Annotated in this window: 56 protein-coding genes and 3 pseudogenes (2 of these 59 running past the window's edge); 21 read left to right on the plus strand and 38 right to left on the minus strand. The window is 72.6% G+C overall.

Annotated elements, in window-relative coordinates:
• On the minus strand, positions 1-927 hold the 5' portion of the coding sequence (locus tag KIF24_RS14665) for a D-alanyl-D-alanine carboxypeptidase family protein (RefSeq protein ID WP_221087359.1). It extends 315 nt beyond the left edge of the window; 927 of the gene's 1,242 nt are visible here — the first part of the coding sequence; its start codon is at positions 925-927; its stop codon lies off the left edge, out of view.
• 208 nt (positions 928-1,135) lie between these two features.
• Positions 1,136-1,777 (minus strand): annotated as a pseudogene (locus KIF24_RS14670) (D-alanyl-D-alanine carboxypeptidase family protein); the annotation flags it as partial.
• Positions 1,778-1,841: 64 nt separating this feature from the next.
• Here KIF24_RS14670 and KIF24_RS14675 point away from each other — a divergent pair.
• Positions 1,842-2,570, plus strand: coding sequence for a class I SAM-dependent methyltransferase (locus KIF24_RS14675; RefSeq protein ID WP_221084503.1), 729 nt, complete (start codon positions 1,842-1,844; stop codon positions 2,568-2,570).
• Between the two features lie 76 nt (positions 2,571-2,646).
• On the opposite strand, the gene KIF24_RS14680 is transcribed toward KIF24_RS14675, so the two are convergent.
• Positions 2,647-3,048 (minus strand): protein-tyrosine phosphatase family protein, encoded by a 402-nt coding sequence (locus KIF24_RS14680; RefSeq protein WP_221087360.1) that lies wholly within the window; start codon positions 3,046-3,048, stop codon positions 2,647-2,649.
• A gap of 159 nt (positions 3,049-3,207) precedes the next feature.
• Positions 3,208-3,427, minus strand: a pseudogene (locus tag KIF24_RS14685) (DedA family protein); the annotation flags it as partial.
• An 81-nt stretch (positions 3,428-3,508) separates the two neighbouring features.
• Here KIF24_RS14685 and KIF24_RS14690 point away from each other — a divergent pair.
• Complete coding sequence (locus KIF24_RS14690) at positions 3,509-4,213, plus strand: carbon-nitrogen hydrolase family protein (protein ID WP_331461133.1); 705 nt, start codon at positions 3,509-3,511, stop codon at positions 4,211-4,213.
• Between the two features lie 10 nt (positions 4,214-4,223).
• Here the strand turns inward: KIF24_RS14690 and KIF24_RS14695 are convergent, their stop codons facing one another.
• From KIF24_RS14695 to KIF24_RS14715, 4 genes are all read right to left on the minus strand, one after another.
• Positions 4,224-5,819, minus strand: coding sequence for a serine/threonine-protein kinase (locus KIF24_RS14695; protein WP_221084504.1), 1,596 nt, complete (start codon positions 5,817-5,819; stop codon positions 4,224-4,226).
• A gap of 46 nt (positions 5,820-5,865) precedes the next feature.
• Positions 5,866-7,161 (minus strand): LacI family DNA-binding transcriptional regulator, encoded by a 1,296-nt coding sequence (locus tag KIF24_RS14705; RefSeq protein ID WP_331461134.1) that lies wholly within the window; start codon positions 7,159-7,161, stop codon positions 5,866-5,868.
• Positions 7,162-7,328: 167 nt separating this feature from the next.
• Complete coding sequence (locus KIF24_RS14710) at positions 7,329-8,210, minus strand: helix-turn-helix domain-containing protein (RefSeq protein WP_230416442.1); 882 nt, start codon at positions 8,208-8,210, stop codon at positions 7,329-7,331.
• 137 nt (positions 8,211-8,347) lie between these two features.
• Complete coding sequence (locus tag KIF24_RS14715; RefSeq protein ID WP_221084507.1) at positions 8,348-8,587, minus strand: DUF397 domain-containing protein; 240 nt, start codon at positions 8,585-8,587, stop codon at positions 8,348-8,350.
• 252 nt (positions 8,588-8,839) lie between these two features.
• Between KIF24_RS14715 and KIF24_RS14720 the strand changes: the two genes are divergently transcribed.
• Entirely contained in the window at positions 8,840-9,487 is a 648-nt protein-coding gene (locus tag KIF24_RS14720; protein WP_221084508.1) for a GGDEF domain-containing protein, read from the plus strand.
• A 19-nt stretch (positions 9,488-9,506) separates the two neighbouring features.
• Here KIF24_RS14720 and KIF24_RS14725 read toward each other — a convergent pair whose 3' ends face one another.
• Positions 9,507-9,989: a type II toxin-antitoxin system PemK/MazF family toxin gene (locus KIF24_RS14725; protein ID WP_221084509.1), complete on the minus strand. Its 483-nt coding sequence runs from the start codon at positions 9,987-9,989 to the stop codon at positions 9,507-9,509.
• Between the two features lie 73 nt (positions 9,990-10,062).
• Positions 10,063-10,212: a DUF2267 domain-containing protein gene (locus tag KIF24_RS32890; protein WP_331461135.1), complete on the minus strand. Its 150-nt coding sequence runs from the start codon at positions 10,210-10,212 to the stop codon at positions 10,063-10,065.
• A gap of 610 nt (positions 10,213-10,822) precedes the next feature.
• Here KIF24_RS32890 and KIF24_RS14735 point away from each other — a divergent pair.
• Genes KIF24_RS14735 through KIF24_RS14745 form a run of 3 tightly spaced genes read left to right on the plus strand, consistent with a single transcriptional unit; the run spans position 10,823 to position 13,177 of the window.
• A complete protein-coding gene (locus tag KIF24_RS14735; RefSeq protein ID WP_221084510.1) occupies positions 10,823-11,281 on the plus strand; it encodes a hypothetical protein in 459 nt (152 codons plus the stop codon).
• A complete protein-coding gene (locus KIF24_RS14740) occupies positions 11,275-12,543 on the plus strand; it encodes an MAB_1171c family putative transporter (RefSeq protein ID WP_221084511.1) in 1,269 nt (422 codons plus the stop codon). The genes KIF24_RS14735 and KIF24_RS14740 overlap by 7 nt, the downstream gene beginning before the upstream one ends.
• 19 nt (positions 12,544-12,562) lie before the next feature.
• The gene (locus tag KIF24_RS14745) at positions 12,563-13,177 is read left to right on the plus strand and encodes a phosphatase PAP2 family protein (RefSeq protein ID WP_221084512.1); all 615 of its coding nucleotides are present in this window, start codon (positions 12,563-12,565) and stop codon (positions 13,175-13,177) included.
• On the opposite strand, the gene KIF24_RS14750 is transcribed toward KIF24_RS14745, so the two are convergent.
• The 8 genes from KIF24_RS14750 to KIF24_RS14785 form a co-directional block, all read right to left on the minus strand.
• Positions 13,079-13,738, minus strand: a complete 660-nt coding sequence (locus tag KIF24_RS14750; protein ID WP_221084513.1) for a hypothetical protein — start codon at positions 13,736-13,738, stop codon at positions 13,079-13,081. The two genes, KIF24_RS14745 and KIF24_RS14750, sit on opposite strands and share 99 nt — an antisense overlap.
• On the minus strand, positions 13,735-14,484 hold the full coding sequence (locus KIF24_RS14755) for a winged helix-turn-helix transcriptional regulator (RefSeq protein ID WP_221087362.1): 750 nt from the start codon (positions 14,482-14,484) through the stop codon (positions 13,735-13,737). The genes KIF24_RS14750 and KIF24_RS14755 overlap by 4 nt, the downstream gene beginning before the upstream one ends.
• A gap of 199 nt (positions 14,485-14,683) precedes the next feature.
• Positions 14,684-15,451 carry a phosphate ABC transporter ATP-binding protein PstB gene (pstB, locus tag KIF24_RS14760; protein ID WP_230415611.1) on the minus strand — a complete coding sequence of 256 codons (768 nt, stop codon included), beginning with the start codon at positions 15,449-15,451 and terminating at the stop codon, positions 14,684-14,686.
• A gap of 151 nt (positions 15,452-15,602) precedes the next feature.
• On the minus strand, positions 15,603-16,520 hold the full coding sequence (pstA, locus tag KIF24_RS14765) for a phosphate ABC transporter permease PstA (protein ID WP_221084515.1): 918 nt from the start codon (positions 16,518-16,520) through the stop codon (positions 15,603-15,605).
• Complete coding sequence (gene pstC, locus KIF24_RS14770; RefSeq protein ID WP_221084516.1) at positions 16,517-17,464, minus strand: phosphate ABC transporter permease subunit PstC; 948 nt, start codon at positions 17,462-17,464, stop codon at positions 16,517-16,519. Before pstC ends, pstA begins: the two co-directional genes overlap by 4 nt.
• Before the next feature lies 1 nt (position 17,465).
• A complete protein-coding gene (locus KIF24_RS14775) occupies positions 17,466-18,434 on the minus strand; it encodes a PstS family phosphate ABC transporter substrate-binding protein (protein WP_221084517.1) in 969 nt (322 codons plus the stop codon).
• A gap of 206 nt (positions 18,435-18,640) precedes the next feature.
• Positions 18,641-19,285, minus strand: a complete 645-nt coding sequence (locus KIF24_RS14780; RefSeq protein WP_221084518.1) for a phosphate signaling complex PhoU family protein — start codon at positions 19,283-19,285, stop codon at positions 18,641-18,643.
• Between the two features lie 227 nt (positions 19,286-19,512).
• Positions 19,513-20,889 carry an MGH1-like glycoside hydrolase domain-containing protein gene (locus tag KIF24_RS14785; protein WP_230415613.1) on the minus strand — a complete coding sequence of 459 codons (1,377 nt, stop codon included), beginning with the start codon at positions 20,887-20,889 and terminating at the stop codon, positions 19,513-19,515.
• Between the two features lie 118 nt (positions 20,890-21,007).
• Between KIF24_RS14785 and KIF24_RS14790 the strand changes: the two genes are divergently transcribed.
• Entirely contained in the window at positions 21,008-21,619 is a 612-nt protein-coding gene (locus tag KIF24_RS14790; protein WP_221084519.1) for a class I SAM-dependent methyltransferase, read from the plus strand.
• Between the two features lie 23 nt (positions 21,620-21,642).
• Entirely contained in the window at positions 21,643-22,242 is a 600-nt protein-coding gene (locus tag KIF24_RS14795; protein WP_221084520.1) for a class I SAM-dependent methyltransferase, read from the plus strand.
• Between the two features lie 416 nt (positions 22,243-22,658).
• Here the strand turns inward: KIF24_RS14795 and KIF24_RS32895 are convergent, their stop codons facing one another.
• The gene (locus KIF24_RS32895) at positions 22,659-24,002 is read right to left on the minus strand and encodes an arsenate reductase/protein-tyrosine-phosphatase family protein (RefSeq protein WP_230415614.1); all 1,344 of its coding nucleotides are present in this window, start codon (positions 24,000-24,002) and stop codon (positions 22,659-22,661) included.
• Between the two features lie 151 nt (positions 24,003-24,153).
• Here KIF24_RS32895 and KIF24_RS14810 point away from each other — a divergent pair, with 151 nt between their 5' ends.
• From KIF24_RS14810 to KIF24_RS14825, 4 genes are all read left to right on the plus strand, one after another.
• Positions 24,154-24,435 carry an ArsR/SmtB family transcription factor gene (locus KIF24_RS14810; protein ID WP_331461136.1) on the plus strand — a complete coding sequence of 94 codons (282 nt, stop codon included), beginning with the start codon at positions 24,154-24,156 and terminating at the stop codon, positions 24,433-24,435.
• On the plus strand, positions 24,435-25,544 hold the full coding sequence (gene arsB / locus KIF24_RS14815) for an ACR3 family arsenite efflux transporter (protein ID WP_221084522.1): 1,110 nt from the start codon (positions 24,435-24,437) through the stop codon (positions 25,542-25,544). The genes KIF24_RS14810 and arsB overlap by 1 nt, the downstream gene beginning before the upstream one ends.
• Positions 25,545-25,708: 164 nt before the next feature.
• Entirely contained in the window at positions 25,709-26,140 is a 432-nt protein-coding gene (locus tag KIF24_RS14820; protein WP_221084523.1) for an arsenate reductase ArsC, read from the plus strand.
• A 325-nt stretch (positions 26,141-26,465) separates the two neighbouring features.
• A complete protein-coding gene (locus tag KIF24_RS14825; RefSeq protein ID WP_221084524.1) occupies positions 26,466-27,707 on the plus strand; it encodes an MFS transporter in 1,242 nt (413 codons plus the stop codon).
• A 92-nt stretch (positions 27,708-27,799) separates the two neighbouring features.
• Here the strand turns inward: KIF24_RS14825 and KIF24_RS14830 are convergent, their stop codons facing one another.
• Together KIF24_RS14830 and eccB are read right to left on the minus strand one after the other, a co-directional pair.
• Entirely contained in the window at positions 27,800-28,375 is a 576-nt protein-coding gene (locus tag KIF24_RS14830) for a dihydrofolate reductase family protein (RefSeq protein ID WP_221084525.1), read from the minus strand.
• A gap of 115 nt (positions 28,376-28,490) precedes the next feature.
• The gene (gene eccB, locus KIF24_RS14835; RefSeq protein ID WP_221084526.1) at positions 28,491-29,876 is read right to left on the minus strand and encodes a type VII secretion protein EccB; all 1,386 of its coding nucleotides are present in this window, start codon (positions 29,874-29,876) and stop codon (positions 28,491-28,493) included.
• Between the two features lie 111 nt (positions 29,877-29,987).
• Between eccB and KIF24_RS14840 the strand changes: the two genes are divergently transcribed.
• Together KIF24_RS14840 and KIF24_RS14845 are read left to right on the plus strand one after the other, a co-directional pair.
• Entirely contained in the window at positions 29,988-30,707 is a 720-nt protein-coding gene (locus KIF24_RS14840) for a polyamine aminopropyltransferase (RefSeq protein WP_221084527.1), read from the plus strand.
• Positions 30,708-30,806: 99 nt separating this feature from the next.
• Complete coding sequence (locus tag KIF24_RS14845; protein ID WP_221084528.1) at positions 30,807-30,983, plus strand: hypothetical protein; 177 nt, start codon at positions 30,807-30,809, stop codon at positions 30,981-30,983.
• Positions 30,984-31,137: 154 nt separating this feature from the next.
• Here KIF24_RS14845 and KIF24_RS14850 read toward each other — a convergent pair whose 3' ends face one another.
• Together KIF24_RS14850 and KIF24_RS14855 are read right to left on the minus strand one after the other, a co-directional pair.
• Positions 31,138-32,295, minus strand: coding sequence for a fatty acid desaturase family protein (locus tag KIF24_RS14850; RefSeq protein ID WP_221084529.1), 1,158 nt, complete (start codon positions 32,293-32,295; stop codon positions 31,138-31,140).
• A 16-nt stretch (positions 32,296-32,311) separates the two neighbouring features.
• A complete protein-coding gene (locus KIF24_RS14855) occupies positions 32,312-33,406 on the minus strand; it encodes a ferredoxin reductase (protein WP_221084530.1) in 1,095 nt (364 codons plus the stop codon).
• Positions 33,407-33,490: 84 nt separating this feature from the next.
• On the opposite strand from KIF24_RS14855, the gene KIF24_RS14860 reads away from it, so the two are divergent.
• A complete protein-coding gene (locus KIF24_RS14860) occupies positions 33,491-34,720 on the plus strand; it encodes a PucR family transcriptional regulator (RefSeq protein WP_221084531.1) in 1,230 nt (409 codons plus the stop codon).
• A gap of 23 nt (positions 34,721-34,743) precedes the next feature.
• Here the strand turns inward: KIF24_RS14860 and KIF24_RS14865 are convergent, their stop codons facing one another.
• The 10 genes from KIF24_RS14865 to KIF24_RS14905 all read right to left on the minus strand — a co-directional run bounded on the left by KIF24_RS14865 (position 34,744) and on the right by KIF24_RS14905 (position 42,578).
• Complete coding sequence (locus KIF24_RS14865; protein ID WP_221084532.1) at positions 34,744-36,315, minus strand: Na+/H+ antiporter; 1,572 nt, start codon at positions 36,313-36,315, stop codon at positions 34,744-34,746.
• Positions 36,316-36,402: 87 nt separating this feature from the next.
• Positions 36,403-37,194 (minus strand): IclR family transcriptional regulator, encoded by a 792-nt coding sequence (locus KIF24_RS14870; RefSeq protein WP_221084533.1) that lies wholly within the window; start codon positions 37,192-37,194, stop codon positions 36,403-36,405.
• Positions 37,191-37,571, minus strand: a complete 381-nt coding sequence (pcaC, locus tag KIF24_RS14875; protein ID WP_221084534.1) for a 4-carboxymuconolactone decarboxylase — start codon at positions 37,569-37,571, stop codon at positions 37,191-37,193. The genes KIF24_RS14870 and pcaC overlap by 4 nt, the downstream gene beginning before the upstream one ends.
• Positions 37,568-38,350 (minus strand): 3-oxoadipate enol-lactonase, encoded by a 783-nt coding sequence (gene pcaD / locus KIF24_RS14880; protein ID WP_331461137.1) that lies wholly within the window; start codon positions 38,348-38,350, stop codon positions 37,568-37,570. The genes pcaC and pcaD overlap by 4 nt, the downstream gene beginning before the upstream one ends.
• Positions 38,347-39,690: a 3-carboxy-cis,cis-muconate cycloisomerase gene (gene pcaB, locus KIF24_RS14885; protein WP_221084535.1), complete on the minus strand. Its 1,344-nt coding sequence runs from the start codon at positions 39,688-39,690 to the stop codon at positions 38,347-38,349. Before pcaB ends, pcaD begins: the two co-directional genes overlap by 4 nt.
• Positions 39,665-40,234 (minus strand): protocatechuate 3,4-dioxygenase subunit alpha, encoded by a 570-nt coding sequence (gene pcaG / locus KIF24_RS14890; protein ID WP_221084536.1) that lies wholly within the window; start codon positions 40,232-40,234, stop codon positions 39,665-39,667. The genes pcaB and pcaG overlap by 26 nt, the downstream gene beginning before the upstream one ends.
• Positions 40,227-40,967, minus strand: a complete 741-nt coding sequence (gene pcaH / locus KIF24_RS14895) for a protocatechuate 3,4-dioxygenase subunit beta (RefSeq protein WP_221084537.1) — start codon at positions 40,965-40,967, stop codon at positions 40,227-40,229. The genes pcaG and pcaH overlap by 8 nt, the downstream gene beginning before the upstream one ends.
• Positions 40,968-41,005: 38 nt before the next feature.
• Positions 41,006-41,206 carry a hypothetical protein gene (locus KIF24_RS35320; protein WP_230415618.1) on the minus strand — a complete coding sequence of 67 codons (201 nt, stop codon included), beginning with the start codon at positions 41,204-41,206 and terminating at the stop codon, positions 41,006-41,008.
• Complete coding sequence (locus tag KIF24_RS14900) at positions 41,203-41,757, minus strand: CoA-transferase subunit beta (protein ID WP_230415619.1); 555 nt, start codon at positions 41,755-41,757, stop codon at positions 41,203-41,205. The genes KIF24_RS35320 and KIF24_RS14900 overlap by 4 nt, the downstream gene beginning before the upstream one ends.
• Positions 41,758-41,759: 2 nt before the next feature.
• On the minus strand, positions 41,760-42,578 hold the full coding sequence (locus tag KIF24_RS14905; RefSeq protein ID WP_221084538.1) for a CoA transferase subunit A: 819 nt from the start codon (positions 42,576-42,578) through the stop codon (positions 41,760-41,762).
• 293 nt (positions 42,579-42,871) lie between these two features.
• Between KIF24_RS14905 and KIF24_RS14910 the strand changes: the two genes are divergently transcribed.
• The 3 genes from KIF24_RS14910 to KIF24_RS14920 all read left to right on the plus strand — a co-directional run bounded on the left by KIF24_RS14910 (position 42,872) and on the right by KIF24_RS14920 (position 48,039).
• Positions 42,872-44,332 (plus strand): benzaldehyde dehydrogenase, encoded by a 1,461-nt coding sequence (locus KIF24_RS14910; protein WP_221084539.1) that lies wholly within the window; start codon positions 42,872-42,874, stop codon positions 44,330-44,332.
• A 34-nt stretch (positions 44,333-44,366) separates the two neighbouring features.
• A complete protein-coding gene (gene pobA / locus KIF24_RS14915) occupies positions 44,367-45,536 on the plus strand; it encodes a 4-hydroxybenzoate 3-monooxygenase (RefSeq protein ID WP_221084540.1) in 1,170 nt (389 codons plus the stop codon).
• 640 nt (positions 45,537-46,176) lie between these two features.
• A complete protein-coding gene (locus KIF24_RS14920; RefSeq protein ID WP_221084541.1) occupies positions 46,177-48,039 on the plus strand; it encodes an adenylyl cyclase in 1,863 nt (620 codons plus the stop codon).
• 63 nt (positions 48,040-48,102) lie between these two features.
• On the opposite strand, the gene KIF24_RS14925 is transcribed toward KIF24_RS14920, so the two are convergent.
• The 5 genes and pseudogenes from KIF24_RS14925 to KIF24_RS14945 form a co-directional block, all read right to left on the minus strand.
• Positions 48,103-48,600, minus strand: a complete 498-nt coding sequence (locus KIF24_RS14925; protein ID WP_221084542.1) for a GNAT family N-acetyltransferase — start codon at positions 48,598-48,600, stop codon at positions 48,103-48,105.
• A gap of 126 nt (positions 48,601-48,726) precedes the next feature.
• Positions 48,727-49,191, minus strand: coding sequence for a MaoC family dehydratase (locus tag KIF24_RS14930; RefSeq protein ID WP_221084543.1), 465 nt, complete (start codon positions 49,189-49,191; stop codon positions 48,727-48,729).
• Positions 49,188-50,360, minus strand: a complete 1,173-nt coding sequence (locus KIF24_RS14935) for an acyl-CoA dehydrogenase family protein (RefSeq protein ID WP_221084544.1) — start codon at positions 50,358-50,360, stop codon at positions 49,188-49,190. Before KIF24_RS14935 ends, KIF24_RS14930 begins: the two co-directional genes overlap by 4 nt.
• 30 nt (positions 50,361-50,390) lie before the next feature.
• A pseudogene (locus tag KIF24_RS14940) lies at positions 50,391-50,954 on the minus strand (SDR family oxidoreductase).
• Between the two features lie 18 nt (positions 50,955-50,972).
• Positions 50,973-52,121 carry an acyl-CoA dehydrogenase family protein gene (locus KIF24_RS14945; RefSeq protein WP_221084545.1) on the minus strand — a complete coding sequence of 383 codons (1,149 nt, stop codon included), beginning with the start codon at positions 52,119-52,121 and terminating at the stop codon, positions 50,973-50,975.
• A gap of 90 nt (positions 52,122-52,211) precedes the next feature.
• Between KIF24_RS14945 and KIF24_RS14950 the strand changes: the two genes are divergently transcribed.
• The 3 genes in view from KIF24_RS14950 to KIF24_RS14960 are tightly spaced (at most 43 nt apart) and all read left to right on the plus strand, a layout consistent with a single transcriptional unit that may run on beyond the window.
• On the plus strand, positions 52,212-52,877 hold the full coding sequence (locus tag KIF24_RS14950; RefSeq protein WP_221084546.1) for a TetR/AcrR family transcriptional regulator: 666 nt from the start codon (positions 52,212-52,214) through the stop codon (positions 52,875-52,877).
• 43 nt (positions 52,878-52,920) lie between these two features.
• A complete protein-coding gene (locus KIF24_RS14955; protein WP_221084547.1) occupies positions 52,921-54,339 on the plus strand; it encodes an aldehyde dehydrogenase family protein in 1,419 nt (472 codons plus the stop codon).
• Positions 54,336-55,376, plus strand: the 5' portion of a protein-coding gene (locus KIF24_RS14960; protein WP_221084548.1) for an alcohol dehydrogenase catalytic domain-containing protein. It continues 36 nt past the right edge of the window; only the first 1,041 of its 1,077 coding nucleotides appear in the window; it begins with the start codon at positions 54,336-54,338; its stop codon lies off the right edge, out of view. Before KIF24_RS14955 ends, KIF24_RS14960 begins: the two co-directional genes overlap by 4 nt.

Genomic DNA, 55,376 nt, shown 5'->3' on the forward strand with positions numbered 1-55,376 from the left:
GATCACGTCCGCGCCGAGCAGCGTGACGACGAGCCGACGCCCGCCGCGCTGGGCGGCGCCGACGTAGGTGTGCCGGGCCAGGTCGGTGTAGCCGGTCTTGCCGCCCAGCGCGCCGGGATAGTGGTACAGCAGCTGGTTGTCGTTGTCGATGGTGAAGCCCTTGGTGCGCTGCCTCGGCTGGGCCGGGATGGTCGCCTTCCGGGTGGCGACGTAGCGGCGGAAGCGGGCGTCGGCGAAGCAGGCCCGGGTGATCAGGGCCAGGTCGTAGGCGCTGGTGAACTGCCCCGGACCGTCCAGGCCGGAGGCGGTCGCCGCGTGGGTCTGGTACGCGCCGAGCAGCCGGGCCTGCTCGTTCATCGCCCGCAGCCCGCCGGCCAGGCCGTCCGCGCCGCCACCGAGGCGGGCCAGCGCGTTCGCCACCTCGTTGCCCGAGCGCAGCAACAGCCCCAACCAGAGGGTCTCCACCCGGTACCGGCCGCCCTCGACCAGCCCCACGGCCGAACTGCCCGGCTCGATGTCCAGGTCACCGGCGGTGACGGTGACGATGTCGGCCGGGTCCAGCCGCGGCAGCATGGTCGCGGCGAGCAGCAGCTTCTGCACGCTGGCCGGGGTGGCGTACTCGTGCGGGCCGCAGCCACCCAGCACCTCCCCGCTGTCCAGATCCGCCACCAGCCACGAGGTCGCGGCCACCTTCGGCGGCGCCGCCACGCCCGGCGGCACGACCAGCCCGGACGTCGCCAGCCGGGCCCCGCCCACGGCCCGCTGCACCGGATCCGGGGAGGGCGTCACCGGCGGCGTGGGACCGGGGGCGGGCGGTGCCGGGCGCGGACACGGCAGCGGTGCCGCCGCGGTGGCACCGGTGGCGGGCACCGGTGGCGACGCCAGCAGTGCGGCGGCGACGGCGACGGCCAGGCCAGTAACTCTCACAATCAGCGACACTATCGGGTGAATTCCGACCCGGTCCGGCAAATCGACCAGCGCGGAGGTCGCCCTGCCTACCTGGCCCCTGGTCCGGAAACGGCCCTTCCTGGATCTCGAAGCCCTTGCCGCGCAGCGTCCGCTGCGCCGGGATCCGGGCCCGCTCGGTGAGCGCGTACCGGCGGAAGGTCGGATCGGCGAAACAGGCCCGGGCGATCAGCGCCAGGTCGTACGCGCTGGTGAACTGCCCCGGGCCATCCAGCCCCGACGGGGTGACCGCATGGGTCTGGTACGCGCCGAGCCGGCGGGCCTGCTCGTTCATCACCCGCACCCCGCCGGCCGCCCCGTCCGGCCCGCCGCCGAGACGCGCCAGGGCGGTGGCCGCCTCGTTGCCGGACCGCATCAGCAGCCCCAGCCAGAGGGTCTCCACCCGGTACCGGCCGCCGGGCAGCAACCCGACCGCCGAACTGCCGGCCGCGATGTCCAGATCCTCCCGGTCGACCGTGACGACCTGGTCGGGATCGAGCCGTGGCCGCATGGTCGCCGCGAGCAGCAGCTTCTGCACGCTGGCCGGGGTGGCGTACTCGTGCGGGCCGCAGCCACCCAGCACCTCCCCGCTGTCCAGATCCGCCACCAGCCACGAGGTCGCGGCCACCTTCGGCGGCAGCGGCACCCCTGGCGGCACGACCAGCCCGGTGGTGGCGAGGGCGTCGCCACCAACGACCCGGTGCTCCGGTACGGACGGCGGCGGAGTCGGCCGTGAGCCGAACCCGATGTCCGACACCGGCGGGCGGCGACGCCCGGCCGGCACGGACGGGCGTCTGCGCGGTTGACCACAAATGGTTGACCGGGAGGGCACCCGCCGACTAGAACCGCAGCAACGCTCGCCCGGATCCGCCGGCGGCGGTCGCGAGGTGGTGGCCGTGGCTCTGATCTCCTACGACGAAACCGAGGCCGCCGCGTTCGCCGCCAGCCGCGAGCTGGCGCACGGCGGCCTGCTCCGCTGGCGGTACGCCGTCCAGCAGCACCTGCGCCCCCGGGCCGGGGCGACCCTGCTGGACCTGGGCGCCGGCACCGGCGCGTGGGCCGGCGCGTTCGCGCAGTGGTACGGCATTCGCGTCCTCGCCGTGGAACCGGCCCCGGCGATGCGCGAGCGCTGTGCGCATCGGCCGCTGCTCGCCGGGGACGCCGCCACACTGCCGCTGGCGTCGTCCAGTGTGGATGGTGCCTGGCTGTCGACGATGGTCCATCACGTGGCGGACCTCGACGCCATGGCACACGAGCTGCGCCGGGTGCTCCGGCCCGGTGCCCCGGTGCTCGTCCGATCCCCCTTCCCCGGGCGACACCGACGCATCGCCCTGTTCCACTGGTTTCCCGAAGCGGTCCGGGTGCTCCGGACGTACCCCGGCCTGGCCCGGGTCCGTGCCGCCTTCGCCGGGGCCGGCTTTCCGGTGAGCACCGTCGAGCCGGTCGCGCAGACCACCGCCGCGTCGATGGCCGAGTACGCCGACCGGATGGACCGGCGGGCGCACACCCCGCTGCAACTGATCACCGACGCCGAGTACGCGGCCGGCATGGCCCGGCTGCGGGCGGCCGTCGCCACCGAAGACGGGCCGGTCGTCGACTATCTCGACCTGCTGGTGCTGCGCTGAGCGAATCGGTCGCCCGGATGGTGCAGGTTGTCGTGCGCCGGCGCCTCCCGGTCAGGCGTACACCGACGTCTCCCGGTCATGACCGCCCCAGCTGCTCGGGCAGGCGGCGCAGCCACCGGCGCTGCCAGGGAGTCTCCACCGCCCCGGGCCGGTACGCGGCACGCACCCAGTCCACCGCCCGCTCGGCAGGCAGCCCGTCGAGGATCGCGAGCGCCGCCAGGGCGGTGCCGGTCCGGCCCGTCCCGCCCCGGCAGGTCACCTCCACGCGCTGGCCCGCGTAGCCACGCCGCAGCGCTTCACGCAGCGCGTCCACGGCGTCGGCCCGGTCCACCGGTACCCAGAAGTCCGGCCACCGGACCCGCCGGTAGGTCCAGGTCGGCGCCGGCCCGGGCGCCAGCAGAAGGCTGAAGTCCGCCGGTGAGGCCGGGCCCGCGATCCGCCGCCCACGCACCCGTACGCCACCGGGCAACTCCACCAAACCGGTCCCATCCGACCAACCGACCCTGACTCCCACCCGTCCGGTCTCCCCTCGCCCAACCACTCCCCTACCTCGCCCACAACCAGGCCGCGATCTTGGACAGTTCCCGTTAGCTGCTAACAGGAACTGTCCAAGATCGCCGCGCACGATCCCGCCATCTCCGAGCAGCGGACCGAGCGTGGTCCAGAAGCGCGACGAAACCGGCCAGCGGCAGGATCACCTCGCTCGGGATCGGCGGGAACAGGTTCTCCAGCGCCACGGCCAGCCCGGTGCCCGGGCCACCGAGCCGCTCCACCAGGTCGGTGTCCAGGCCGACCAGGCCGTCGTCCGGCGGTGCGGACTGACCGAGGAGAGGCGGTACGTCCCGGGCGTGCGTCATGCCCGAAACGCTACGAGTCGCACCGGGGAGACGCTCCACCGGCCGTCGACTTTCCGGCCGTACGAGCCGTAGGCTGCGCGGGTGGCAGGAGAGTTCGCGCGTGGCCCGCTGACGCTCGCCGTCGCCCAACCGCTCTGCCTGGCGTACGACGTGGCGGCGAACGTGGCGGCGCACGCCTCGCTGGTCCGCGCCGCGGCGGCCCGGGTGGTGGTCTTCCCGGAACTCTCCCTGACCGGTTACGAACTCGACGCCGCACCGGTCGACCCGTCGGACCCACGGCTGGCGCCACTGGTCGACGCGTGTGCCGAGGTCGGCGCGCTCGCGCTGGCCGGCGCGCCGGTGGCCGGCGAGCACATCGCCACACTCGCCGTCGACGGCGCCGGGGCTCGGGTGGCGTACCGCAAGATGTGGCTCGGCGCGGTCGAGGCCCGCCGGTTCACGCCGGGGCCGGCACCGGCGGTGCTGGAGGTCGACGGCTGGCGGCTGGGATTGGCGATCTGCAAGGACACCGGCGTCGCGGAACACGCGGCGCGCACCTGCGCCCTGGGCGTCGACGGGTACCTGGCGTCGATCGTCGATTCGGCGGCCGAGGCGGCGGTGCCGGACGAACGGGCGTTTCGGATCTCCACCACGCACCGGGTGGTCGTCGCGGTCGCCAGCTTCGCCGGGTCGACCGGCGGCGGCTATTCGGAGGCGGCCGGGCGCTCGGCGGTCTGGGCGCCGGACGGTTCCGTCCTCGCCCGCGCCGGGACGGTGCCGGGCGAGTTCGTGCGGGTGGCGCTGTGACCTGATCCGGTCAGCCGTCCCGGCCGGCCGGCGTCACCTCGAGCCGATCGAGCAGGTCGTCCAGACGGCCGGCGAAGTCGGCGGGAAGCCGACCGCGTTCCACCTCGTCGTCCAGGCGGTCGCGTAGGTCGTCGAGCCGCTTCTCGTGGTCCTTCGGCCGGCTCCCGGCCAGGTCGGTCAGCTCCTTGCGCAGCCGGTCGGCGGTCTTACCGTCGATCTCGCCGGTGAGCTGCGCCGCGGCGAGCATCGCGATGAGTTCGGTCGCCGTCTGCCGCAGGCTCACCGGTTGCGGCCGGACAGCCGATGGCGTGGCGTCGGGCGTGGGCGTGGGCTTGGTGGCCGCCGGCGGGGTCGCCGAGGCGGTGGTGGGCGCGGCTGCCGGTTGCCCGCCGCCCTGGTCGCCGAGGGCGAGCGCCGCGCCCAGGCCCACGAGCAGCGCCAGGCCGGCCGCGATCAGCGCACCCGCCGGAGGGCCGGCCCGCCGCGGCCGGCCCGACCGCCGGCGGGGCGTCGAGCCGGAGCGGGCGGGGCCGCGGAACGGTGCCGGCCGCCGTCCGGGGATCGGACCGGCACCGGCGGGACCGCGAGGCGGGGCCGCCGGCACGGGCCGCGGCCCGCCGGTGAACGCCGCCGCCGGCCACCCGGCGACGCCCTCCACCAGGGTCGGCGGGTGATCGGGAAGCGCCCGGGTCGCGGCGTCCGCGTCGTGACCGGTGCCGGAAGCGGCCGTGCCGGTGGTCGGTAGGTCGCTGCCGGACGCCACCGGCCCGGCGACGGCACGGAACCGGGCGGCCAGTTGCCCGGCGGTGGGGCGCCGCGCCGGGTCGGGGTCGAGGCAGGCCAGCACCAGCCCGGCGAGGTCGGCCGGCAGGCCCGGCACCCGAGGGCGCGGTACGGCCGGGCGGCTCGCGTGCACCACGACCGCGTCCTCCCAGCTGCGCACGGGCAGCGGAACGGCACCGGTGAGGGTGCGGTACAGCAGCGCGCCGAGGGCGTACACGTCGCCGGCCGGATTCGGCGCGTCGGCACTGAGCCGTTCCGGCGCGAGGTAGGCGGGTGTACCCATCATGGGTCCGCCGGCCGGTGGACCGGACCCGGCGGGCGGCGACCCGACGGGCGCGGCGATGCCGAAGTCGAGCACCTTGGCACCGCTGTCGGTGAGCATGACGTTGCCGGGTTTGATGTCGCGGTGCACCACGTCGAGGCGGTGCGCGGCGGCCAGCGCGGCGGCCACCTCGGCGGCCATCCGGAAGGCCGGCCGCCAGGCCAGCGGCCCGTCGGCCAGCCGGTCGGCCAGGTTCTGCCCGTCGACCAGCTCCATCACCAGGTACGGCACGACCGTGCCGCCGGCCAGGGCCGCCTCGCCGTAGTCGTAGACCTGGGTGACGTGCGGGTGGGCCAGGCGCGCCGCGGCGCGGGCCTCCCGCCGGATGGTGGCCCGCAGCTGCGGATCGACGGCGGAGGTGCCGGCGAGGATCTTCACCGCGACCGACCGGCCGAGGACCTCGTCGTCGGCGCGCCACACCTCGGACATTCCGCCGAGGCCGATGCGCTCGTGCAGCACGTAGCGGTCGTGTAACCGCAGGCTGGGGGTGAACGGCGACATGATTCCCCAGTCTGCCTGGTTTCCCGCCCGTCGCACCACCCGCTGGTCAGGATCGGGCGGGTGGTGCGGACCTGGGCCCTACGGCCGGCAGGTGGTGGGGGCGGGCGCGGGCGCCGGTTGGATCTGGTCGGCGAGCCGGCGCAGTGCCCCGGCAGCGAGCCGACGGGTGCCCACGAGCCACGCCGAGGGTGGTGCGTCGGGGCGGACCGGAGCGTCCGGCCGGGCGGACATGACGTGTCGGTTGACAGCGTCGACGGCGAGAACGAAGCCGGTGGGCGATTCCATGGTCAACTCCTCGGAGCCGGTCCGGAGCTGCTCCGGACGACGAGCGTGGTGGGCAGCAGGACCTGACCCGCGGCGGCGTCCACGGGCGGGTCGAACAGCAGGGTGGCGGCGCTGCGCCCTTCGCCTCGCCGGGCTGGCGGACGGTGGTCAGGCCGGCCGGCGCCGCCTCGGCGACGTCGTCGAAGCCGGTCACCGAGACGTCGCGACCCGTCTCGTCCGCAGCGCGCAGGACGTCGAGCGTGCCGAGGGCGAGGACGTCGGAGCAGGCCAGCACCGCGGTGGGCGGCTCGGGCAGGGTCGGCAGCGACCGGACGGCCGCGGCGCCGGCGGCGCGGGTGTTGTCGCCGGCGGTGAGCACGGTCAGCTCGGGCCAGGCGACGCCGGCCGCCGCGAAGGCGTCCGCGAAGCCGGCCAGGCGGTCACGGGTGGTGGGATGCGGCACGTCGGTCACGTCGGCCACCCGCAGCGGCCCGGTCGGGGCGCCGGGCAGGACGTCGTGGCCGAGCAGGGCGACCCGCCGGTGGCCGAGTGCGGTCAGGTGCGCCGCGGCCGAACGGGCGGCGGCCCGCTCGTCGATGCCGACCCAGCGGTCGCCCGCGCGGGGACGCGACGAGGTGGTGACGAAGGGCAGCCCCCGGCCGCGGATCGCGTCGAGGATTCCCTCCTCGTCGCCGGCGCAGTAGACGCAGAACCCGTCGACGGCGGCGTTGTCCACCGCCTTCCGCGCGCCGGCCGGGTCAGCGGGCAGCGGCACGAGCAGCAGGTTGCTGTCGTGCCGCTCGGCCGCCTCGGCGACCCCGGTGAGAAACCGGACCGCGAAGGGGTCGGTGAACGCGTAGGACAGCCGTGAGGTGAACAGCACCCCGATGGCGTCGACGAAGCCCCGCCGCAACGACCGGGCGGTCGGGTCGGGCCCCGGATAGCCCATCTGCCGCGCGGTCTCCAGGATGCGCTGGCGCAGCTGTGGCGAGAGTTGGTCGGGGCGGCCGTAGGCGTTGGAAACGGTGCTGCGCGAGACACCGACCGCCTCGGCCACGGCGCGCAGGGTCGGCTTCACCGGCCACCTCCTCCTGGATCGATCCAGAACTGAATCGATCCAGAGATTAGCCGCACGGCCGGACGGATGTCAACGCAAAGGCCGGCCTGAGGCGGGGGTCGGAGTCCTCGGTCGAGCCGAGGCGGAGTCAAGGCCGGGTCCGGCAAAGCGGTCAGCGCCGCAACCGCTCAGCGGGGGTCGAGGTCGGCGATGATCCCTTCGAGGATCTCCGGCGTCCGCTCCGGCGGCTCGGCCTCGACACAGAGCCGCTCCATGGCCACCGCGTAGAAGTCGAGATCCTCGCGCTTGTCCAGGTAGATCGCGCTGGTCAACTGCTCGATGTAGACGATGTCGGGCAGGTCCTGGTCGCCGAAGCGCAGGATGGTGAAGGCGCCACCGGCGGCGGCGTGCCCACCGGCGGCGAACGGGATCACCTGCACCCGGACGTCCGGGTTCCGCGTCGCCTGTAGCAGGGCCTCCAGCTGGCCGCGCATCACCCCGGGACCGCCGATCGGGCGGCGCAGCGCCGCCTCGTCGACCACCGCCCACAACCGCGGCGGGCGTGGCCGGCGCAGCAGATCCTGGCGCCGCATCCGCAGATCCACCCGACGGTCGATCTCCGCGGGACCGGCTCCGCCATGACCGAGCAGCACCACGGCCCGGGCGTACTCCCGGGTCTGTAGCAGGCCGGGGACGAACTGGACCTCATAGCTACGGATGAGCGCGGCGGCGGCCTCCAGGCCGAGGTACGACTGGAACCACGGCGGCAGGACATCGCCGTAGCGGTGCCACCAGCCCGGGTTGTTCGCGTCCCGGGCCAGCTTGAGCATCGCGGCACGTTCCTGCTCGGCGGTGACCCCGTAGAGGGTGAGCAGGTCGGCGACGTCGCGTTCCTTGAACCCGACCCGACCCAGTTCCATCCGGCTGATCTTCGACTCGGAGGACCGGATCTCCCAGCCGGCGCTCTCCCGGGTCACCCCCCGCGACTCCCGCAGCCGCCGCAACTGCGCGCCCAGCAGCATTCGCAGCACGGTCGGGCCCGCTGCCGGGCCCTCCTCGGCAGAAACCATGGTCACCTGCCGTCCTCCGCATGCTGTCGGTGGCCGAACCGGTGGACCGGGTCGACCGACGTGTAAGCATGCCATGAACCATCAGTGAGGTGAACTGCCATCCCGGGCGGGACTAATCCCGTCCATGGGATCCGGGATCAGCCGATCAGGTGATCGAAGTCACCATCCCGGGCGCCGAGCAGGAACGCCACGATCTCGTCCATGGTGTAGATCAGCGCCGGCCCGTCGGGGTGCCGGGAGTTGCGCACCGCGATGCCCGCTCCCCCCGGCAGTTCCGCCAGCTCGACACAGTTCCCGCTGGGGTTGCTGCGCCGGCTCTTCTGCCAGGCGAGAGGAGGCAACTGGTTGACGAAAACGCCGTTCGGCGGCTGCTGCATGGGGGCGTGTTCTCTCCGGTAGGCGCCGGTGCCGTGGGAGGAGCGGTAGCCGCAAGAGGGGCGGCGTCGGCTCATTCTGCACGTGCATCTGCTATTGCATCTGCAATGGACAGCGAGCATGATAACCCACGTGCGCCGTGCGCACCCGGTCACGTTCTGTACCGCAAACCTGGCCACCATCAGGGGAAACGAGGTGTCTGGCGGCGCCCGCCGGTTGGTACTGGGCACGCGCCGCGGCGAAGGGAGATGTTGGTGCCGGATCCGCTGACCGTCGCATCCGGTATCTGCGCCGCGGGGGCTCTGCTCTCCTCCTGGCAGTTGGGACGCCGGGCCGTGCGGGCCGAGGCCGAGATCGGGCGCCTCCAGGCCGAACTCACCGCCGAGCGGCACGCCGCCAGCCACGATCCGCTGACCGGTCTGCCCAACCGGCGCGCCTTCTACCGGCTGGCCGCGACGCTGCTCACCGACTGTTCCGGCCGGCCCCTGGTCGCGGTGATCCTGGATCTGGACGACTTCAAGCAGATCAACGACCGGTACGGGCACGCGGCGGGCGACCAGGTGCTGATCAGCGTCGCCGAACGGCTGGCCACCTTCGCGGGCGACAACCTGGTGGCCCGGCTCGGCGGTGACGAGTTCGCCGGGCTGCTGGCCAGTCCCACCCTGGACCGCCGGTGGATCGAGCACGCCACCCGGCGGCTGTGCGACATGCTCGCCGCGCCGATCCCGCTGGGCACGATGACGCTGCGGGTCACCGCCTCGGTCGGCCTGGCACCGGTGCACGGCAGCCAGCTCACCGAGGCACTGAACCGCGCCGACGCGGCAATGTACGAGGCGAAGGGGATCGGGACCACCCGGCCCGACCGGGCACTGCGCGACACCGCACACCTCGCCGAATGCTGACGCGGTCGCGGCGGGGCGCTCAGCGCCAGCCGTACCCGGCGCGCAGCGCCTGGCCCACCCGGTCGAACCGGGGCCGGTCCAGCACCGCGCCCTCGCGGCGGATGCTGTCCTCCCGCATGGTCAGCACCCGGTCCAGCCGCACCCAACTCGGGCGCCCGTCCCGGTCCCACGCACCCGGGCCGAGGGCCAGCCAGTGCCGGTCCCCGTCGCGGTCACGCTGACTGGAGAGCATCAGCCCGAACAACGTCCGGCTGTGCCGGCCCACCACCAGCACCGGCCGGTCCTTGCCCTGCCGGGGATCGTCCTCGTAGGACACCCAGGTCCAGACGATCTCGCCCGGGTCGGCCTGCCCGTCGGGCTCCGGGGCGTACGACAGCTCGCGGCGCCGCAGCGCGGTGACCTGACGCGGTCGCGCGAGCTTCGCCGGCGTCGGTCCGGCCCGCCGCGGGCTCGGGATCACCGCACCGACCCGGGCTGCCATGTTCCTGAACAGACCTGCCACGGCGGCAGCCTATCCGCTGCCGTGCACCACCCCGCCGGCAGGATCCGGCGCCGGTGGACGGATCCGCCGCGCGTTACGGCCGCGGCTCGCCCGGCCCGGCGATCGGACCGGCCGCGCCGGCGGGCAGCCGGGCGACCATCTCCTGGAACTCGCCGACGGTGACCGTCTCCCGCAGCGTCGCAAAGACCGCGGCCGTCCCCACCGCCGCCGTCTGCTCGTCCACCCCGGCCCGCTGGCCGACCCGGCGCAGGAAGTCCGCGGGCCGGCCGGAGATCCCGCGGCGCCGTCACCCAGCTCGGCCGGCAGGTACCCGGTCGGGTCGGCCGGCGGGTCGCCGGCCATCCGCTCCGCGACGGTCCGCAGCACCGCCCGCGCGACGGTGGCGGCCAGGTCGGGCGCCAGCCCGGAGCGCCGCGACACCCCGGCGACGAACAACGGAAACCCCACGGCGCGGCTTACCCCCGTCGGTGCCCGACAAACAACGCTCGTCAGGGGTCGCTCCGGCACCGAGGGCGGCACGGTCGGCCGGTGCGCCATGGGTCCGGAAACCACCGGCGGGCCGGAGCCGTCGGCTCCGGCCCGGCGGACGCGGGACACCCCGAGGTCTTCCGGCCGGCGTACGACGGCTCGCACGGCACGTCGCGCCCCCGTTTCGCACCACGTGCACGTGCTCGAAAGACCACTGGCAGCCAACGCTGCCAGAATCGAGCGATCCGGCCACAATGGTTGCCAAGTGATCGTTATCGTACGCGTACTGTTAGGAGTCTTGTCAACGCTTGATTCCAGATCGAACCCTCGTGTAAATCTGATGTTCCGCTTCGCGAGGAGTCCCGATGCCTGAGGCCCCCGACCGACCCGGCGACACCTTCGCCGAGCGCCTCGACTGGCTGTTCCGCACCACCCGGGACCCGGCCGGCAAGCCGTACAGCGTCCGGCACGTGGCCGCCGAGTTGACCCGCCGCGGCTGCAAGATCTCCCACACCCATCTGAGCAACCTCCGCCAGGGTCGGGCCCCGGATCCACGCCGGTCGGCGATGGAGGCCATCGCCGCCTTCTTCGGCCGACCGCCCGGCTTCTTCACCGGCCGCCCCGCCGGGCCGGATCCGCAGGATCTGGTCCACGCGCTGACCGACCCGCACATCAAGCAGGTGGCGATGCGGCTGGTCGACGCCCGCCTGTCACCCGAGGGCCACGCGGCCGTGGTGGCGATGATCGAGCAGGTACAACGGCTGGAGGCCGCCGCGCGCAGCCGCCGGGACGCGACGCTTGAGGGACGGGCCCCACAGTGGTGAGCATCCTGCGGGGCGCGATGATCGTGGTGACCCTGGCGTGTTGGGGCATGAGCCTGTACAAACTGCGCGACCTGGCCCGGGATCCGGGCAACCGGCCACTTCGGGCGCTGTGCCTGGCGCTGCTGGCGATCACCCTGTCGATGACGATCCAGCCGTTCATGCCCGGGATCGACCGGCTCCTCGGGGTCCTGGACGTCGCCCGACTCATCTCCAACAGCCTGTCCCTGCTCTGCGCCACCGCCGCCCAGGCGTTCCTGCTCTACCTGACCAGTGACGGCGTGCAGACCCGCCGGAGCGTGCGGCGCCGGGGCGGGGCACTGCTCGTCACCGTGGCGGCGATGGCGGCCCTGTCCGCCGTCACACCGGCCGCCGCCGGGCTGGACGACCCGCGGGTGCGCGACGGCGAGTACTACGGCGACCCCTTCGACGCGCCGTTCCTCTACGTCTACCTGGGCTACCTGGGCTGGTCGCTGGTGCAGGTGGTGATCCTGGCCGGCCGGTACGCCCGGATCGCCCACCGGCCGCTGCTGCGACTCGGGCTCCGGCTGATCGTCGGCGGCTCGTTGTGGGGCCTGGCCTACGTGTCGGCCAAACTGCTCGCCGTGGCCGTGGGCATCCTCCGGCCGGACTGGGCACTGGCCGCCGACGCGCTGGTCGTGCTCGCCTTCACCACCTCGATCCTGCTGGTGCTGATCGGGTCCACGATCCCCTCGTGGGGGCCGATGATCGGGCTCGACCGGCTCTGGGAGTGGGCGGGAGCACTGCGCGACTACCGGCGCCTGTACCCGCTGTGGCGACGCATCCACGAGGTGCTGCCGCAGATCGCGCTGCTTCCCCCGGGCAGCGGGTTGCCCGGTGCCCTCGCCGTCGCCCGGGACGCCTCGCTGCGCCGGGTCAGGATCACTGTGGAGATCCTCGACGGGTACGCGAGCCTGCGCCCCTGGATGTCGGCGAACGTCGCCGGCCACGCACAACGGGTGGCCCGCCAGCGGGGTCTCCCGGAGCAGCAGCGGGCGGCCGTCGTCGAGGCCGCCGTGGTCGGTGCGGCGCTGCGGGCGCGACGCGCCGGCGCGCCCGCCGCCGACGAGACCGCAGGCCGGCCGGATCCGCTCGCCGGCCCCGGCACCGAACTCGGCGCGGCCGACCAGGTGACCTGGCTGGCCCAAGTCGCCCGGGCGCTGTCGACGCCGCTGGTTCAGGACGATAATCGCGGGATGCGATCCCCGCACCGGAACCGCGGCGGCCCAGCCGTACGACGGTGACCCGGCCGGAAGGTAGCCCATGCCCACCGTCGTCGACCAGGACGCCCGCACCGCCGCCCACCGGCTGGCTCGGGCCAGCACCGAGGTGTTCGCGCCCGCGGTGTTCGCCGCCGTCATGCCCCTGGTCGTCGCCGTGCACAGCACCGCGCCGGCCGTGGCGGTCGGGTTCGGCTGGGGCCTGCTGGCCGTGCTGTTCTGCTCTGCCGTGCCGTACGCGATCATCTGGTGGGGCGTGCGGCGTGGTGCGCTGACCGACCACCACATCCGCGTCCGCAGCCAGCGCCGCCGTCCCCTGCTCCTCGGGTCGCTGTCCGTCCTGGTCGGCCTGACCGCGCTGGTGCTGCTCGGCGCGCCGCCGCCGCTGGTCGCCCTGGTCGTGGGAATGCTCGCCATCCTGGCCGCCATCCTCGCGGTCAACCAGGTCTGGAAGATCAGCGCCCATGCGGCGATCAGCGCCGCGTCGGTGTCCGCCCTGATCTTCGTGTTCGGCCTGGTGGCGACGCCGCTGTTGGGCGTGGTCGCGGTGGTGGGCTGGTCACGGGTCAGGCTGCGCGACCACACCGCCGCCCAGGTGGTCGCCGGCACCGTGCTCGGCCCGCTCGTCGGCGCCCCGTTCTTCGTCCTGCTCGGCTGAGCCGGCCGGGCTGACCGCGCCGGCGACCGCCGGCGCCGCGTCGTCGCCCGTCCGCGCCTCCCGCCAGCGCGCGGCCCGCACCGCGTCGATGGTGTAGCGGAGCTCCCGCGGCGCCTCCGGCCGGCCGGCCACCCGGTCGAACGGCAGCCCCCGGCCGGCGTAGTCGTAATGTGCCTTCAGCAGCCGGGTCAGCCCCGCCAGCGCTCCGACGATCTTCTTCCGGTGCCGGCCGGTGGCCTGGGCCAGGTCGTGGACGGTGAACAGCCGCCCCGGCTCGGCGGCGAGCGCGTCGAGCACCGCCGTCACCGTCCGGTGGGTGACGCTGCACCCCTGGCTGAGCCGACGCAACGCCTCGACCGTCCAGTTCGCCGGCGACGGGGGGACCGGCTCCACGCGGCGCCGGGGAACCTGACCGACCCGTCGCCGGGCGTCGAGGTCGGCCAGCAGCCGGGCCACGTGCGGGATGTACGCCAGCGGCACCGCCACCAGGACCATCCCCTCCGGCGGCGGCCCCGCGGCGTCCACCGGCAGCGGGTACGACGGCTGCGCCGGCACGTTCACGACGTCGACGGCGTTGCCGTTGCCGGGGCGGGCACGAACCGGTAGCCCAGGCCCCGCACGGTCACGATCATCGGCGCCTGGTCGCCGTCCAGCGCGAGCCGCCGGCGCAGCCGCTTGATGTGCACCGTCAGGGTGTTCGACGTGTCGTCGGAGATGCCACCCCAGACCGCGGCCAGCAGTTGCTCGCGGGTCACGGTGCGCTCCGCGTGGCTCATGAAGAAGTAGAGCAGCCGGAACTCCTTCAACGGCAGCGCCACCGTCCGCCCGTGCAGGCTCACCTCGAACGTCGCCGGGTCGACCCGCAGCCCGCCGAGCTCGATCGGTGGATCGAGGGCGCCGGCGGTCTCCGGGCGGATCGCCCGCAGGATCGGCAGCACCTCGGAGGCCCGGTACGGCCGCCGGACGCAGGCGGTGGCGCCGGCCTTGAGTGCGGCCACGGCCACCCCGCCGTCGTCGTCGCCGACCCCGACCACGGTGGGGATACCGGCCCGGCGGGCGAGCAACCGCACCAACTCGGTGCAGCTCATGGTGGCCAGCCCGGCGGCCACGACGGCCGCGTCGGGTTGCAGGGCACCGGCGGCCAGCAGGGCCTCGGCGGCGTGCGTGAAGTGGTGTCCGCGTACCCGGTGCTCGGCCAGCTGGGCGACCAGCGGCGCACCGACGCCCTCGTCGTCGTCCACCACGAGCAGCACGAAACGCCCGTCGGATCGATGGTCACCCCTGGTGGCCTCGACGAGATTGTTCATCGCACACCGGCTCCGGTTCAGGTTGAGGCCCATCGCGACGCCCTCGCGCGCGCAGGCAAGTCCGCCGTACTTCACGCACCCGTACGGTCGGTAGGCACCAGCGCCGCGCCGTCGAGCCGGGCCGCCACCCGGCGCGGCGCCGGCAGAGGGCGACACGCCGGCGGCGAACCCGGCCAAGCACGACCGACCGCCCCCGACGTCAGCCGAAGCGACCGGTGATGTAGTCCTCCGTGCGCTTGTCGGCAGGGTTGGTGAACAACTTGCCCGTCTGGGTGAACTCGACCAGCCGGCCGTGCCGCTCCTGCTGCTCGTCCACCTCGGCGGTGAAGAAGGCCGTGTAGTGGCTGACCCGGGCGGCCTGTTGCATGTTGTGCGTGACGATGACGATCGTGTAGTCGTTCGTCAGCTCGAACATCAGGTCCTCGATCTTCGCCGTGGCGATCGGGTCGAGCGCCGAACAGGGCTCGTCCATGAGGATGATCTCGGGCTTGACGGCGATCGTGCGGGCGATGCAGAGCCGCTGCTGCTGACCGCCGGACAACGACAGGCCACTGGTCTTGAGCTTGTCCTTGACCTCGTCCCAGAGCGCCGCGTCGCGCAGCGCCTTCTCTACCAGGTCGTCCATGTTGGAGACGTTCATGCCGGTCACCCGCGGGCCGTACGCCACGTTGTCGTAGATCGACTTGGGAAACGGGTTCGGCTTCTGGAAGACCATGCCGATCCGTCGACGCACCTCGATCGGGTCGACGTCCTTCGCGTAGAGATCCTGGCCGTGGTAGGTGACCGAGCCGGCGACCCGGGCACCCGGGATGAGGTCGTTCATCCGGTTCAGCGAGCGCAGGATGGTGGACTTGCCGCAGCCCGACGGGCCGATCATCGCGGTGATCTGCTTGTCCTGGATCGGCATCGACGTATCCTGGACGGCCTCGTAGCCGCCGTAGAAGACACTGACGCCGTTGAGTTCCATGACCGGGGTGGTCGATATGGACTGGCGGCCGACGGTCTCGGTCCCGCCGACGGCGGAGATACTGACCGTTGGGCGACTGGCGGTACCGGGTTGGTTCACAGGGTCACCTCTGGCTCATGGTTGGGGCGGTACAGCTGCTCGGCACTCATGATCACCACCGCTTCTCGAAGCGGTTCCGCACGAAGATCGCGATCGAGTTCATGGCCAGCACGATCGCCAGCAGAAGCACGATCGCTCCCGCCGCGAGTTCGGTGAACTCGGCCTGCGGGCGGGTGATGAAGGTGTAGATCTGGATCGGTAGCGCCGTGTAGGCGCTTTCCAGCCCGGTCGGGTTGAACGTGATGAAGGTGACCGCGCCGAGCACGATCAACGGAGCCGCCTCACCGATCGCCCGCGACAGCGCCAGGATCGAACCGGTCGCGATGCCGGGCACGGCCGAGGGCAGCACCTGCCGGGAGACGGTCTGCCACTTGGTGGCGCCGAGCGCGTAGGACGCCTGCCTGATCGACTGCGGCACCGCGCGGATCGCCTCCCGGGTGGCGATGATGACCACCGGCAGCACCAGCAGCGACAGCACGATCGCCGCGGTGGTGATGGTGAACCCGAAGCCGAGCGCACGGGCGATGATGCCCAGACCGAGGATGCCGAAGATGATCGACGGCACGCCGGCCAGGTTCTGGATGTTCAGCTCCAGCAGCCGGTTGTACCAGCGGGTGTTGTCCGCGTACTCCTCCAGGTAGATCGCGGAGAGGATGCCGATCGGCAGGCAGATCGCGGCGACCAGCGCAATGATCCACAGCGTACCGACCAGGGCGGACTGCACGCCGGCCATCTCCAGTCGGCTGGTCAGGCCGGTGGGCATCTGCGTCCAGAGCCGGGAGTCGAGCCGGTTCCAGCCCTTGACCAGGACCCAGGTGAGCAGGGCGGTGAGCACGCCGAAGGCGATGAGTAGGCACGCCTGCATGGCCAGCCGGAAGGCGATCTCGCCCGGCCGGCTGCGGCGCTGGGTCAAAGCGGAACCCGGCCCGGACGGGTCCGGCCGGGTGGGGGTGAGGGTGGGCGCGGTCACTCGTAGACCTCCCTGAAGCGACGGACCATCCGGATCGACACCGCGTTGAGCGCGAAGGTGATGAGGAACAGCAGCGCACCGACGGCGAAGACCGAGTCGTAGTCGAGGGATCCGACCGGGATGTCACCGGAGGAGATGTTGGCGATGAAGGCGGTCATGGTGGCCGCGCCCTCCAGCGGGTCGAACACCACCCGGTCGGAGGTCAGGCCACCAGCGATGGTGACGATCATCGTCTCGCCGACCGCGCGGGAGATGCCGAGCACCACCGCCGCGACGATGCCGGAGATGGCGGCCGGCAGCACCACCCGGGTCGACACCTGCATCCTCGTTGAGGAGAGCGCGTACGCGCCCTCGCGGAGGCTGCGCGGCACGGCGGCCATCGAGTCCTCGGAGATGCTGGCGATCGTTGGCACGATCATGATGCCCATCGCGATGCCGGCGATGAGCAGGTTCTGGAAGGCGGGACCGTCACCGGTGGGCCACCACCGTTGCAGCAGCGGGTTGAGCGCGAACAGGGCGACGAAGCCGTACACCACGGTCGGCACGCCGGCAAGCAACTCGACGATCGGCTTGAGCACCTTGCGGACCCGCCGGTCGGCGTACTCGGAGAGGTAGATCGCCGAGCCGAGACCGATCGGCACCGCGATGATCAGCGCGATGACCGTCACCATGAAGGTGGCGGCGACCAGCGGCAGCACGCCGTACGACTTCTGGGCGAAGGTAGGCGTCCAGCTGGTGCCGGTGACGAACTCGACGACGCTGACGTGCTGGAAGAACTCGATCGTCGGGTCGACCAGCGCGATCACGATGCCGATCGTGGTCACGATCGACACGGAGGCGGCGGCCACGAGCAGCACCTTGACGATGCTTTCCACGGGGCGGCGCCGGCCCCGCCGCAGGGTTGCCCCCGCGGCGGAACCGGCGCTGTGCGTGCTGGTGGTCACGTCAGATCGAAGCCTTCAGCGCGTCGAACTCGGCCTTCAGGGTGGTCTTCTGCGCCTCGGTCAGCGGGACGTACTTCGCCTCCGCGACGACGTCGTCGATCGTCTCGATGTAGAAGGTCACGAAGTCGGCGACCTGCGCCTTCTTCACACCGGAGTCGCTGACATAGATGAACAGGGGCCGGGACAGCGGCTTGTAGGTGTTCGCCTGCGCGGTCTCCAGGCTCGGCCCGACGCAGCCGTCGCCGCCGTCGACCTTGAGGGCCTTGAGCTTGTCGGCGTTCTCCTCGAAGTAGGTGAAGCCGAAGTAGCCGAGGCCGCCCTTGGTGCCCGCGACGCCCTGCACCGTGACGTTGTCGTTCTCCGAGGCGGTGTAGTCGGTGCGGCTGGCACCCTCCTCACCGTTGATCTCGTCGGTGAAGTAGTCGAAGGTGCCCGAGTCGGTGCCCGCGCCGAAGAGCTTCAGCGGCTCGTTCGGGAAGGACGGGTCGACCTCGTTCCAGTTGGCGACCTTCGAGTTCGGCTCCCAGATCTTCTTCAGCTGGTCAACGGTCAGGCACTCGGCCCAGGTGTTGTCCTTGTTGACGACGACGGTGAGGGCGTCGTTCGCGACGATCAGTTCCTTGTACTGGATGCCGGCAGCATCGCAGGCCGCCTTCTCCTCATCCTTGATCGGGCGCGAGGCGTCGGAGATGTCGGTCTCGCCCTTGCAGAACTTCTCGAAGCCACCACCGGTACCGGAGGTGCCGACCGAGACTTGCACGCCGGGCTGCCCGGCCTGCTCGCCGTAGAACGAGGCGGCGGCCTCGCTCAGCGGAGCCACGGTGCTCGAGCCGTCGACCTTGACCTCACCAGAGAGCGCCTCGCCGCCACCGGCGGGGTCACTCTCGGCGTTACCACCACAGCCGGTAAGCGCGAGCGCGGCGAGCGCGACGCCAGCGAGGACGCGCCGCGAAAGCACGTTGCGGTTCACCAGGTAAGCCTCTCTATTGGGGTGCATCAGCCCGTCCGGGCCGTACGCAGTCAAGGTAGGAGGCTCAGGTAGCCGGCCCGGCCGAGCCGGGTGAACGAAAAATGAACTTGACGGCTCCGGCAGTGGCCGAATCGGCGACGGGATGTGACGTTCCGGCCCCGAGCGCACCGGATGCCCGGAATGGGTACTGCCCATCCGGCAACTGATCAGAGCCGGATCGTCCCGGTCACCAGGAAGACGACCTGCCGCGACACGTTGACCGCGTTGTCGGCGAACCGCTCGTAGTACCGGCCGACCAGGGCCAGGTCGATCGCCGACTCCACCCCGTACGGCCAACGGGAGGCGAGCAGCGACAGCAGGCGCTCCTGGGCGGCGTCGACCTCGTCGTCGTCCAGCCCGAGTTGCATCGCGTCCAGCCGGTCGCGGGTGGCCAGCACGATCGCGGTCTTGTCGGCGATCCGGGCCGCCGCGTCGGCCATCGCGGTCATCACCGGCACCGCCGGCTCCGGAACCACCCCGATCGGGTGCCGCATCAGGGCAATCTTCGCGACGTGCACCGCGAGGTCGCCCATCCGTTCCAGGCAGCTCGCGATCCGCAGCGCGCACACCAGCAGGCGCAGGTCGGAGGCGACCGGCTGGTGCCGGACCAGCACCTCGGGAATCATCGCCTCGACCTCGGCCCGCTGGCCGTCCAGCACCGCGTCACCGGCGACCACCGCCTCGGCGGCCCCCCGGTCCACGTCGAGCAGGGCGGCACTGGCGCCCCGGATCGCGGCACCGGCGTTCCGGCTCATCGACGCCAGCACGCCGGTGACCCGGTCGAGCTGCTCGTCGTAGCTGTCCCGAGCCATCGTGCCCCCTCCGTCCAACCGGGTCGCCGCCCACCTCCGGGGCCACGACCACACCCGGCGTCGGTCGGCATGGCCGGCCCTGACCTGCAACCTACCGGCCAAGCGGCCACCGCCACCCGGCGTGCCGGCCGCGATGTCCGGCTGTGGCACGGCGACGCCGGGGCAACCGGCCGTGACCGGGCGGCAACGTTGGTCGCCACTTGGGCCGTGACCAAGACGGCGGCCGGTCAGTCGGCCAGCACGTCCAGCAGCAGTGCCGCCGTCCAGCTGAAGGCCGGGGAGCCCAGGCCGGCGCCGGTGTCCGGGTGGAAGTACTCGTGGCAGCCGGCCGTCGCGGCCAGCCCGATCATCGACGCGTGCAGGCCGGCGGCCAGCCGGTCCTGCCCGTGCCCGAGCAGTCCCTGCCGGACCAGCCAGTTGACGTTCATCCAGGTCGGCCCGCGCCAGTAACGCAACGGCTCGAAGTCGGCCGCGGTGCGGTCGTGACTCGGCAGCGGGCGGGCCATCCGGACGGCGAGACCGAACCGGGCCGAACGGGCCTCGACGAGCACCGCCTCGACATACCGCGCCGGCAGGTCGGGCAGGATCAGCGGGGCCAGGCCGAGCACCGTCCGGGCCGGGGTCAACCGCCCGGTATTCAGGTCACGGGGATGGAACGTGCCGGTCTGCGGGTCGTACAACCGGGTCAACACCGCCTCGGTGATCCGCGCCGCGCGCTCCCGGTGCGGGCCCGGATCCGCACCGATCTCACCGGCGATCCGGGCGAGCGCCTGCTCGGCGGCGCCCATGGCGGAGTTGAACAGTGGACACTCCACCAGGAACGGATGCCGGTCGGCCAGGCCCTCGTCACGGTAGCCGGCCGCCCGGTACGCGGTGACGATCGCGACGTACCGCGCGTAGTCCAGGTCGGTGGGTCGGTGCGCGGGCGCGGCGTGCACGGTGTCGCGCCGCCGGTACCCGCGCATCACCGCCGCCTCGGCCGGCACGGCGGACAGCGGAGCGTCCCAGGCGGGGCTGTTGTCCAATCCGGACTCCCACGGGTGGACGATGCTGGCCAGCCCGCCGCCACCGACGTCGCGCCGGGTCGCGAGGTAGCGCTGCTGCGCCACCAGGCCCGGGTAGAGCCGGCGCAACGCGGCGCGACCCTCGTCGGACCGCGCGCGACGGTACGCGTGCCAGGCGGCCAGCGCGTGCACCGGCGGCTGGACCAGTCCCGAGGTGGCCATCGGCGGCGTGCCCTCGACCTCCGTGGTGGCCCAGAACCCCGACCCGGGAAAGTACGCGCCTCCCGGCACCACCGGGTTGAAGACGATGTGCGGCACCCGGCCGTCGCGCCACTGCCCGCGGAACAGGCTGGTCAGCTCCGACCAGGCGCGGTCGGGCCGGATGTGGGCCCAGCCGATCGCGACGAACGCCGAGTCCCAGCTCCACTGGTGCGGGTAGAGGGTGCGCGACGGCACCGTGTGATCGTGTTCCCAGTTGCCGTCGAGGGTGGCGCGGGCCAACTGCCACAGTCGACCGTGCTCCCCCGGGGTGTCGCCGTCGGCGGCACCGCCGCTCGGTGCCGTGCCCGGCAAGGCCGATGGAGCAGTCCGGTTCACCATATGTCACATCCTGGTAGCACTGCGCTTCCCGCTAGGCTAGACGATCGTGGTAGGGGTCACTGCGCACGGGGGCGCAGCGGCGGGGGTCGAGCAGTACCGAGACGCGGAGGAGCCCCGGATGAGGCGCGCACGGCAAGGTCCCACCGCCACCGAGGGTGCGGACTACACCCAGCGGTTGCGGCGGCTCAGCGGGGCGCGCTGGAAGCGGCTGCTGGACGTGCAGGCGCCGTACCGGTGGAACCTGCGGCGGTTGCGGCTGGGCCGGACCCTCGACGTCGGCTCCGGGCTCGGCCGCAACCTGATCAATCTGGGCACCGGTGCGGTCGGCGTGGACCACAACCCCACCTCCGTGGCGCACGCGCGGAATCTCGGCCTGACGGCGTACACCACCGAGGAGTTCCTCCGCTCCGAGTACGCCCGCCCGGACGCCTTCGACTCGGTGCTCGCCGCGCACCTCCTGGAACATCTGCCGGCTGAGCAGGCCCGCGAGGTGGTCGCGTCGTACCTGCCGTTCGTCCGCTCCGGCGGTCGGGTGGTCTTCATCACCCCGCAGGAGCGTGGCTACCACAGCGACGCCTCCCACGTCCGTTTCGTCGGCTTCACCGAGGCGGCCGAAACCTGCCGGGAACTCGGCCTGACCGTGTTGCGCCAGTACTCGTTCCCGTTCCACCGGGCCGCCGGCAAGCTGTTCACCTACAACGAGTTCGTGACGGTGGCCCGACGCCCCTGACCGCGCCTGGCTACCGTGATGGCATGAGCGAACCGACCCGTTGGGCCACCGACACCGGTCCCGAGCACTCGCAGTGGTACGTCGACCGGTTCCGGCAGTTGGCGGCCGAGGGCGCCGACCTGGCCGGTGAGGCACGACTCGTCGACACGCTGGTGCCGCCGGGTTCGCGGATCCTCGACGCGGGTTGCGGCACCGGCCGGGTCGGTGCCGAACTGGCCACCCGCGGTCACACGGTGGTCGGGGTGGACGCCGACCCGGTCCTGATCGACGCTGCCCGGGCCGACCACCCGGCGCCGCGCTGGTTGATCGCCGACCTCGCCGAGCTGGACCTCGCGGCGGCCGGCGAGAGCGAGCCGTTCGACGCCGCGGTGCTGGCCGGCAACGTGATGGCCTTCCTCGCCGCGGGCACCGAACGCACGGTGCTGCGCCGCGTCGCCGCGCACCTGCACCCGGACGGGGTGGTCGCGGTCGGCTTCGGCACCGACCGGGGTTACCCGCTGAGCGACTTCGACGCCGACGTGGTCGGTGCCGGCCTGCGGCTGGAGCACCGGTTCGCCACCTGGGACCTGCGCCCCTGGCGCGACGGCGCGGGCTTCGCGGTCAGCATCCTGCGCCGGGCGTGATCGGTAGCCCGGCTCCCTCGTCCGCGCCGATGGCGCCTACGCCGCCCGCTGGCGCTCCTGGCACGGGTAAGCCGGTACCGGCTTGCCGGTTGGCGCTGGAGAGTCCTTGTGGTCACGAGCGTGATGTCACAGAGACTCTCTTACTTCTGTGTGACATCAGGTCGGTAGGAAGACCCGCGCCTCCGGGCACCAGCCGGCAGGGGCTGCCCGTGCACGGTGGCGCCAGCTGCCAGGCCGGCGCCGAGCACGGCTGGCGAGCACGAGGAGCACGCCGTGCCCGCCAGCCGGTGCCGCGATCAGGTCACGGGCGAGGACCGCGGCCAGCCCGGTGGCGATCAGCACCCCGAGCGACGGCCACGACCGCGGCCAGTGCGGCCCAGTGCATTGCGGCCCTGTCCTGGACGGAGGGTTGCGGGTCAGTGGCGGGCGGGCACGCTGAGCTGGTCGAGCAGTCGGCGGACGCGACGTTCGACGGCGTCGCGGATAGGTCGCACGGCGTCCAGACCGAGGCCGGCGGGGTCGTCGAAGCTCCAGTCCTCGTAGCGCTTGCCGGGAAAGATCGGGCAGGCGTCGCCGCAGCCCATGGTGACCACGACGTCGGCGGCCTGTACGACCTCGTCGGTCCACGGCTTGGGGTACTCGCCGGTGATGTCGATGTCGCGTTCGGCCATGGCGGCCACGACGGCGGGGTTGATCGCGTCGCCCGGTAGTGACCCGCCGGACCAGGCGATCGCCCGGTCGCCGGCGAGTCGGGTGAAGAATCCGAGTGCCATCTGGGATCGGCCGGCGTTGTGTACGCACAGGAACAGCACGATCGGGCGCGGGTCGTCGCGTAGGCCCTCGATGCGGGCCTGGGCGGTCAGTCGCTGGCGGGCGAAGCGTTCGGCGAGCAGCGGCAGGAAGTGCGCCACGGTGCTGCGGGCGGCGAACTGTTCGTAGCTGGTGTGCAGAAACCGTTCGATGGTTTCGGTGCCGTAGGCGTCGGCGAACTCCTGGCGCAGCCGCACGGCTGCGGTGTGCAGGGCGGTGGCCTGGTCCATGGACAGGTCGTCGCGGTGGTGTGCGGTGGTGCCGGTCATCGGTCCTCCGAGGGTGATGGCGGGGGCGAGTTGGTCGACGCGGCCGGCCAGCTCGGTGAGGGTGGTTTCGAAAGCGGCGTCGGTGTCGGCGCGGGATGGGTCGGGCACCGACCAGTGCAGGCGCTGGTTCGGCTGCGCGCCCAGGTCCTCATGGGCGTTGTCGCAGACGGCCACGACCAGGTCGTCGGGGCGCAGCACGTCCGCGATGTGCACCGGCGCCGTGTCCGGCAGGTCCAGGTCGTGCCGGTGGGCGACCCGCACCGCCCGCGGGTGGATGCGCGGCGCGGGAAGGGTGCCCGCCGAGGTAGCGGGGACCGGACTCCGGCGACGCCACAACGCGGCGGCCAGCTGCGAGCGGGCGGAGTTCTGCGTGCAGACGAACACCACGCGCGGGGCGGTCCACGCCGGCGTCGGATGTAGGCCGGCCAGGGCATCGGGAATCAGTCGCAGGTAGGTGCGCCGCCGGTCACCCTCGGAACGTACCCGGCTGAGCAGACCGGCCTCCTGGAGCACCTTCAGGTGGTGGGCGACGAGGTTGGTTGGCATGTTCAGAGCACGGGCGATCTCACCCGGTGCCGCGTCGGCCACCAGCAGCGAGTCCACGACCGCCAACCGGGACGGATCACCCAGCGCTGCATGCAACCGGGCCCGCGCTTCCAGGGAGAAATGCTCTACGCTCATCGACTCAATTTTGGTTGCGTAATATGCACTCGTCAAGTCCTCTCCACCGCAGGCAGCGTCTCGCCGGGACTGTGACGCCGGTCCCATCGGCTGGGCAGGGCGTCGGGAGCCATGCTTTGATCATCTCGTGCTGATATCACGGCTGCCTGATGTGTCGCGTCTACTGGCCGACCCGCTGCGCGCGCGGATCGTCGCGCTGCTCGCCGACGGGCCAGCCTGCACCTGTCACCTGGTCGCCGACACCGGGGCCAAACAGCCGAACGTGTCGAACCACCTGCGGGCGCTGCGGGAGGCCGGCCTCGTCGCGGCCGAGCCGCACGGCCGATTCACCTACTACCGGCTGCTGCCCGACGCCCTGGAGGCCGCCGCCGCCGAGCTGTCCGACCTGGCCCACCGGGCCGCCGCCAACTCCGAGTCCCGCCGGGAGTGCTGATGTCCCCCACGATCGATTCCGCCGGCGCACCACCGGCGGTAACGGCCCGACTGTCCGGGCTGGACCGCTTCCTGCCGTTGTGGATCGGTCTGGCCATGGCCGCCGGGCTGCTGCTGGGCCGCTGGGTGCCCGGTCTGAACACCGCCCTGGAGGCGGTCAAGATCGGCGAGATCTCGCTGCCGATCGCGGTCGGGCTGCTGGTGATGATGTACCCCGTACTGGCCAAGGTCCGCTACGACAAGCTCAACACCGTCACCGCTGACCGCCGGCTGCTGGCCTGGTCGATCGTGCTCAACTGGGTCCTCGGCCCGGCCCTGATGTTCGCACTGGCCTGGATCTTCCTGGCCGACCACGCCGAATACCGCACCGGGCTGATCATCGTCGGGCTGGCCCGCTGCATCGCGATGGTCATCATCTGGAACGACCTGGCCTGCGGTGACCGGGAGGCCGCCGCCGTACTCGTCGCCCTGAACTCAGGGTTCCAGGTGCTCGCGTTCGGCGTGCTGGGCTGGTTCTACCTCTCGGTGCTGCCCGAGTGGCTGAACCTGTCCGGTGCCGCGCTGGAGGTTTCCGGATGGGAGATCGCGGTCAACGTCCTGATCTTCCTCGGCATCCCACTGCTCGCCGGCTACCTCACCCGGCGCGTCGGCGAACGCACCAAGGGGCGCATCTGGTACGAGAGCCGCTTCCTGCCACGCATCGGCCCGATCGCCCTGTACGGGTTGCTGTTCACCATCGTGCTGCTGTTCGCCCTGCAAGGCGAGGCCATCACCAGCAACCCCTGGGACGTGGCGCTGATCGCGGTACCGCTGATCGCCTACTTCGCGATCATGTGGGCCGGGTCCTACGCCATCGGCTGGGCGATCGGCCTGAACTACGAACGCACCACCACCCTGGCGTTCACCGCCGCCGGCAACAACTTCGAACTCGCCATCGCCGTCGCGATCGGCACCTTCGGCGTCACCAGCGGCCAAGCCCTCGCAGGTGTCGTCGGTCCGCTGATCGAGGTGCCGGTCCTCGTCGGCCTGGTGTACGTCAGCCTCGCGCTACGCCGTCGACTCTTTCCCGACACCACCGCAGCCGCCACGTCACCAGCACGGGTGCCGTGAGCCGGGCCCCCGGCGTCCGATCAACCATGCCCCCACGGGTGCGGATCCCGCCGGATCCGCACCCGGCCCCGGCGGTGACCGTCTTCCGCGGCGACCGCCCGCTCAGCGACATCTAGGCTGAGCCCGTCGACAGCAATCCCGCGTCTGTGGAGGAACCCGACCTGATGTCCGACAAGCCCAGCGTCCTGTTCGTGTGCGTCCACAACGCCGGCCGCTCCCAGATGGCCGCCGGCTGGTTGCGCCACCTCGCCGGCGACTCCGTCGAAGTCCGCTCCGCCGGCTCCGCCCCCGCCAGCCAGATCAACCCGGCCGCCGTACAGGCCATGGCCGAAGTCGGCATCGACATCACCGACCAGACCCCGAAGAAGCTCGGGTACGAGGCAGCCGAAGCCAGCGACGTCATCATCACCATGGGCTGCGGCGACGCCTGCCCCGTCTTTCCCGGCAAGCGCTACGAGGACTGGAAACTCGACGACCCCGCCGGTCAGGGCATCGAGGCAGTACGACCCATCCGTGACGACATCCGTCACCGCGTCGAACAGCTCATCGGCGACCTGGCGCCGGCCCCGCGCACGGCGCGATCACCGAGGGACTAGAACGCGGGTGTGAAAGCCGCGGCGGTCCCCGCCCGTACTCGACGCTGCGCCCGCGCCGGGCACCCGGGCGGGTCAGCGTCCAGGTCGATCACGGCGAGCGGCACGGCTGTTTCGGCATAACTCTAGGTTGACATATCTCTAATCAGTGTCCAGTCTCTGTTTCGACAGTCGTCAAGACACAGCCATGGGGCAAGTAGCCATCAGCGAAGGACAGGGTGTTGCGGATGATGTGGTCTGTGTCGGCAGACCCGCTCGGACAGGTCTACGTGGGCCGGACGGCGGCCACCCCGGCAAGCTGCCGGGCCGGCGCCTGCTGCACCGGCTGATGACCACATCCACGCTGGTGTCCGCCGACTCGACAGGCGGCGAACACCAGCGGTGGCGCATCGTCGCCGCACTCGCCATTACCTCCACCGTCGGCTACGGCACCCTGTACTACGCCTACGCCGTCCTCCTCAGACCCATGGCCACCAGCCTCGACGCCTCCACCACCGCCGTCACCGGCGCACTCACCGCCAGCGTTCTCGCCGGCGCCCTCATGGCAATCCCCATCGGCCGCTGGCTCGACCGGCACGGCGGCCGGGCGCTCATGACCGCCGGCTCGATCACCGCCACCGCCCTCCTGGTCGCCTGGTCCCAGGTCCAGACCATCGGACAGCTCTACGCCGTCATGACCGGCATTGGAATCACCGGCGCGATGGTCCTCTACGAACCCGCCTTCGCCGTCATCGTCTCCTGGTTCACCCCCGACCGACGCCCCACCGCCCTGCTCGCAGTCACCATCGTCGCCGGGTTCGCCAGCACCATCTTCATGCCCCTCACCGGTCTCCTGATCGCTCACCTCGGCTGGCGTACCACGCTGCTCGCGCTCGCCGCCATTCACGGACTGCTAACCGTGCCGCTACACGCCCTCACCATCCGCACACCCCCACCCCCCGCCGCGCCCACCGCCGCAGCGCTTTCGGACCGCACCCAGCGACGGGCGGCGGCCCGCACCGCCACCCACGACCCTCGATTCTGGATCCTCACCGCCGCCCTCATCGCCCACGGCGCCGCCACCAGCACCATCGCCGTCCACCTCATCGGCTACCTCACCAGCCGCGGCCACCCCGCCACCTTCGCCGCCACCGCCACGGGCCTCCTGGGCGTCCTGTCCGTCACCGGCAGACTCGTCCTCACCGCCGCCCGACGCCACTTACCGGTCACCACCATCGTCGCCACGGTCTTCGCCGTCCAGGCCGCTGCCGTCCTCGCCCTGCCTTTCACCGGAGGCAGCCGGATCGGCGCCGTCATCACCGTTACCGGATTCGGTATCGGCTTCGGCATCGCCCATCTCGCCACCCCTGCCCTCCTCACCGACCGTTACGGCACCGCCGCCTACGCCACCATTGCCGGGCGACTCGCCGCCCCGGTCACCATCGCCAGGGCCACCGCCCCACTCGGCGCCGCTGCCATCCTGCACACCGGCGGCGGATACCTTCTCCTGCTCGGTGCCGTGGGTGCCTGCTGCGTCCTCGCCGCCACCGGCATGCTCGTCCGGAGCGCGACTCCGGTGCCGCCCGCCTGACCTCCCCCGGGCAGCAGCACCGCGACCACCGGAACAGACACCCACCGAGCCCCACCACCCTGGACGAGGGGCCGTGCGGGCCGTGGCCCTGGTCAGCGGGCGACGTCGTAGACCAGCTTCTGGATTCCGTTGGCGTAGGACTCGCTCTCGACGAGGTTGAGGTTCTGCTTGTCCCGGTCGGTGTCGCTGAACAGCCGCTTGCCCGCACCGAGCAGGACCGGGAAGACCAGCAGGTGGTAGCGGTCGATCAGACCGGCGTCGGACAGGTTGCGGTGCAGCGTCGCGCTGCCGTGAATGCTGATCGGCCCACCCTCGGTCTGCTTGAGCGCGGCGACGTCGTCCAGCGACCGGAGGATGACGATCTCCCCCCAGTTGGACACCAGGTCCTGCTCTTTCAGGCTGGTCGACACGACGTACTTCGGCATCGCGTTGTAGCCGGCGAACTCGTCGGTCATGTCCGGCCACACCGGCGCGAACGCCTGGTAGCTGACCCGGCCCAGCATCATTGCCGTGGCCTCGTCCTGTTCGCGGCCCTTGATCTCGTAGGCGGCCTCGTCGAACGCGATGTCGTTGAAGGTCCAGCCCGAGTTGCGGTAGCCCGGTTCTCCGCCGGGTGCCTCGACGACGCCGTCGAGCGAGACGAACGCGGTGGCGATCAGGGTACGCATGCGGTTGCTCCTTGGTGTTGGTCTGACCTGCTGTCGTCAGTGCGACGAGCGGGAGTCGCCGGATTCGACAGCCCACGCCGAGAAATCTCCTACCACTTTCCGGAGCCCGAGCGGGTCAGGCGGGAGTGGCAGGCTGGCGCGCCGTGTCCGGGTCGAGCGACGCGCCCGCGGGGACGAGGCTGACCACGCCCGCGGGCAGCCGGACGGGTCGGACGTCACCGTAGCCGAGCATGCCGGTCACGTCGGGGCCGGCGAGCGTGTACCGGCGGCCGAGGTCGGTCACCACGGAGATCGCCCCGCCGGTGGCACCCGGCGCGGCGACCGACTCGACGACCGCGCCCCGCCCCGGCTCCACGAGCACGTGGTCGGCGGTCGTCGAGTCGGTCGGCTGTTGCGGCGCCGGGGCCAGCGCGGGCAGTTCCACACCCAGCCGCAGCTCGACCGGACCGGTGTCGCCGCCGACCCGCGCGCACACCGCCGACGAGTCCACCGTGACCAGCCGGGGCGGCGCGCTCGGTGGCGCGTCGGGCCCGGTCGGCGCGCGATCTGGCAACTGGGGCAGGGCGGCGAAGCGGCCGAGGCTTATCTGCTCCGGCTCCCGCTGGCCGGTACGCGCGAGCAGCAGGCCGGCCTGCAGCTCGGTGATGCCGGCGAGCCCGTCGCGCAGCACCACGGCGTACTGCCGGCCGCCGCCGGAGTTGGTCACCAGCAGCACGTCACCGATCCGGGCCGCGGAGACCCGCGCGGACCGCCGGCCGAGGCCGGGCGGGTCCGGTGGGGCCAGGTCGGTGCCGGCCGGCACCGCGTTCAGCAGGGCCGCGGCCACCGGGACGGCCCGGGACCGGGTGGTCGCCAGTGCCGCCAACACCCGCTCGGTGTCGCGGATCAGGTGCCGCCGCTGCTGCCAGACCAGGTGCAGCCGACCGTCGGGATCACGTAGCAGCAGCCCGTCCCGCCCGAGCGGCCGGCCGCCGTCGCCGTCGGTGCTGCCGGCGCCGACCATCAGCACCGACCACGGTGCGGGCCGGCCCTCGGTGGCGGTGACCGAACAGACCGTCCACGGCGCGGCGGCGAGGCGGCCCGCCGCGGGCAGTGAGTCGGGGGCGTCGGCGATGCCCAGTGGCCGCCCCCTCGGCACCCCGTCGATCGACCGGCGCGACACGAGCACGGTCTTCGGCCGCTCCGCGCCGATGATGAGCAGCGCGGACGCGTAGTTGAGCACCGGGTGCAGCCGCTCCTCCCGGTAGACGAACCGGGCGCCGGACTCCTTCTCCACGATGACCGCCCCGGTGTCGCGCCACTTCGCCCCGCCGCCGACGAAGAGGCCGTGGAGGGCCGCGCCGCCCAGCGCGATGACCGCCACCAGCACGCTGGCCATCCCGGCGCCGGCGAGCCGGCGAAACGGTGACCGCACCGGGTCGGTCTCGCGCATCACCAGGGCGGCCACCGTGCGCTGGATGGTGAACTGGTACGAGTGCAGCTGGTCCTGCCGCGACGGCATGGATTCCCCTCCGGCGAAACGGTCGGGGCACAGGATATGCGGTGCGTCGATGTGCCGGGGACCGTGCGTCACGCCGCGGGCGGCACCGCACCGGCCGGTAGCATTCCGGCGGTGAGCGTACGTTTCGAGGAACTGGCCTGGCGGCCGACCCCACTCGGCGAGATCAGCCTGCGCCGGCGCCGCGATCCCCGGCTCGACCTGGAGGTGTACGAGGTCAAGCTCGACGACGAGTTCCTGATGTCGAGCCTGTTCACCGCCGGTGAGATCGAGCTGGCCCGGTTGGGGCTGGCGCCGCTGGCCGGCGACCGCCTCGATGTCGTCGTCGGCGGGTTGGGGCTCGGCTACACCGCCCGCACCGCACTGCGGGACGACCGGGTCGCCTCGCTGCTGGTGGTGGAGGCGGTCGAGGACGTCATCGACTGGCACCGGCGCGGTCTGCTGCCCTTCGCCGCCGGGCTGGCCACGGATCCGCGTACCCGGCTGGTGCGGGCCGATTTCTTCGCCCGGGTGGCCGGTCCGGACGGCCTCGACCCCGACGACGCCGGGCGCCGGTTCCACGCCGTGCTGCTGGACGTCGACCACTCCCCCCGGCATCGGCTGCATCCGAGCCACGCCGCCTTCTACGAACCTGACGGGCTGCGCCGGCTGGCGCGGCTGCTGCACCCGGGCGGGGCCTTCGCCCTCTGGTCGGACGACCCGCCGGACCCGGGCTTCGAGGCCGCCCTCGGTGCCGTGTTCGCGACCCACCGCAGTCATGTGGTGCGCTTCGCCAATCCGCTGACCGGCGGCGAGTCGACAAACACCGTCTACGTCGCGCAGACTTCCCCCTGATCTCGCCGTCTACCTGCCCAGACGGCATGAGCTGGGCGGGATCGGGTAGCCGGGGCCGCAGGCCGACCGGACCGACCGGCGGCCGTACGGGAGGTGGAGATGCGTGCCCTGCTCTGGGTCGTCGGCGTGGTCGCCGGCGTACTGATCCTGCTCGGGCTGCTCCTCGAGGCGGTCCGCTGGCTGGTCATCATCGGCGTGATCGCCCTCGCCGCGGTGATCGTGCTGGGCTTCCTGCGCGGTCGCCAGGCGGTCCGCAACTACCCCGGCCGCCATTAGCCGGGGCGAGCCCGCCGCCCGCGGCGCAGCCGACCCGGTCAGGGTCGGGCTGATCCGTCTGCGCTCTCAGCCCGACAGGGCGCGGAGCACGTCCAGGTTCCCGCCGCCCCGGCCGGCGTCACGTTCCGATGGATTTCGGCGGTAGGCCCCCGGGTCAGGCCGCGACGAGAGCCCGGGCCGGACGGTCGCCGGTGTCGTCGAGCGGGGCGGTCGGGGTGGCGGGCCGGCGGCGGTTGGGCAGGGCCAACCGGAAGACCTTCCGCCAGGCCGAGAAGACCTGCCGGGGCAGTGACCCGGTGGTGTACTTCAGCCCGTACCGGTCGAACAGCGCCCGCACCTCGGGGGCGATCTCCTGGTAGCGGTTGCTCGGCAGGTCGGGGAAGAGGTGGTGCTCGATCTGGAACGACAGGTTGCCGGTCATGATGTGCAGCAGCCGGCTGCCGCTGATGTTGGCCGAACCGAGCATCTGCCGCACGTACCACTCCCCTCGGCTCTCGCCCTCGATGGAGGACTTCTCGAAGGTCTCCACGCCCTCCGGGAAGTGCCCACACATGATCACCGAGTGGCTCCACAGGTTGCGGATCAGGTTCGCGGTGAAGGTGGCGGCCATGGTGTGGAAGAACGACGGGCCGGACAGCAGCGGGTGCACGATGTAGTCCTTGAGGACCTGGCGACGGATCTTCCGGCCGACCGCGCGGACCCGGGCCCGGAACTGCGGGTCCTTGTGCCGCCCGTCCTTGAGGTTCTCCGCCAGGTCGAGGTCGTACGCGGCGATGCCGTACTCGAAGAAGCAGGCGTTGACGAAGTTGTACAGCGGCTGGCCCAGATACGCCGGGTGCCAGGGCTGGTCCTCGTCGACCCGCATGATGCCGTAGCCGAGGTCGTTGTCCTTGCCGACGACGTTGGTGAACCGGTGGTGCAGCTCGTTGTGCGAGCGCTTCCACTGGTCGGCCGGGGAGACATGGTCCCACTCCCAACTGGCGGAGTGGATCTTCGGGTCACGCATCCAGTCCCACTGGCCGTGCAGGATGTTGTGCCCGATCTCCATGTTCTCCAGGATCTTCGCCACCGAGAGCCCGGCGGTGCCGACGATCCAGGCCGGCGGGAACAGCGAGAACAGCAGCACCACCCGGCTGCCGATCTCCAGCTTGCGCTGGGTCGAGATGACCTTCCGGATGTAGGCGGCGTCGCGCTCGCCCCGAGAGGCGATCACCCGCTCCCGGATGGCGTCGAGTTCCCTGCCGAGGGTCTCGATGTCCTCGGCGGTGAGGTGGGCGATCGGGTTGGCGGCCTTCTTCTGGATGACGGTCACGTCGGCGGGTCTCCGATCAGATTTCGAGTTCGCACGGGCCGGCCGCGGCAGACACGCAGGTCTGTACGCGCACGCCGTCGCCCGGCAGGGCGGTGGTGAGCTGGCCGTTGCGCAGGTCGCGGACCGCGCCCTCGCGCAGCGGCAGGACGCAGCCGAAGCAGATGCCCATCCGGCAGCCCGACGGCATCAGCACCCCGGCGTTCTCGCCGGCGTCGAGCAGCGGGGTCGCGCCGGCCGCCTCGACCGTCACCGACGACCGGGTGAAGGTGACCGTCCCGCCGTCACCGGCGGTGATCACGGTGGGGCGGAACCGCTCGGTGTGCAGCCGCTCGGCCCGGCCCCGGGCCGACCAGTGCGCCTCGACCGCGTCGAGCAGCCCCAGCGGGCCGCAGGCCCAGGTCCGCCGGTCCAGATGGTCGGGCACCAGGGTGTCGAGTTCGGCCACCTCCAGCAGGCCCTCGACGCTGGTGTGCCGCTCCACCAGCCGGATCCCGCCCCGCTCGGCGAGGCCGCGCAGCTCCGCGCCGAAGACCACGTCGGCCGCGGTGGGCGCCGAGTGGACCAGTACCACGTCGCTGCCGGCCAGCGCGCCGGAGCGCAGCATTCCGGCCACCGGGGTGATGCCGCTGCCTGCGGTGAGGAACAGCACCCGCGACGGCGCGGGCTGCGGCAGCACGAAGTCGCCGCGCGCCTGGTCGAGCTGCACGATCGTGCCCGGCCGGACCCGGCGGACCAAATGGTTGCTGACCACACCGTCGGGGATCGCCTTGACCGTCACCGAGATCGGGTCGGTGCGACGGCCCGCGACGGAGGTCACCGAGTAGGCCCGCCACTGCCGGACCCCGTCGACGTCGACGCCGAGCCGGATGTACTGGCCCGGGACGTGCCCGCGCCAGCTGCGCCCGGGCTGGATCACCAGGGTCGCCGCGTCCCGGGTCTCCGGGCGGACCGCGACGATCCGGCCGCGCAGGTCGGCGCCGGCCCGCAGCGGGGCGACCAGGTCGAGGTAGTCCCCGGGCAGCACCGGCGTGGTCACCGTCTCGGCGAGCCGCCACAGGCGGCGCCGCAGGGATCCGTTGGTGGTGCCCGGTCGCGGAACGGTGGCGGTCATAGGACGATGGTCGCGGCGCGGGGGCATAAAATCTTGGCCTGCGAAGGTAAAGCAATCCATCCCTTTTGTGCGGGGAGAACAACTGTGGCGGAAACCTCCGGCACCACCAATCGGGCAGCCCGCCTTGAGCTGGACGAGCGGGTGGCCCGCGAACTGCGCGCCCGGCTACCGCTCGTCGCCGGGCGGACCGTCACCGCGATCACGGGCGAGGTGCCCAGCTACTCCGGCACCCTGACCGGCCAGATGCGTGACAAGATCGAAAACGCGGTGCAGATCGCGCTGGGCACGTTCCTGCAACTGCTCGAACGGTCCCAGGCCAGCGACCCCAGCACCCCCCTGGTCCCGGCGCTGGAGGCAGCGTACGCCCTGGGCAGCGGCGAGGCCCGCTCCGGCCGTAGCGTCGACGCGCTGCTGGCCGCGTACCGGGTCGGCGCCCGGGTCTCCTGGCGGGAGTTGGCCGCCTCCGCCGTGGGCATCGGGCTGCCCGCCGCCACGGTCGCCGAGTTCGCCGAGCTGATGTTCGCCTACATCGACGAGCTCTCCGCGGCCAGCGTGGCCGGGCACGCCGACGAGCTGGCCAGCGTGGGCCGGGCCCGCCGGCGGAACCTGGAACGGCTCACCCAGCAGTTGCTGGTCGGCGAGGCGGAGGACGTCCTGATACGCAGCGCGCAGCGGGCCGGCTGGCCGGTGCCGCAGACGCTCACCGTCGCGCTGCTGCCGCAGGCGAAGCTGCGCGGGGCGCTCGCGCTGCTGGACGAGCACACCCTGGAGAGCAGCGAGGAGCTGCCGGCGGGCGAGCCCGGTGAGGAGGCGGCGGTGCTGCTGATACCGGACGTGCACGGCGACCGGCGGCGGCAGCTCGCCCGGATGTTGCACGGCCGCCGCGCGGTGCTGGGACCGGCCCGGCCCTGGGCGCGGGCCTGTTCGTCCTACCGGCGCGTGGTCCGGGTGGTCGCCCTGGGCATCGCCGGTCCCAGCGACGGCGAGCCGCTGGACACCGACCGGCACCTGGCCGAGGTGCTGCTCAGCGCCGATGTCGAGGCGCTCGCCGACCTGCGCGCCCGGGTCCTGCTACCGCTGGCCACGCTGCCCGCGGCCACCGCCGAACGGCTCACCGAGACGTTGCGCTCCTGGCTGCTGCACCAGGGGCGGCGCGACGACGTCGCCGCCGACCTGTTCGTCCATCCGCAGACGGTGCGCTACCGGATGGGGCAGCTGCGTCAGCTGTACGGCGAGCGGCTCACCGATCCGCGGAGCCTGCTGGACCTGACCGTCGCGCTCGCGCTACCCGCCGGCATCCCCCCGCCGGCCTGACCGGCCCGGGCGGTGGTCGCGGTTCAGTCGAAGGCCGTCGGCCCCAGCAGGCGGATCTCCTCGACGTCCAGCCTGGCCTGCAACTCGCGCAGCACGGTGTCGTCGATCTCCTGGCGGTCACGCATCCGGATGATCTCGCTTCGCTTGTGTTCCAGCGCGGCCAGCCGCAGTCGACGCTCCGTCTCGCGGGCGGCGGTCGACTCGTCCTCCGGTTCGGCCCGCGCGGCGCCGAGGTGACCCTCGTACTCGTCCTGGAGCCGTTGCCGGGTCTCCGGGTCGGCCCCCACCCGGTCGGCGATGTCGGACAACGCGTCGAGCGTGGCCCGGGTGGCGTTCACCTGTGCCTGCCGCGCCTCTGCGGCGCGCTCCGGGTCACCGGCCAACCCGGCCCAGCTGAGCACGAACGGCAGGGTGGTGCCCTGGACCAGCATCGTCAGCAGGATCACCGTGGCGACGCCGAAGATGATCAGATCACGTTCCGGCACCGGCTCGCCGTCGCCGGTGGTCAGCGGGACGGCGAGCGCCGCCGCCAGGGAGACCGCCCCCCGGAATCCGGCCCAACCGGCGACCGTGCGCACCCGCCAGTTGACCCGGCGGGCGAGGCTCGCCTCGCGCCGGTCCAGGCGGACGACGGCGGCGATCAGGTGCAGCCAGAGCATCCGGACCAGCACCAGCACCACGGCCATCACGATCGCGATCACGATGGCGCGGGCCAGCGAGACGCTTGTGACGTTCTCCACCGCCCGCGGGATCTGCAAGCCCACCAGCACGAACAGCCCGCCGTTGATGAGGAACGTGGTGAGGTCCCAGAACGACAGAGCCAGCACCCGGGACCGGGCCCGGATCACCCGGGGACTGGCGAAGGACAGCATCAGCCCCGCGACGACCACCGCGAGCACGCCGCTCTCGTGGATGGCGTCGGCGAGCAGGAACGCCGCGAACGGAGTGATCACGCTGAGCGCGCCCTCGCGTAACGGGTCGTCGAGCCGCCTGCGGATCAGGATCACCACCGTGCCGACCAGGATCCCGGCCGCGATGCCACCGATGAACGACAGGCCGACCCGCTCGACGAGCTCGAAGGCGCTCGGCGCGGCGCCCCCGCCGAGCAGCCCGAGGGCGACGGCGAACAGCACCAGGGCGGTGCCGTCGTTGATCAGGCTCTCGACCCGCAGGGTGGTCAGCAGGCGCCGCGGCATCCGCTTGGCCAGCCCGGCCACCGCCGCGGCGTCGGTCGGGGCGAGCACCGCGCCGAGCACCCAGGCCACCGCCGGGTCGACGCCGAACCGTTGCACCACCAGCGAGACCGCCACCATCGTGACGCCGACCAGCCCGACCGCCAACAAGGCGATGATCACGATGTTCGCCCGGATCTCCCGCAGGCTGGTGGACAGGCTCTCCCGGTAGAGGATCGCCGGCAGGAACAGCAGCAGCACCACCTCGGGCGCGAGCACCACGTGCGAGAACGGCGGCAGCAGTCCGAGCAGGGCGCCCAGAATGATCAGCAGCACCGGCGGCGCGACCCGGTAGCGGCCACCGATGGTGGTGCCGACCAGCACGGTGACGCCCAGCGTGATGACCAGTAGAAGCTCGCGCATGTCGCCCCCGATCGTCGCCCCTCACATGGTGGTACGCCGACCGGCCGGGCCGGGCCGTTTCGCCGGACGACCGCGCGTCGACCGAGGTCAGCGGCCCGAGCCGGCCCTCAGGTCCTCCTCGATACGCTTCGCGGTGGCCAGCAACGGGGGCAGCAGCTCCTTGCGGATCATCTCGAACGAGCCGCGGCTGGCATGGGCGGAGACGTTGACCGCGGCGAGCACGGACCCGTTGTCGCCGCCGTGGATCGGCGCGGCCAGCGAGCGCAGCCCCTCCTCCAGCTCCTGGTCGACGAGCGCGTAACCCTGGGCGGCGATCCGGGTCAGCGTGGCGCGCAGCTTCGCCCGGTCGGTGACGGTGCGCCGGGTCAGTGGGCGCAGCTGCGCCGTGTTCAGGTACTCGTCCAGCCAGGCGGCCGGCTGCGCGGCGAGCAGAACCCGGCCCATCGAGGTCGCGTACGCGGGGAACCGGGTGCCGACGTTGATCCCGACGGTCATGATCCGCTTGGTGGGGACCCGGGCGACGTAGACGACCTCGTCGCCGTCGAGAACCGAGACCGAACACGACTCGTGAACCTGCGCGACAAGCGCCTCCATGTGCGGCTGCGCCACCTCCGGCAGGCTCAGGCTGGACAGGTAGGCGTAGCCGAGGTCGAGGATGCGCGGACGCAGCGAGAACAGCCGCCCGTCGGTGCGCACGTAGCCCAACTCGACCAGGGTGAGCAGGAACCGGCGCGCGGCGGCCCGGGTCAGCCCGGTGGTGCGGGCCACCTCGCTGAGGGTGAGCTGCGGATGTTCGGCGTCGAAGGCCCGGATCACGGCGAGGCCGCGCTCCAGCGACTGGACGAACTCACCGGATCGCGCCGTCGCCTCGTCGGTCACCGGGCCTCCTGCCGCAGCGTCTCCTGGGCCACCTTGAACGCCCGGTTCGCCGCCGGTACCCCCGCGTAGACGGCCACCTGCAGCAGGATCTCGCCGATCTCCTCGGCGGTCAGGCCGTTGCGCAGCGCGGCGCGCACGTGCATGGCCAGCTCCTCGTCGTGGTGCAGGGTGGCCAGCACCGCGAGCGTGATGACGCTGCGGGTCCGCCGGTCCAGGCCGGGGCGGGCCCAGATCTCGCCCCACGCGTAGCGGGTGATGAGGTCCTGGAAGTCGGCGGTGAACCCGTCGGTGTTGGCGACGGCCCGGTCCACGTGCGCGTCGCCCAGCACCTGCCGGCGTACCGCCATCCCGGCCTCGTGCCGCTGCTGGTCGGTCACGGGATCACCATGCCCTCCGGGTCGAAGTGGGCCGTCAACAGGCGGGTGACGGCCTCGGGTTGCTCGACGTTGGCCAGGTGCGCCGCGCCGTCCAGCACGGCCAGGCGCGCGGACGGGATCCGCTCGGCGATGTCGGCGGCGTGCCCCGGCGGGGTCGCCGGGTCGCCGGCGGCGCCGATCACCAGCGTCGCGGCGCGCACCGCCGCCAGATCCGGGCGCAGGTCCATCCCGGCGATCGCCTCGCAGCAGGCGGCGTACCCGGCCGCGGGAGTGGCCACAAGCATGTCCCGGTAGGCGGCGACGGTGTCGGGATGCGCGGCGGCGAACGCCGGGGTGAACCAGCGCTCGACGATCGCGTCGGCGATGGTGTCCAGCCGGCCGGCGCGGGCGGTGGCGGCCCGGGACCGCCAGCCGTCGGCCGGCCCGAGCGAGGCCGAGGTGCACAGCAGGGCGAGGCGGTCGATCCGGTCGGGGGCGTGCGCGGCCAGCCACATGCCGACCATCCCGCCGAGGGAGAGCCCGGCGTAGTGGACCCGCCCGGCGCCCACCTCGTCCAGCAGCCGCAGCACCTTCCGGCCGAGCAGGTCGATCGTGTACGGGCCGGGTGGCACCACCGAGGCGCCGTGGCCGAGGTGGTCGTACCGGATCACCCGGAATCGCGCGGCCAGCGCCGCGACCTGTGGCCGCCACATGGCGCCGGTGGCGCCCAGGGAGCTGCCCAGCACCAGCACCGGCGCGTCCGGTGGGCCGTCCACCGCGGTGTGCAGCCCGGCGGTCACGGCCGCGCCTCGCGGTGCAGGTCGAGAGCGCGGTCGACCAGCTCGCCGGCGGAGCCGAGCCAGGCGGCCGGGTCGAGTGCGGCGTCGACGTCCCGTTCGGACAGGTGGGCGCGGACGTCCGGGTCGGTGAGCAGCGCCTCCCGGAAGGCGGGCCGGCCGGCGGCGCGGCGGACCACGTCGTGGGCGCCGGAGCGGCCCAGGGCCGGCGCCAGCCGGGCCGCGACGGCCTCGGCGAGCAGCAGGCCGCCGCTGGCGTCGAGGTTGGCCCGCATCCGCGGCCGGTCCACTTCCAGGCCGGCCAGCATCCGGGCGGTACGGGCGGCGGCCCCGCCGGCGAGGTGCACCAGGTCCAGCAGGGGTTCCCATTCGGCGTGCCAGCCGCCGGTGGCGGCCCGCTCGTGCTCCTGCCCGGCGGCGGCGAACAGGGTGCCGACCAGCCCAGGGCCACGCCGGGCGGCGGCGGTGACCAGCACCGAGTCGACCGGGTTGCGCTTGTGCGGCATCGCCGACGACCCGCCGCGTCCGGCGCCCCCCTCGGCGACCTCCCCGACCTCGGTCTGCGCGAGCAGGCCGACGTCCAGCGCGACCTTGCCGGTGACGGCGAGCAGCCCGCCGAGGGCCGCGGCGACGTCGAGCAGGGGCTGACGGCGGGTGTGCCAGGGCAACGGGCTCGCCGCCAGGCCCAGGTGGGCGGCGAACCGGTCGACCACCACCGAACCGGCCGGGCCGTACGCGGCGAGGGTGCCGACCGCCCCGCCGAGCTGCGCGGGCAGCGCGGCGCACACCCCGGACAGCCGGGTCCGGGCCTGGACCAGGGCGACCAGCCAGCCGGCCGCCTTCAGGCCGAAGGTGGTGGGGGCGGCCTGCTGGCCGAGGGTGCGGGCGACCATCAGGGTGTCCCGGTGGGTCCGGGCGAGCCGGGCGGCGGCGTCGGCGGCGCCGGTGAGGTGCGCCAGCAACGGCCCGGCGGCCCGGACCACCACCAGCCCCAGCGCGCTGTCGAGCACGTCCTGGCTGGTGGCGCCGTGGTGCACCCAGGGGCGGGCCGGTTCGGCGACCGCGGCGGTCAGTTCCCGCACGAGCGGGACGACGGGGTTGCCGGCGGCGTCGGCCGCGGCACCGATGGCGGCCGGGTCGTACCGGTCGGCGCGGCACTGCCGGGCGATCTCGTCGGCCGTCGACGCGGGCAGCAGGCCGGCCTCGGCGCCGGCCCGGGCCAGCGCGGCCTCCACGTCCAGCATCGCCTGTAGCAGGCTGCGGTCGCCGAGTTCGGCGTCGACGTCCGGCGTGCCGGAGAGCCCGCGCAGCAGTGCCTCAGACGGCGAAGAAGACGGTCTCATGCTCTCCCTGTAGGCGGATGTCGAACTGGAACCCGTCGGCCGTCGATCGTGCCAGCAGCGTGTCACGGCGGCCGGGTTCGACGGTACGCAGCACCGGGTCGGCCGCGTTTCCCGGCTCGCCGGGAAAGTAGACCCGGGTGACCAGGCGGTGCAGCAGACCACGGGCGAACACGGACAGGGTCAGGTGCGGTGCCTCGGTCCCGCCCTCCGGGGCGGGTAGCGGCCCCGGCCGGACGGTGTGCAGCGCGTACCGGCCCTGGGTGTCGGTCTCGGCGCGGCCGAAGCCGCGGAACCCGTCGACCGCCGGTGGCCGGGCTCCGCGCGGGTCGTCGGGGTGGTCGAAGCGGCCGTCCGGGTCGGCCTGCCAGCTCTCCACCATCGCGTCGACCACGGCGGCGCCGGTGCCGTCGACGATCGACCCACGCAGCCAGAACGCACCGGCCGTGCCCTCGGGCACCACGTACGGGCCGTCGGGCCAGTGCAGCCCGATGTGCAGGTACGGCCCGACGGTCTGGGCGGGCGTGACGCCCAGTCGCTCACTCATCGTCGTCCTCGCCCTCGAACACGGTGGCCTCCCGGCCCCGCAGCACGATGTCGAACTCGTAGGCCAACGCCCATTCCGGGCGGGTGGCGGCGTGGTCGTACCGGGCGACCATCCGCTGGCGCGCCCGCGGGTCGCGGACCGCGTTGAAGACCGGGTCCTGGAAGAACAGCGGGTCGCCCGGGAAGTACATCTGGGTCACCAGCCGCTGGGTGAACGCCCGGCCGAACAGGGAGAAGTGGATGTGCGCGGGCCGCCAGGCGTTGTCGTGGTTGCGCCACGGGTAGGCACCGGGTTGCACGGTGACGAAGTGGTACCGCCCCCGCTCGTCGGTCAGGGCACGCCCGACACCGGTGAAGTGCGGGTCCAGTGGCGCCGGCCAGGTGTCGGCGGCGTGCCGGTAGCGGCCCGCGGCGTTGGCCTGCCAGATCTCGACCAGGGTGTGCGGCACGGCACGACCGTCGCCGTCCAGCACCCGCCCGTGCACGATGATCCGCTGCCCGAGCGCTTCACCGTCGTGCTGGCGGGTCAGGTCGTGGTCGAGCTCGCCGAGGCGACCCTCGCCGAGCAGCGGGCCGGTGACCTCGGTGAGCCGCTGCGGCAGGAAGACCAGCGGTTGCCGGGGGGCGCGGGTCACGGTGGAGCCGTAGCCGGGGCTGAGCAGGGGCGGGTGGGCGTCGACGTCGTCGCGCCGGTAGCCCGGCAGCACCAGTTTCCGGCCGGTGTCCTGGGTCATGGGCCGCTTCTCCCCTCGGGCTTGCGGTGCGTCGCGGGTCATCGGGCTGCCTTCAGGGCGCGCAGCACGGCGAGTTCGCCGGCGGTGGGTGGCGCGACGATGGCGAGTTCGTCGGCGATGGCGAGCGGCCATCCGGTGGCCGCGCGAGCCTGCTCGACCGTGACGCCGGGGTGCAGCCGGGTGAGGGTGAGTTCGCAGCTGGCCGGGTCGGCCTCAAGGATGCCGAGGTCGGTGATCACCGTCCGGGGCCGCCGCCGCGCAGCCCGAGGCGCGCCCGGTCGCCGGGACCGGCGCCGTAGCCGACCGAGGTGACGAAGTCGACGCGTTCGGTGAACGTACGCAGGCTCTGCCGGACGACGACCACCACCTCGCCGCAGGAGGCGGCGATCTCCGGGGCGCCACCGGCGCCGGGCAGGCGGACCTTCGGGTCTGCGTAGTCCCCGCCGATGACGGTGGTGTTGATGTTGCCGTACCGGTCGAGCTGCGCGGCACCGAGAAAGCCGACGTCGACGCGGCCGGGTTGCAGCCAGTAGTTGAACACCTCGGGCACCGAGATCACCGCGTCGGCGGTGTCGGCGAGGATGCCGTCGCCGATGGACAGCGGCAGCCGGTCGGGCTTCGCGCCGAGGCAGCCCGACTCGTAGATGAGCACCAGAGCGGGGGCGTGGGTGGCACGGGCCAGGTTCGCCGCGGTGCTGGGCAGCCCGATCCCGACGAAGCAGGCGGTCCCGTCGCGCAGCTGCCGGGCGGCGGCGACCGTCATCATCTCGTCGGCGGTGTAGCCGGCCATGCTCACTGGTGCACCTCCGCGTTGCGCACGTGCCGCGCGATCCAGTCCTGGAACGTGTCGCGGTCCCGGCTGATCTCGTCCCAGGCTACGTAGAAGTCGTTGTCGCGGACGGAGTAGCCCTGGGCGTACGACGGGTGTGCGCCGCCGGGCACGGGTGCCACCGCGCTGATCGCCCAGCCGGGCAGGACGACCTGTCCGGGTACGGGTTCGAGCTCGTCGACGATCTCCTCGACGGTGACCAGTGACCGCCGGGCGGCCAGCACCGCCTCCTTCTGCACCCCGGTGATGCCCCACATCTGCACGTTGCCCGCGCGGTCGGCCCGCTGGGCGTGCACCACGGTGACATCGGGGCGCAGGGCGGGGACCGCGGCCAGGGTCTCGCCGGTGAACGGGCAGTCGATGCTGCGGATGTTGGTGGTGTGCCGGGGCAGGTCGGTGCCGGTGTAGCCGCGCAGCACGGCGAACGGCAGGCCGGAGGCGCCGGCGACGTACCGGTTGGCCATCCCCGCGTGGCTGTGTTCCTCCAGCTCCAGCGGCCCGGGCCAGGAGTTCTGCGCGGCGTCGCGGAAGCGGTGCAACGAGCCGACGCCGGGGTTGCCGCCCCAGGAGAAGACCAGGCGGCGGGCACAGCCGGCACCGATGAGCTGGTCGTAGATGACGTCGGGTGTCATCCGCACCAGGGTCAGGTCACGCCGCCCCTGCCGGATGATCTCGTGGCCGGCGGCGAACGGGATGAGGTGGGTGAACCCTTCCAGCGCCACCACGTCACCGTCGCGGACCAACTCCGCGACGCCGTCGGACAGCGAGACGAGCTTCGCCATGGGCCTCCCCGCCTCCAATGTCGTACACCCGCCGACCGCTGTTCGGTATGCGGACCGGCGTACTTATCTCGAACGTAATCGGCGTCGGTGGGGTTCGTCAACGCGCCCCGGCCGGCCGGATTCCCGCGTCCGACCTATTGCAGAAATGTTGCGGCGATCCGTTGACGCGAGTCGAGTCCCGTGTAAATGTCCTAGATGAGAACGCCTGTTCGGCAAGCGAACAGGCGGCGCGCGGCCGGTGCCCACCTGCCGGCCGCCGCCTGCGGCTGTTCTGCGGCGCAAGGAGGATCAGCATGTCCCTGCTCGACACCGACACCTGGCACGGCCGGCTCTACAGCGACGGCTGGGTGCAGGCGGCCGGCGGCACCGCCACCGTTCGCGCCCCCGCCACCGGCGAGGAGATCGGCCAGGTCGGCGTGGCCGACGCCGACGACGTCACCCGGGCCAGCGCCCGGGCCGCCGTTGCGCAGCGGGCCTGGGCCGCCACCAGCTACGTGGAGCGAGCCGCCGTGCTACGCCGGGCCGGTGCGTTGTGGGAGCAGCACGCCGCCGAGGTCGGCGACTGGGTGGTCCGCGAGTCCGGGTCGATCCCGCCGAAGGGCGTCCTGGAGACCAGCACCGCCGCCCAGGAGTGCTACGAGGCCGCGACACTGCCCTCGCGTTCGCTCGGTGAGATCATCCCCAGCGCGCAGCCACGACTGAGCCTGGCCCGCCGGCTACCGGTCGGCGTGGTGGGCGTCATCTCACCGTTCAACGCCCCGCTGATCCTGGCCATCCGTTCGGTGGCCCCGGCGCTGGCGCTGGGTAACGCGGTGGTGCTCAAGCCGGACCTGCGTACGGCGGTCTGCGGCGGGCTGGCCATCGCCCGGGTCTTCGAGGAGGCCGGGCTGCCCGAGGGGCTGCTGCACGTGCTGCCCGGCGGCGTGGCAACCGGCGAGGCGCTGGTCGCCGACCCGCACGTGCGGGTGATCAGCTTCACCGGTTCGTCCGCCGCAGGCCGCAAGGTCGGCGAGGCCGCCGCCCGGCACCTCAAGCGGGCGCACCTGGAGTTGGGCGGCAACTCCGCGCTGGTGGTGCTCGACGACGCGGACCTGGACCTCGCCGTCTCGGCCGGCGCGTGGGGTTCCTTCCTGCACCAGGGGCAGATCTGCATGACCACCGGCCGGCACCTGGTCCACGAGAGCGTCGCCGAGCGGTACGTCACCGAGCTGGCCGCCAAGGCCGACCACCTGCCGGTCGGCGACCCCGCCAAGGAGCAGGTGGCGCTCGGACCGATCATCGACGAAGGTCAGCGCGACAAGATTCACTCACTGGTCGAGGCGAGCGTCGCCGCGGGCGCCCGGCTCGCTGCCGGCGGCACCTACGAGGGGCTGTTCTACCGCCCGACCGTGCTCGCCGACGTCACCCCGACCACCCCGGCGTACGCGCAGGAGGTCTTCGGCCCGGTCGCCCCGGTGCTCACCTTCACCGACCTGGACGAGGCGGCGGCGCTGGCCGGCGCCAGCGAATACGGGCTGTCGCTGGGCATCCTCAGTCGCGACGTGATGAAGGCGATGGCGCTGGCCGAGCGCATTCCCAGCGGCATCGTGCACATCAACGACCAGACCGTCAGCGACGAGGCGGTGGCGCCGTTCGGCGGCGTCGGCGCCTCCGGCACCGGATCCAGGTTCGGCGGGGCGGCGGCCAACGTGGAGGCGTTCACCGAGACGCAGTGGGTGACGATGCAGGGTGACATCACCCGTTACCCGTTCTGAGCCACCCTTGCACCGACAACTCAAGGAGGTACGGATGCGCACCCAGGTCGGCATCGTCGGGGCGGGACCGGCCGGTCTCATGCTGTCGCACCTGCTGCACCGGCAGGGCATCTCCTCGGTGGTGCTGGAAAGTCGCAGCCGGGACTACGTCGAACACCGGCTGCGTGCCGGGGTGCTCGAACAGGGCTCGGTCGACCTGCTCCGCGACACCGGGCTGGGCACCCGCATGGAGCGGGAGGGGATGCGGCACGAGGGCATCGAGCTGCGCTTCGACGGTGAGTCGCACCGGGTGCCGATGACCGAGCTGACCGGGCGGGCGATCACCGTCTACGGGCAGCAGGAGGTCGTCAAGGACCTGATCGCCGCCCGCCTGGCCGCTGGCGGGACGATCCTGTTCGAGGCCGAGGCGGTACGCCTTGCCGGCCTGGAGTCCGCTCCGGTGGTCCACTTCCGGCACGAGGGCCGCGAGGAGGAACTGCACTGTGACTTCGTGGTGGGCTGCGACGGCTTCCACGGGGTGAGCCGGAGCGCCGTGCCCGACGGGGTGCTGCGCAGCTACGAGCGGGTCTATCCGTTCGCCTGGCTGGGCGTCCTCGCCGCCGCCCGGCCCGCGGTCGACGAGCTGATCTACGCCCACCACGAGCGGGGCTTCGCCCTCTACAGTCTGCGCTCGCCCGAGATCTCCCGGCTCTACCTCCAGGTCCCCGCCGACGAGGACATCGCCGACTGGCCGGACGAGCGGATCTGGGCGGAGCTGCGCACCCGGCTGGAGACGGTGCCGGGCTGGACCCTCAACGAGGGCCCGATCCTGGAGAAGTCGATCACCCCGTTGCGCAGCTTCGTGGTCGAGCCGATGCAGTGGCAGCGACTCTTCCTGGCCGGCGACGCGGTGCACATCGTCCCGCCCACCGGCGCCAAGGGCATGAACCTCGCCCTCGCCGACGTGGCGCTGCTCGGCGACGCCTTCGCGGCCTGGTATGCCGACGGCAGCACCGAACTGCTCGACGGCTACTCCACCGCGGCGTTGCGTCGGGTCTGGCGGGCCCAGCAGTTCTCCTGGTGGATGACCTCGATGCTGCACCGGCTCAACGCCGACGACCCCTACGAGGCGAAGCTCCAGTCGGCCACCCTCCGGTACGTCACCACCTCGCGGGCCTACGCCACCAGCCTGGCGGAGAACTACGTGGGCCTGCCGCAGGTATGACCACGGTCCGGCCGCATCGGGGCCCCTCACCACCGGCTCCGGCGACCAGCGTCGGCGACCGTCGACAGGTTGACGTTCCGTAACTGGCACCCGCCGCTCGCCACCTGTCGGTGCGACACCTTTGCTCTGCTTCAACCTACGCAATGGCCGTTGACCTGCAAGGTGTCGATCAGTCTGGCGTTCAACGTGCGACGGCGGCTTCACCGACGGTGACCGTTGCGTGGGTTGAAGCAGAGCAAAGGAACCAGGTCGAGGGGGACTCAGCGGCAGCGGGTGACGGGGACGGCGCGAGGGAGGACGCAGCGCAGCGGGTGACGGGAGGCGCCGCGCAGGGGACGCCGCCCGACGCCGCGGCAGCGACCCGGCGCCGGTCGGAAGCTGACCCGCGCGTCCCGGTCGGGTCGTCCGATCCGGTCGGGACGTCCGGACGGACCCGGACCGTCTCCCCTGTGGAGCCGGGCCGGCCGAGAAATCGATGGCCCGGACCATGGCGCGCGGCGGCGTTACGGGGTAGAAACATCTCGACCCCGCTTCTTCACGCCGTGATACAAGTCCGCTCGGCAAGAGAGCGCTCTCACGGGTCGCGACCCACCACATCGTCGGGCGGCACTCCGACCGGCCCGACGGGAAGGAAGAACGTATGCCGACCCCACCACACCGCCGGCGTCTCGGTCGGGCCCTGGCCTTCGGCCTCGTGCTGACCACCGCCGCCGTCGCCACCAACACCCCGGTCAGCGCCGGCCCACCCCGACCGGCCGTCCCCGACCTCGGGCCCAACGTCACGATCTTCGACCCGGGCATGCCGGTCAGCCAGATCCAGGCGACCCTCGACGCGGCGCACGCCGCCCAGGTCGACAACGAGATGGGCACCACCCGGCACGCCTACCTGTTCCGGCCGGGCAGCTACGGCACCGCGGCGGAGCCCCTCCAGATCAAGGTGGGCTACTACACCGAGATCTCCGGGCTGGGCGCCTCCCCCACCGACGTGGTGATCAACGGCAAGATCGAGGCGTACAACCGCTGCCTCACCGAGGGCGGCACCGGCAACTGCATCGCGCTTGTCAACTTCTGGCGCACGCTGAACAACCTGTCGCTGTCGATCAACGCGGCCGGCCAGGACGACTGCCGCGCCTCGGCCAACTTCTGGGCGGTCTCCCAGGCGGTGTCGATGCGCCGGCTCGACGTCAGCGGCGGCGGACTGTCGCTGATGGACTACTGCACCAACGGGCCGCAGTACGCCAGCGGCGGCTTCATCGCCGACTCCCGGCTGCCCGCCACCACCAACGGCTCGCAGCAGCAGTGGCTGACCCGGAACAGCGAGGTCGAGAGCTGGTCCAACGCCGTGTGGAACCAGGTCTTCGCCGGGGTGGTCGGCGCACCCGACGACGCCGGCTTCCCCGACCCGCCGTACACCACCCTGGGCACCACCCCGCTGAGCCGGGAGAAGCCCTACCTGTACGTCGACGGCAGGGGGAAGTACCAGGTCCGCGTGCCCGCCGCGCGCCGAGACACCCGCGGCATCACCTGGGGCACCCGGATGACGCCGGGGCGGACCATCCCGATCGGCGACTTCTTCGTCGCCAAGCCGTCCGACCCGGTGCGGGTCATCAACCGGGAACTCGCCCGTGGCAAGCACCTGCTGCTCACCCCCGGGGTGTACGACGTGGCCCGCAGCATCGAGATCCGCCGGCCCGACACGATCGTGCTCGGCATCGGGCACGCCACCCTGACCGCCGTCGACGGCGCGGTGCCGCTCGACGTCGCCGGCGTGCCCGGCGTGGTGGTCGCCGGGGTCACCGTCGACGCGGGCCTCAAGGAGTCGCCGGTGCTGCTGCGGGTCGGCCGCAAGCACGGCCGCAACCACAGCACGCCGCACAACCCGATCACGCTGTCCGACGTGTACTTCCGAATCGGCGGGCCGCACATCGGCAAGACGGACACCGCGCTGGAGGTCAACAGCGACCACGTACTGATCGACCACACCTGGGTGTGGCGGGGCGACCACGGCGTCGAGGGCTTCACCGACGGCGTCAACGGCGACACCGACCGCTGGCGCACCAACACCGGCCGCTACGGCGCGGTCATCAACGGTGACCACGTGACCGCCACCGGGCTGTTCGTCGAGCACTTCCAGCGTTACAACACCGTGTGGAACGGCGAGCACGGCACCACGATCCTCTACCAGAACGAGCTGCCCTACGACCCGCCGACGCAGGCCGACTGGCACAACGGCAAGGTCAACGGGTGGGCCGGCTACAAGGTCGGCGACCGGGTCCGCCACCACACCCTGCACGGCGGCGGCGTCTACGTGTTCAACCAGAACAACCCGTCGATCCGCACCGAGAACGGCTTCGAGGTGCCGGTGCGGCCGGGCATCCGGCTGCACCACATCATGACGGTGAACCTCAGCGCCGGTGTCATCGACCACGTGGTCAACGGCGTGGGCGAGGCGGCCGACATGGACCGGGTCGGTGTGCCCGTCTACCTCACCCAGTACCCCTAGCGGTACGCCGGGAGGGGCCCCTGCCTACCGTCACGGTATGGCGGGGCCCTTCCTGTCGCGCGCTCAGTCCACCACCGGGCTGCGCCGCTCCAGCAGGACGACGTCCCGCCAGCGGCCGTGGTGGCGGCCGACCCGCTCGCGAACGCCGATCGTCCGGAAGCCGGCCCGCCGGTGCAGGGCCAGGCTGGCGGCGTTCTCGGGAAACACACCGGACTGGATCGTCCAGACGCCTGCCGCCTCCGTCGAGCCGATCAGAGCGTCGAGCAGCAGCCGGGCCACCCCCCGACCCCGGGCGTCCGGGTCGACGTAGACGGAGTGCTCCACCACCCCGGCGTAGACCGCCCGGGACGACGTCGGCGACACCGCGATCCAGCCGAGCAGTGTCCCGTCCCCGTCCACCGCGACCAGGCGGTGCGCCGGCAGCCGGCCGGCGTCGAAGTCCGCCCACGACGGCGCGACGGTCTCGAAACTGGCGTCCCCGCCGTCCAGCCCAGCCTGGTAGATCGCCAGCACCCGGTCCGCGTCGTCGGCCGTCATCGGCCGCAGCGTGACGTCGGCCATCCGGCGGCTCCGTTCATGTCGTCGGCCCAGCCGGCCCGCGGGCGGCACCGGGCAGTCCCCTCCGGCACCTCACCGTACTCCCGCTCGACCTCGTGCCGGCCCGCACGTCCGCCGCGCGCGGCCCGGTCATCGGGGTGGGCCGACGTACAGCCGGCTGACCGTCTCGGCGACACAGACCAGCTTGCCGCCGGCATCGCTGTCCACGGTCACCGTGGTGACCAGCTGCGCACCGCCCTCGATCGGGTCGACCTGACCGACGGTGGCGACGGCCCGGACCGAGGTGCCGACGCGGACCGGGGCGGGGAAGCGGACCCGGTTGAGGCCGTAGTTGACCCCCATCCGCACCCCGGCCACCCGGTAGAGCCGACCGACCAGGACCGGCAGCAGGGAGAGCGTCAGGTAGCCGTGGGCGATGGTGCCGCCGTACGGACCGGCCGCCGCCCGCTGCGGGTCGAGGTGGATCCACTGGTGATCGTCGGTGGCGTCGGCGAACAGGTCGACGCGGCGCTGGTCGACCGGGTACCACGGTCCCGGGCCGAGGGTCTCGCCGACGGCGCCGGCCAGTTCGTCGATGCTGGCGAAGCTTCTCATGCCAGGTGCCCGCCGAGTTTGGTGTAGCCGCGCAGCAGGTCGCGCGAGATGATCAGCCGTTGCATCTCGTCGGTGCCCTCGAAGATCCGGTAGAGGCGCACCTGCCGGTACCAGCGTTCGATCGGCAGTTCCCGGGTGTAGCCCATGCCGCCGTGGATCTGGAGCACCCGGTCCACCACCCGGTTGACCATGCCCGCGCCGTAGAGTTTCGCCATCGAGGAGGCGTGCCGCGGGTCCAGGCCCGCGTCGACCGTCCAGGCCGCGCGCAGGATGAGCCAACGCGCCGCCTCCAGCTCGGTCTCCGAGTCGGCGATCATCCACTGGATGGCCTGGTTGGTGCCGATCTTCGCGCCGAAGGTCTCCCGGGTGTTGGCGTGCTCGATCGCCATCCGCAGCGCGCGCTCGGCGATGCCGACGGCGTGCGAGGGGATGGTGTAGCGCCCCTTGCCGATCCACTGCATGCCGAGGGTGAAGCCCTGGCCGACCTCGCCGAGGATGTTGCGGTGCGGTACGCGGACGTCGTCGAAGACCAGCGACGCCGGCCCGCCCTCACCCATCGTCGGGATGAACTCCGACCGCCAGCCCATCGACCGGTCCACCAGGAACGCGGTCGCCCCGCCGTCGCGGGCATCCCGCTGCGGGTCGGTGACCGCGATGACGATCGCGAAGTCGGCCTCGTTGCCGCCGGTGATGAAGGTCTTCTCACCGTTGAGGATCCAGTCGTCGCCGTCGCGGCGGGCGCTGAACCGGATGTTGGCCGCGTCCGAACCGGCGCCCGGCTCGGTGATGGCGAAGCAGGAGATCCGCTCACCCTCGATCGTGGGCAGCAGGAACTCCCGTTGCTGCTCATCGGTGGCGTGGAAGAGGATGTTGTCCGCCTCGCCGCCGAACCGGAACGGCACGTACGTGCGACCGATCTCCGTCCAGATCAGCGACTGGCCGACGGCGGGCAGGTCCATGCCGCCGTACTCCTGCGGCGTGGCCAGCCCCCAGAAGCCGAACTTGCGGGCCTTGAGCTGCAACTCGCGCAGCTCGGAGCGTTCCAGGCCGACCTGGTGGGCCCGTTCCCGCCGCAGCAGCTCCTGCTCCAGCGGCATGACCTCCCTGGTGATGAAGTCGCGGGCGGTATCGCGGATGGCCCGTTCCTCGTCGGACAGCCCGAAGTCCATGTGCTCACCGGTTCCTTTCCGCGGGCGCGCTCAGCGCGCGCCACCGTTGACGTAGAGGGTCTGGCCGCTGACGTACGACGCTCGTCGCTGGCCAGGAAGGCGATCACCGAGGCGATCTCGGCGGGCTGCGCCACCCGGCGCAGCGGGGTCTGCTCGGCGGCGAGTCGCTGGTGCGCCTCGGCGGCGCTGCCGACCCGCTCGGCGGTGGGGGCGGTCATCGCGGTCGCCACGTAGCCGGGAGCCACGGCCAGGTTGGTGGTGATGACCGACTCCCACTGCGGCAGCGGCATCTTGAACAGCAGGTTTGTCGCGGGTGATCCCGGCGTTGTTGACCAGCACGTGCCAGCCGCCGAGGCTGCGTACCACCTGCTCCCCCAGCGCCGCGACGGCCTCGGCGTCGGTCACGTCGCAGCCGGAGCCGACGGCCCGCCCGCCGCCCGCCACGATCTCGTCGGCGACGGCCCGGCTGCGGTCGGCGTCGAGGTCGACCACGGCGACGGCGGCGCCCTCGGCGGCGAGGCGGTGCGCCGTGGCGGCTCCGATGCCCTGCGCGGCGCCGGTGACGACGGCGACCCGGTCGGCGAATCTGGTCACGGTTGGCTCCCCAGGGGTTCAGAAGGCGTTGACGCCGGTGAGCGCCCGCCCGATGAGTAGCTGCTGGATCTGGCTGGTGCCCTCGTAGAGGGTGGCGACGCGGGCGTCGCGCAGGTACTTGCCGACCGGGTACTCGTCGATGTAGCCGTACCCGCCGAAGACCTGGAGGGCGTCGTTGGCCGCGCGGACGGCGGCCTCGCTGGCGAACAGCTTGGCCATCGACGCCTCGGTGGCGAACGGCTGGCCCCGGTCGATCAGGTCGGCGACCTGCCAGACCAGCAGCCGCGCGGCGGCGGTGTCCACGGCGATACCGGCGAGCAGTTGCTGCACCAGCTGGTGCCCGGCGATCGGTTTCCCGAACTGGGTGCGCTGGCCGGCGTAGCCGACGGCGGCGTCGAGGCAGCCCTGGGCGATGCCGACGCAGCCGGCGGCGACCGACATCCGGCCCTTGGCCAGGGTCGCCAGCGCCAGCCGGAAGCCGGCGCCCGGCTCGCCGAGGCGGGCGGTGTCGGGCACCCGGACGCCGTCGAGGGCCAGTTCGGCGGTGGCCTGCCCGCGCAGGCCGAGCTTGCCGTGGATCTCCGACCGGGCGAGGCCGGGGCTGTCGGTCGGGACCAGGAAGGCGGTGATGCCGCGGTGGCCGGGGCCGCCGGTGCGGGCGAAGAGCAGCGCGACGTCGGCGGTGGTCCCGTTGGTGATGAACATCTTCCGGCCGGTGATCAGCCAGTCGTGGCCGTCGCGGACCGCGCGGGTGGTCAGCGCGGCGGCGTCCGAGCCGCTGTCCGGTTCGGTCAGCGCGAAGCAGCCCAGGGCGGTGCCGGAGCACAGGTCGGGCAGCCATCGGCCGCGCTGGTCCGGGCTGCCGTGGGCGGCGATCGACTTGGCGACCAGGCCGAGCGAGACCGACACGATACCGCGTACGGCGGAGTCGCCCCGGCCGAGTTCCTCCAGCACCAGGCAGTACGCGAGGTGGTCGCCACCGGATCCGCCGTCCTCCTCGCCGATGGTGAGACCGAGGAAGCCGACCTCGCCGAGCTTGCCGACGATGGCGGGGTCGACCGCCTCGCGCCGGTCCCAGTCGGCCGCGTGCGGCGTCACCTCGCGGTCGACGAAGTCGGCGGCGAGGCGACGGACCGCGGCCTGTTCGGCCGAGAGCTGAAGGTCCATGACCAGTAAACTAGCGGTGAAAGTTTTACGCTGTCCAGACCCGCGTGTGGCAAAGTTCCGTGCGGAGCACCCACCCCGAGGAGGACACCCATGCCCCGGCCGCGACAGGCGCTGCTCAGCCGGCAGCGGATCGTCGAGGCCGCCGCCACGTTGATCGACACCGACGGGCTGGAGGGTTTCTCCACCCGGCGGCTCGCCGCCACACTCGGGGTACGCGGGCCGTCGCTGTACAACCACTTCGGCACCAAGGACGCGATCCTCGACGCGGTGGCCGACAGCATCACCAGCCAGGTCGACATCTCCTACTTCGGGGAGGTCGACTGGCGCGAGGCGCTCCGCCGGTGGGGGCACTCCTACCGGGCGGCCCTCGCGGCGCACCCGAACATCGTGCCGCATCTCGCGCAGGGCCCCGGGCGGCGCCCGGCCGCGCTGGCCATGGCCGACGCCGTCTACGGCGGGCTGGTCAAGGCGGGTTGGCCACCGGCGCGGGCGACCCACATCGGCGCCATCATGCGCTACTTCGTGACGGGCTCGGCGCTGGGGTCGTTCGCCGGTGGCTTCGTCGAGGACCCCGGCCTCTACGCCGACCAGTACCCGCACCTGAGCCAGGCCCACCGCCTCGCCGAGCACCAGCAGCGCGTCGACGAGGGCGCGTTCACGCTGGGCCTGGACGCGCTGATCGACGGGTTGTCGCGCACCTACGAACGCGCGGTCGGCCCGCTGCCGCCCCTGCCGCAGACGGGCGAGGCGTACTAGAGTCCAAACTTGCACCGCTAGTTTTCGGCGAGGTGAGGGGCGTATGGAGTTCGCAAGGACCGACTTCTACCTCGACGGACGATGGGTCGCCGCCGGCGGCGGTTCGCCGTTGCCGGTGCACAACCCGACGACCGAGGAGGTCTTCGCGACGGTGCCCGCCGGCACCGCCGGGGACGTCGACCGCGCGGTGGTGGCCGCCCGCGCGGCGTTCGAGGGCTGGGCCGCGACCGACCCGGCCGACCGGGCCGCCCACCTCGACCGGCTGCACGCCGCGCTGACCGCCCGCGCCTACGACATCGCCCGCACCGTCGTCCTGGAACTCGGCACTCCACTCAAGGTGGCCACCCGGGTCCAGACCGGCCTGCCGCTGACCGTGCTGCGCAGCTACGTCGACCTCGCCGCCCGGCCACCGGCGCCGCAGACCCTGGGCAACTCCCTGGTGGTACGCGAACCCGTCGGCGTCATCGGCGCGATCACCCCGTGGAACTACCCGCTGCACCAGGTGATGGCCAAGGTTGCCGCCGCCCTCGCCGCCGGCTGCACCGTCGTGCTGAAACCCAGCGAGCTGACCCCGCTGACCGCGTACCTGCTCTTCGACGCCGTGCACGAGGCCGGACTGCCGCCGGGCGTGGTCAACCTCGTCACCGGCACCGGTCCGGTGGTCGGCGAGGCGATCGCCAGCCACTCCGACGTGGACCTGGTCTCGTTCACCGGATCCACCGCCACCGGGCGGCGGATCGCGCACCTCACCGCCGACCGGATCGCCCGGGTGGCGCTCGAACTGGGCGGCAAGTCGGCCAACGTGATCCTCGACGACGCCGACCTGGCCACCGCGGTCAAGGTGGGCGTCGGCAACGCCTTCCTCAACTCCGGGCAGACCTGCACAGCGTGGACCCGCATGCTGGTGCACCGTGCCCGCTACGACGAGGCCCTCGACCTGGTCGCCAAGGCCACCGAGAGCTACCGGGTCGGCGACCCGCTCGACCCCGACACCCGCCTCGGACCGCTCGTCTCCGCGTCTCAGCGGGACCGGGTACGCGAGCACATCGCCCGAGGGCTGGCCGACGGCGGCCGGCTGGTCGCCGGTGGACCCGACGCCCCGGTACCGCAGCAGGGCTGGTTCGTCGCCCCGACGGTGATCGCCGACGTCGACCCGGACAGCGCGCTGGCCCAGGAGGAGGTCTTCGGGCCGGTCCTCGCGGTCATCCCGGTCGACGACGACGACCACGCGGTGGCGGTGGCGAACAACTCCCGGTACGGCCTGGCCGGCGCGGTCTTCTCCGGCGACGAGGACCGGGCGCTGCGGGTCGCCCGGCGACTGCGCACCGGCGCCGTCGACATCAACGGCGCACAGTTCAACCCGGTGGCACCGTTCGGCGGCTACAAACAGTCCGGCCTCGGGCGCGAGTTGGGCCTGCACGGGCTGGAGGAGTTCTGCGAAGTGAAGGCGATCCAGCGATGAGGGGCCTGGTCGCCCGCGCCGCCGGCACGCCACCCCGGATCGAGAGCGTCGAACCGCCCGCCACCGGCCCCGGGCAGGTGCGGGTGCAGATCCGGGCGGCCGGCGTCTGCCACTCCGACCTGTCCATGATCGACGGCACCCTGGCCGCGCCGTACCCACTGCTGCTCGGTCACGAGGCCACCGGCGTGGTGGCCGAGGTCGGCGACGGCGTCGACCGGGTCGCGGCCGGTGACCACGTCGTGCTCAACTGGGCGCCGGCCTGCCGCCACTGCTGGTACTGCAATCACGGCGAACCCTGGCTGTGCGAGCACGGCGGCGCACCGGCCGCCGCGCGCGGACACACCATCGGTGGCGAGCCGCTCTACGTCACGCTCGGCCTCGGCGCCCTCGCCGAGCAGGTGGTGGTGCCGCAGGAGGCCGTGGTGGGCGTACCCGCCGAACTCTCCTTCCCCGACGCGGCGCTGCTCGGCTGCGCCGTGCTCACCGGCGTCGGCGCGATCCGCCGCACCGCCGGGGTCCGTCCCGGCGACTCGGTCGCCGTCATCGGCATCGGCGGCGTCGGCCTGTCGGCGGTGGCCGCCGCCCGCGCGGCCGGCGCCACCACCGTCATCGCCGTCGACGTCTCACCCGCCAAGGCCGACCTGGCCGCCGCCGCCGGGGCCACCGACTTCCTGCTGGCCGACGACACCCTCCACCGCGCGGTGCGGGCCCGCAGCGGCGGACGCGGCGTCGACCACGCACTGGAGTGCGTCGGGCGTGCCAGCACCATCCGCGCCGCCTGGCGCGCCGCCCGCCGGGGCGGGCAGGTCATCGTGGTCGGCATGGGCGGCCGGGACGACATCGTCGGTCTCAGCGCCCTGGACATCTTCCACTCCGCACGCACGCTGCGCTCCTCCGTGTACGGCTCCTCCGACCCGGACCGGGACGTGCCCGAACTGGCCCGGGCGGTGCTGGACGGCACGCTCGACCTCGGCTTCCTGGTCACCGACCGGGCCACCCTGGACGACGCACCGGAGGCCCTGGACCGGATGGCCCGG

It is taken from the genome of Micromonospora tarapacensis (assembly GCF_019697375.1).
Taxonomy (GTDB): domain Bacteria; phylum Actinomycetota; class Actinomycetes; order Mycobacteriales; family Micromonosporaceae; genus Micromonospora; species Micromonospora tarapacensis.

Bases quoted from the DNA above. Each gene is read 5' to 3' on its own strand.
- KIF24_RS14695 (WP_221084504.1), bottom strand. From the start codon at position 5,819: ATGTCGCCGTTCACCCCCAGCCTGCGGTTACACGACCGCTACGTGCTG.
- KIF24_RS14710 (WP_230416442.1), bottom strand. From the start codon at position 8,210: ATGGTTTCTGCCGAGGAGGGCCCGGCAGCGGGCCCGACCGTGCTGCGA.
- KIF24_RS14715 (WP_221084507.1), bottom strand. From the start codon at position 8,587: ATGCAGCAGCCGCCGAACGGCGTTTTCGTCAACCAGTTGCCTCCTCTC.
- KIF24_RS14735 (WP_221084510.1), top strand. From the start codon at position 10,823: ATGCCTGAGGCCCCCGACCGACCCGGCGACACCTTCGCCGAGCGCCTC.
- KIF24_RS14745 (WP_221084512.1), top strand. From the start codon at position 12,563: ATGCCCACCGTCGTCGACCAGGACGCCCGCACCGCCGCCCACCGGCTG.
- KIF24_RS14755 (WP_221087362.1), bottom strand. From the start codon at position 14,484: ATGAACAATCTCGTCGAGGCCACCAGGGGTGACCATCGATCCGACGGG.
- pstB (WP_230415611.1), bottom strand. From the start codon at position 15,451: ATGGAACTCAACGGCGTCAGTGTCTTCTACGGCGGCTACGAGGCCGTC.
- KIF24_RS14780 (WP_221084518.1), bottom strand. From the start codon at position 19,285: ATGGCTCGGGACAGCTACGACGAGCAGCTCGACCGGGTCACCGGCGTG.
- KIF24_RS14785 (WP_230415613.1), bottom strand. From the start codon at position 20,889: ATGGTGAACCGGACTGCTCCATCGGCCTTGCCGGGCACGGCACCGAGC.
- KIF24_RS14790 (WP_221084519.1), top strand. From the start codon at position 21,008: ATGAGGCGCGCACGGCAAGGTCCCACCGCCACCGAGGGTGCGGACTAC.
- KIF24_RS14795 (WP_221084520.1), top strand. From the start codon at position 21,643: ATGAGCGAACCGACCCGTTGGGCCACCGACACCGGTCCCGAGCACTCG.
- KIF24_RS32895 (WP_230415614.1), bottom strand. From the start codon at position 24,002: ATGAGCGTAGAGCATTTCTCCCTGGAAGCGCGGGCCCGGTTGCATGCA.
- arsB (WP_221084522.1), top strand. From the start codon at position 24,435: ATGTCCCCCACGATCGATTCCGCCGGCGCACCACCGGCGGTAACGGCC.
- KIF24_RS14820 (WP_221084523.1), top strand. From the start codon at position 25,709: ATGTCCGACAAGCCCAGCGTCCTGTTCGTGTGCGTCCACAACGCCGGC.
- KIF24_RS14825 (WP_221084524.1), top strand. From the start codon at position 26,466: ATGACCACATCCACGCTGGTGTCCGCCGACTCGACAGGCGGCGAACAC.
- KIF24_RS14830 (WP_221084525.1), bottom strand. From the start codon at position 28,375: ATGCGTACCCTGATCGCCACCGCGTTCGTCTCGCTCGACGGCGTCGTC.
- eccB (WP_221084526.1), bottom strand. From the start codon at position 29,876: ATGCCGTCGCGGCAGGACCAGCTGCACTCGTACCAGTTCACCATCCAG.
- KIF24_RS14845 (WP_221084528.1), top strand. From the start codon at position 30,807: ATGCGTGCCCTGCTCTGGGTCGTCGGCGTGGTCGCCGGCGTACTGATC.
- KIF24_RS14855 (WP_221084530.1), bottom strand. From the start codon at position 33,406: ATGACCGCCACCGTTCCGCGACCGGGCACCACCAACGGATCCCTGCGG.
- KIF24_RS14865 (WP_221084532.1), bottom strand. From the start codon at position 36,315: ATGCGCGAGCTTCTACTGGTCATCACGCTGGGCGTCACCGTGCTGGTC.
- pcaB (WP_221084535.1), bottom strand. From the start codon at position 39,690: ATGAGACCGTCTTCTTCGCCGTCTGAGGCACTGCTGCGCGGGCTCTCC.
- pcaG (WP_221084536.1), bottom strand. From the start codon at position 40,234: ATGAGTGAGCGACTGGGCGTCACGCCCGCCCAGACCGTCGGGCCGTAC.
- pcaH (WP_221084537.1), bottom strand. From the start codon at position 40,967: ATGACCCAGGACACCGGCCGGAAACTGGTGCTGCCGGGCTACCGGCGC.
- KIF24_RS14900 (WP_230415619.1), bottom strand. From the start codon at position 41,757: ATGGCCGGCTACACCGCCGACGAGATGATGACGGTCGCCGCCGCCCGG.
- KIF24_RS14905 (WP_221084538.1), bottom strand. From the start codon at position 42,578: ATGGCGAAGCTCGTCTCGCTGTCCGACGGCGTCGCGGAGTTGGTCCGC.
- KIF24_RS14910 (WP_221084539.1), top strand. From the start codon at position 42,872: ATGTCCCTGCTCGACACCGACACCTGGCACGGCCGGCTCTACAGCGAC.
- pobA (WP_221084540.1), top strand. From the start codon at position 44,367: ATGCGCACCCAGGTCGGCATCGTCGGGGCGGGACCGGCCGGTCTCATG.
- KIF24_RS14920 (WP_221084541.1), top strand. From the start codon at position 46,177: ATGCCGACCCCACCACACCGCCGGCGTCTCGGTCGGGCCCTGGCCTTC.
- KIF24_RS14925 (WP_221084542.1), bottom strand. From the start codon at position 48,600: ATGGCCGACGTCACGCTGCGGCCGATGACGGCCGACGACGCGGACCGG.
- KIF24_RS14930 (WP_221084543.1), bottom strand. From the start codon at position 49,191: ATGAGAAGCTTCGCCAGCATCGACGAACTGGCCGGCGCCGTCGGCGAG.
- KIF24_RS14935 (WP_221084544.1), bottom strand. From the start codon at position 50,360: ATGGACTTCGGGCTGTCCGACGAGGAACGGGCCATCCGCGATACCGCC.
- KIF24_RS14945 (WP_221084545.1), bottom strand. From the start codon at position 52,121: ATGGACCTTCAGCTCTCGGCCGAACAGGCCGCGGTCCGTCGCCTCGCC.
- KIF24_RS14950 (WP_221084546.1), top strand. From the start codon at position 52,212: ATGCCCCGGCCGCGACAGGCGCTGCTCAGCCGGCAGCGGATCGTCGAG.
- KIF24_RS14955 (WP_221084547.1), top strand. From the start codon at position 52,921: ATGGAGTTCGCAAGGACCGACTTCTACCTCGACGGACGATGGGTCGCC.